At 48.8% G+C, this 41,483-nt stretch carries 40 protein-coding genes; 14 read left to right on the forward strand and 26 right to left on the reverse strand.

Annotated features, from left to right (window positions below; genetic code table 11):
* Window positions 1-4 precede the first annotated feature (4 nt).
* The 3 genes from K2G43_RS11685 to K2G43_RS11695 form a co-directional block, all read right to left on the reverse strand.
* The gene (locus K2G43_RS11685; protein ID WP_300155461.1) at window positions 5-379 is read right to left on the reverse strand and encodes a biopolymer transporter ExbD; all 375 of its coding nucleotides are present in this window, start codon (window positions 377-379) and stop codon (window positions 5-7) included.
* Window positions 380-449: 70 nt separating this feature from the next.
* Complete coding sequence (locus K2G43_RS11690; protein ID WP_297643070.1) at window positions 450-1,169, reverse strand: MotA/TolQ/ExbB proton channel family protein; 720 nt, start codon at window positions 1,167-1,169, stop codon at window positions 450-452.
* On the reverse strand, window positions 1,166-1,882 hold the full coding sequence (locus K2G43_RS11695; RefSeq protein WP_297643069.1) for a pyridoxine 5'-phosphate synthase: 717 nt from the start codon (window positions 1,880-1,882) through the stop codon (window positions 1,166-1,168). Before K2G43_RS11695 ends, K2G43_RS11690 begins: the two co-directional genes overlap by 4 nt.
* 247 nt (window positions 1,883-2,129) lie before the next feature.
* Between K2G43_RS11695 and K2G43_RS11700 the strand changes: the two genes are divergently transcribed.
* Window positions 2,130-2,999 (forward strand): NAD kinase, encoded by an 870-nt coding sequence (locus tag K2G43_RS11700; protein WP_300155401.1) that lies wholly within the window; start codon window positions 2,130-2,132, stop codon window positions 2,997-2,999.
* 65 nt (window positions 3,000-3,064) lie between these two features.
* Here K2G43_RS11700 and K2G43_RS11705 read toward each other — a convergent pair whose 3' ends face one another.
* Window positions 3,065-4,201 (reverse strand): Wzz/FepE/Etk N-terminal domain-containing protein, encoded by a 1,137-nt coding sequence (locus K2G43_RS11705; protein WP_300155403.1) that lies wholly within the window; start codon window positions 4,199-4,201, stop codon window positions 3,065-3,067.
* 770 nt (window positions 4,202-4,971) lie between these two features.
* On the opposite strand from K2G43_RS11705, the gene K2G43_RS11710 reads away from it, so the two are divergent.
* Window positions 4,972-5,334: a BlaI/MecI/CopY family transcriptional regulator gene (locus tag K2G43_RS11710; RefSeq protein ID WP_297643064.1), complete on the forward strand. Its 363-nt coding sequence runs from the start codon at window positions 4,972-4,974 to the stop codon at window positions 5,332-5,334.
* A 68-nt stretch (window positions 5,335-5,402) separates the two neighbouring features.
* On the forward strand, window positions 5,403-7,175 hold the full coding sequence (locus K2G43_RS11715) for a M56 family metallopeptidase (protein WP_300155464.1): 1,773 nt from the start codon (window positions 5,403-5,405) through the stop codon (window positions 7,173-7,175).
* A gap of 171 nt (window positions 7,176-7,346) precedes the next feature.
* On the opposite strand, the gene K2G43_RS11720 is transcribed toward K2G43_RS11715, so the two are convergent.
* The 7 genes from K2G43_RS11720 to mnmA all read right to left on the reverse strand — a co-directional run bounded on the left by K2G43_RS11720 (window position 7,347) and on the right by mnmA (window position 14,869).
* On the reverse strand, window positions 7,347-8,447 hold the full coding sequence (locus K2G43_RS11720) for an Mrp/NBP35 family ATP-binding protein (protein WP_297643084.1): 1,101 nt from the start codon (window positions 8,445-8,447) through the stop codon (window positions 7,347-7,349).
* Between the two features lie 67 nt (window positions 8,448-8,514).
* Window positions 8,515-9,273: a tRNA (guanosine(46)-N7)-methyltransferase TrmB gene (gene trmB, locus K2G43_RS11725; protein ID WP_300155408.1), complete on the reverse strand. Its 759-nt coding sequence runs from the start codon at window positions 9,271-9,273 to the stop codon at window positions 8,515-8,517.
* A 159-nt stretch (window positions 9,274-9,432) separates the two neighbouring features.
* Window positions 9,433-10,452, reverse strand: coding sequence for a branched-chain amino acid aminotransferase (locus K2G43_RS11730; RefSeq protein ID WP_300155410.1), 1,020 nt, complete (start codon window positions 10,450-10,452; stop codon window positions 9,433-9,435).
* Window positions 10,453-10,503: 51 nt separating this feature from the next.
* On the reverse strand, window positions 10,504-10,710 hold the full coding sequence (gene xseB / locus K2G43_RS11735; RefSeq protein ID WP_297645532.1) for an exodeoxyribonuclease VII small subunit: 207 nt from the start codon (window positions 10,708-10,710) through the stop codon (window positions 10,504-10,506).
* A gap of 132 nt (window positions 10,711-10,842) precedes the next feature.
* The gene (gene xseA / locus K2G43_RS11740) at window positions 10,843-12,084 is read right to left on the reverse strand and encodes an exodeoxyribonuclease VII large subunit (RefSeq protein WP_300155413.1); all 1,242 of its coding nucleotides are present in this window, start codon (window positions 12,082-12,084) and stop codon (window positions 10,843-10,845) included.
* Between the two features lie 314 nt (window positions 12,085-12,398).
* The gene (locus K2G43_RS11745; RefSeq protein WP_300155468.1) at window positions 12,399-13,775 is read right to left on the reverse strand and encodes a S8 family serine peptidase; all 1,377 of its coding nucleotides are present in this window, start codon (window positions 13,773-13,775) and stop codon (window positions 12,399-12,401) included.
* Between the two features lie 20 nt (window positions 13,776-13,795).
* Window positions 13,796-14,869: a tRNA 2-thiouridine(34) synthase MnmA gene (gene mnmA, locus K2G43_RS11750; protein ID WP_297643537.1), complete on the reverse strand. Its 1,074-nt coding sequence runs from the start codon at window positions 14,867-14,869 to the stop codon at window positions 13,796-13,798.
* Window positions 14,870-15,019: 150 nt separating this feature from the next.
* On the opposite strand from mnmA, the gene K2G43_RS11755 reads away from it, so the two are divergent.
* From K2G43_RS11755 to K2G43_RS11790, 8 genes are all read left to right on the forward strand, one after another.
* Window positions 15,020-15,898: a hypothetical protein gene (locus K2G43_RS11755; protein WP_300155415.1), complete on the forward strand. Its 879-nt coding sequence runs from the start codon at window positions 15,020-15,022 to the stop codon at window positions 15,896-15,898.
* 25 nt (window positions 15,899-15,923) lie between these two features.
* Entirely contained in the window at window positions 15,924-16,703 is a 780-nt protein-coding gene (locus K2G43_RS11760; RefSeq protein WP_297643541.1) for a TerB family tellurite resistance protein, read from the forward strand.
* Window positions 16,704-17,023: 320 nt separating this feature from the next.
* Window positions 17,024-20,278: a S41 family peptidase gene (locus K2G43_RS11765; RefSeq protein WP_300155418.1), complete on the forward strand. Its 3,255-nt coding sequence runs from the start codon at window positions 17,024-17,026 to the stop codon at window positions 20,276-20,278.
* A gap of 10 nt (window positions 20,279-20,288) precedes the next feature.
* A complete protein-coding gene (locus K2G43_RS11770; protein WP_300155471.1) occupies window positions 20,289-21,539 on the forward strand; it encodes a 3-phosphoshikimate 1-carboxyvinyltransferase in 1,251 nt (416 codons plus the stop codon).
* 55 nt (window positions 21,540-21,594) lie between these two features.
* Complete coding sequence (locus tag K2G43_RS11775; RefSeq protein ID WP_300155421.1) at window positions 21,595-22,020, forward strand: phospholipase; 426 nt, start codon at window positions 21,595-21,597, stop codon at window positions 22,018-22,020.
* Window positions 22,021-22,031: 11 nt separating this feature from the next.
* Window positions 22,032-22,856 (forward strand): metal ABC transporter permease, encoded by an 825-nt coding sequence (locus K2G43_RS11780; protein WP_297643549.1) that lies wholly within the window; start codon window positions 22,032-22,034, stop codon window positions 22,854-22,856.
* A 35-nt stretch (window positions 22,857-22,891) separates the two neighbouring features.
* Window positions 22,892-23,320: a tRNA (adenosine(37)-N6)-threonylcarbamoyltransferase complex ATPase subunit type 1 TsaE gene (tsaE, locus tag K2G43_RS11785; RefSeq protein WP_297643560.1), complete on the forward strand. Its 429-nt coding sequence runs from the start codon at window positions 22,892-22,894 to the stop codon at window positions 23,318-23,320.
* A 21-nt stretch (window positions 23,321-23,341) separates the two neighbouring features.
* Window positions 23,342-23,557 carry an immunity 17 family protein gene (locus tag K2G43_RS11790; RefSeq protein WP_300155425.1) on the forward strand — a complete coding sequence of 72 codons (216 nt, stop codon included), beginning with the start codon at window positions 23,342-23,344 and terminating at the stop codon, window positions 23,555-23,557.
* A 148-nt stretch (window positions 23,558-23,705) separates the two neighbouring features.
* On the opposite strand, the gene K2G43_RS11795 is transcribed toward K2G43_RS11790, so the two are convergent.
* The 3 genes from K2G43_RS11795 to dnaE form a co-directional block, all read right to left on the reverse strand.
* Window positions 23,706-24,038 carry a hypothetical protein gene (locus tag K2G43_RS11795; protein ID WP_297643552.1) on the reverse strand — a complete coding sequence of 111 codons (333 nt, stop codon included), beginning with the start codon at window positions 24,036-24,038 and terminating at the stop codon, window positions 23,706-23,708.
* Between the two features lie 100 nt (window positions 24,039-24,138).
* Window positions 24,139-24,453: a thioredoxin gene (gene trxA / locus K2G43_RS11800; protein ID WP_300155429.1), complete on the reverse strand. Its 315-nt coding sequence runs from the start codon at window positions 24,451-24,453 to the stop codon at window positions 24,139-24,141.
* Window positions 24,454-24,525: 72 nt separating this feature from the next.
* The gene (gene dnaE / locus K2G43_RS11805; protein ID WP_300155432.1) at window positions 24,526-28,323 is read right to left on the reverse strand and encodes a DNA polymerase III subunit alpha; all 3,798 of its coding nucleotides are present in this window, start codon (window positions 28,321-28,323) and stop codon (window positions 24,526-24,528) included.
* 171 nt (window positions 28,324-28,494) lie between these two features.
* On the opposite strand from dnaE, the gene K2G43_RS11810 reads away from it, so the two are divergent.
* The 3 genes from K2G43_RS11810 to K2G43_RS11820 all read left to right on the forward strand — a co-directional run bounded on the left by K2G43_RS11810 (window position 28,495) and on the right by K2G43_RS11820 (window position 30,257).
* A complete protein-coding gene (locus tag K2G43_RS11810; RefSeq protein WP_297644715.1) occupies window positions 28,495-29,181 on the forward strand; it encodes a phosphatidylserine decarboxylase family protein in 687 nt (228 codons plus the stop codon).
* A 9-nt stretch (window positions 29,182-29,190) separates the two neighbouring features.
* Window positions 29,191-29,892: a CDP-diacylglycerol--serine O-phosphatidyltransferase gene (gene pssA / locus K2G43_RS11815; protein ID WP_300155436.1), complete on the forward strand. Its 702-nt coding sequence runs from the start codon at window positions 29,191-29,193 to the stop codon at window positions 29,890-29,892.
* Window positions 29,893-29,963: 71 nt separating this feature from the next.
* Window positions 29,964-30,257 carry a DUF4834 family protein gene (locus tag K2G43_RS11820; RefSeq protein WP_297644711.1) on the forward strand — a complete coding sequence of 98 codons (294 nt, stop codon included), beginning with the start codon at window positions 29,964-29,966 and terminating at the stop codon, window positions 30,255-30,257.
* A gap of 304 nt (window positions 30,258-30,561) precedes the next feature.
* On the opposite strand, the gene K2G43_RS11825 is transcribed toward K2G43_RS11820, so the two are convergent.
* The 12 genes from K2G43_RS11825 to K2G43_RS11880 all read right to left on the reverse strand — a co-directional run bounded on the left by K2G43_RS11825 (window position 30,562) and on the right by K2G43_RS11880 (window position 40,974).
* Window positions 30,562-31,383: a hypothetical protein gene (locus K2G43_RS11825; RefSeq protein WP_300155440.1), complete on the reverse strand. Its 822-nt coding sequence runs from the start codon at window positions 31,381-31,383 to the stop codon at window positions 30,562-30,564.
* A gap of 125 nt (window positions 31,384-31,508) precedes the next feature.
* Entirely contained in the window at window positions 31,509-31,967 is a 459-nt protein-coding gene (locus K2G43_RS11830; RefSeq protein WP_300155443.1) for a hypothetical protein, read from the reverse strand.
* On the reverse strand, window positions 31,964-33,238 hold the full coding sequence (locus K2G43_RS11835) for a C10 family peptidase (protein ID WP_300155446.1): 1,275 nt from the start codon (window positions 33,236-33,238) through the stop codon (window positions 31,964-31,966). The genes K2G43_RS11830 and K2G43_RS11835 overlap by 4 nt, the downstream gene beginning before the upstream one ends.
* Before the next feature lie 43 nt (window positions 33,239-33,281).
* Complete coding sequence (locus K2G43_RS11840; RefSeq protein WP_300155449.1) at window positions 33,282-33,959, reverse strand: porin family protein; 678 nt, start codon at window positions 33,957-33,959, stop codon at window positions 33,282-33,284.
* A 95-nt stretch (window positions 33,960-34,054) separates the two neighbouring features.
* Window positions 34,055-34,654 (reverse strand): DUF4848 domain-containing protein, encoded by a 600-nt coding sequence (locus K2G43_RS11845; protein WP_300155452.1) that lies wholly within the window; start codon window positions 34,652-34,654, stop codon window positions 34,055-34,057.
* Window positions 34,629-35,030 carry a DUF4848 domain-containing protein gene (locus tag K2G43_RS11850; RefSeq protein WP_297641894.1) on the reverse strand — a complete coding sequence of 134 codons (402 nt, stop codon included), beginning with the start codon at window positions 35,028-35,030 and terminating at the stop codon, window positions 34,629-34,631. Before K2G43_RS11850 ends, K2G43_RS11845 begins: the two co-directional genes overlap by 26 nt.
* Window positions 35,031-35,068: 38 nt before the next feature.
* The gene (locus tag K2G43_RS11855) at window positions 35,069-36,037 is read right to left on the reverse strand and encodes a DUF4249 domain-containing protein (protein ID WP_297641896.1); all 969 of its coding nucleotides are present in this window, start codon (window positions 36,035-36,037) and stop codon (window positions 35,069-35,071) included.
* Window positions 36,038-36,043: 6 nt separating this feature from the next.
* Complete coding sequence (locus K2G43_RS11860) at window positions 36,044-38,593, reverse strand: TonB-dependent receptor (protein WP_300155475.1); 2,550 nt, start codon at window positions 38,591-38,593, stop codon at window positions 36,044-36,046.
* 55 nt (window positions 38,594-38,648) lie between these two features.
* Window positions 38,649-39,470, reverse strand: coding sequence for a FecR domain-containing protein (locus tag K2G43_RS11865; RefSeq protein WP_300155456.1), 822 nt, complete (start codon window positions 39,468-39,470; stop codon window positions 38,649-38,651).
* 109 nt (window positions 39,471-39,579) lie between these two features.
* Window positions 39,580-40,071, reverse strand: coding sequence for an RNA polymerase sigma-70 factor (locus tag K2G43_RS11870; protein ID WP_297641900.1), 492 nt, complete (start codon window positions 40,069-40,071; stop codon window positions 39,580-39,582).
* 96 nt (window positions 40,072-40,167) lie between these two features.
* Complete coding sequence (locus K2G43_RS11875) at window positions 40,168-40,602, reverse strand: nucleoside deaminase (protein ID WP_297641901.1); 435 nt, start codon at window positions 40,600-40,602, stop codon at window positions 40,168-40,170.
* A 138-nt stretch (window positions 40,603-40,740) separates the two neighbouring features.
* Window positions 40,741-40,974 carry a hypothetical protein gene (locus K2G43_RS11880; RefSeq protein ID WP_297641903.1) on the reverse strand — a complete coding sequence of 78 codons (234 nt, stop codon included), beginning with the start codon at window positions 40,972-40,974 and terminating at the stop codon, window positions 40,741-40,743.
* Between the last annotated feature and the right edge of the window lie 509 nt (window positions 40,975-41,483).

Here is a 41,483-nt window from a genome sequence, read left to right on the forward strand (position 1 = left end):
CCATTTATCTGTTTTCGGGTGGGCGTGTCGCCAACACCATCTTAAACTTATTCTCGTTGGCAATGTTCAGTACCTTCACGATTTCTCGATAAGGCACAGTCTCGTCGGCATACAAGGCTATGTACATCTCCGGCTCCTTGTCTGCACACGATTGCAGGAAAGGAGTCAACTCCTCCAGCGCCAACGGCCGTTCCTTGTCATTGCCGAAAGCGGCATAATAGTTCAGGTTCTTGTCGATAATAACCCTGGTCAGAGGCCTCGCCGAAGTTTGTTGCTTTCCTTGTGGCAACAACACCTTGATAGCATTGGGCGACACCATCGTAGAGGTTATCATAAAGAAAATCAGCAGCAGGAAAATCAAGTCCGTCATGGATGCCATGCTGAATGCGGGCGATATTTTGATTCTACGTTTTAGCACTTTTAAATGAAGAATTGAGATTGAAGAATTGTCAGATATTGGCAGGTTGATTCAGCAAATCCATGAAAGCCATGGTTTTTGCTTCCATCTTGTTGACCACGCCATCTATCAGTGTCACTAAGTAGTTATAGGCAAACATGGCTATGATACCCACAATCAGACCACCAACCGTAGTAATCATCGCCTCATAGATACCACCGGAAAGCAGTGTGATGTCAATATTGTTACCGGCATTCGCCATCTGCCAGAAGGCACGCACCATACCGGTCACCGTACCGAGGAAACCAATCATGGGCGCACCGCCGGATATGGTGGCCATAATGGTCATTCCCTTTTCCAATTTGGCGACTTCGATGTTACCCACATTCTCGATGGCAGCCTGCACATCGTTCACCGGACGTCCCAGGCGGCTGATGCCCTTTTCAATCATACGCGCCGACGGCGTATCCACGCTGCGGCAATAGGCAATAGCGGCTTTCAGTTCTCCTCCCAAGATATAATCCTTTATCTTGTCCATGAACTGAGGGTCTTCTTTCCCTGCCTTCCGGATAACATAGTTGCGCTCAAATAAAATATAGAAACAAACCACCGACAGCAGTCCCAGAACCACCATAATCCAACCACCCTTGACAGCGAGGCTCCACAGGTTCATTTCATCGGATGCGTTTACTTGCGTCAATACCGGATTGGCACCTGCCAAAGAATCGGCAAGTGCCGGAGCCACTTGGGCCAACAACAACATTACATTCATGAGCAAAGACAGTTTTTATATTCCCGGATGGTACGTTCCAACCCCATATAGAGTGCATCGCTAATCAGCGCATGACCGATGGAGACCTCGTCCAACCACGGGATGTTTTGATAAAAATAATTCAGGTTCACCAAGCTCAAATCGTGTCCGGCATTCAGCCCCAATCCCAGGCTACGGGCTGCCTTAGCGGCCTTGACAAAAGGCACCACTGCTGCTTCCCGCCCTTGCGGATAGGCTGTGGCGTATGGCTCTGTGTAGAGTTCCACCCGGTCTGCCCCTGCTTTAGCGGCATATTCTATCATCTCCACATCCGTAGAGACGAACACGGAAGTGCGGATGCCCACATTGTTGAATTCCTCCAGCACCTCACTCAAAAAGCCAAGATTGGCTTTGGTGTCCCATCCTGCATTCGAGGTCAGCTGTGTAGGGCTGTCGGGAACCAATGTCACTTGATGAGGCTTCACCTTCAAGACCAAATCTATAAATTCGGAAGAGGGGTAGCCTTCGATATTAAACTCCGTCCGCAGCAATGGACGCAAATCATACACATCCTTGCGACGAATATGCCGTTCGTCGGGACGGGGATGCACCGTAATGCCATCGGCGCCAAAACGCTCACAATCCAACGCCACCTGTACCACATTCGGGACATTCCCTCCCCGGGCATTTCGCAGCGTTGCCACTTTGTTTATGTTCACACTTAATTTAGTCATAATTCCAGTTTTATTTCTTTAAGAATTGCCAGGAACAGCCAAGAATACCCTCCCTACAAAAAGGCTGTCTGCCTTCAACTTCCAGCCCGGTTTCGGAGGACAAGCTCCTTCTGACTCCTTTTTAGCTCCTGAATGAAAAACACAAGGTGCTTCATTCTTTCGGGCAAAAATACAAATAATAGTGATACCTTGACTGCAATCTGAGAAAAAAATAGCATCTTTGCATCCCTATCCAAGAAAATTGATTATGAAATTCGCGATATTCGGAAATACCTATCAGGCCAAGAAATCCTCACATGCGGCAACTCTTTTCCGGTTGCTCGCACAGCACCATGCACAACTCTGCATCTGCCGGGAATTCCACAAGTTCCTGACCGCCGGCCTACACCTCAGCATCCCTGCCGCCGAGCTGCTGGATGGCGAAGATTTTGATGCGGATATGGTCATCAGCATCGGTGGTGACGGCACTTTTCTTCAAGCGGCAAGCCGCGTAGGGAAGAAAGACATCCCTATCCTCGGCATCAATACCGGCAGACTTGGCTTTCTGGCGGACATCTCACCGGAAGAAATGGAACAGACATTCGATGAAATCCACAACAACCATTATAAGGTGGAAGAACGCAGCGTGCTGCAATTGAAATGCGACGACGAACGCCTGATGAAATCGCCATACGCCCTTAACGAAATAGCCGTACTGAAGCGCGACAGCTCGTCCATGATCAGCATCCACGCTGCCATCAACGGCGCTCCGCTCACCACCTACCAGGCAGACGGGCTGATTGTCGCCACGCCCACCGGCTCCACCGGCTACTCGCTCAGTGTAGGCGGTCCGGTCATCGTGCCCCACAGCAAGACCATCGCCATCACGCCCGTGGCCCCGCACAGCCTCAACGTGCGCCCCATCGTCATCTGCGACGACTGGGAAGTCACGCTCGACGTAGAGAGCCGCAGCCACAATTTTCTGGTGGCAATCGACGGCCGAAGCGAATCGTGCAAAGAGACCACCCGCCTGCACATCTCCCGGGCAGACTACAGCATCAAGGTGGTGAAACGCCACAATCACATCTTCTTCGACACACTCCGTAATAAATTGATGTGGGGGGCAGACATCCGATAATTTGCTTTCCGCAAATTTCAGAACGCCTGCCCCCCAATTCAGTATTCAAAAGAAGCGCCGCAACCTTAGGCTTCCGCCTTCTGCTTGTTGCCTGCCAGCTGCTCCTTCATATTTTTCAGAAGATCGTCCACAAACAGAATCCAACCTACGCTTCCCACAGCGGCAAGGAATATAAAGCCCACAAGAACCATCATCTTATTCGGCTTCGAAGGGCGCAAGGGCACCGATGCCGGTTGAATGATGGTATATACAGGAGTAACCTCCTCCACATCCGCCTTGGCCGCTCTCAATTGCTGGCTCATCTGATTGTAAGCATTGTAAGCCAGGTTCATTTCATTCTGCAATTTTTCCAGTTCCGCACGCGAGCTTTGCATCGCCAGCCCCTGGTTGGTATCAGCAAAACGGGTATATTTCGCTTGCGCTTCATAGTATTCTTCCCGAGCCTCACGGGTCAGTTTTTCGGTAAATTCCAAAGTCGTGCGTGCCTTACTGGTCCGATAGTCCGTCACATATTCCTGCAACTTTGCGCGCACTGAATCAGCGACAACCGCCGCAATCAGCGGGTCTTGCATCGTGACGGCAAGTGTTATCACCATTGTTTTCTTATCTACCGTAATCATTATATTCGAACCGATGCCATCAACAATTTGTTTCTGTTCAGGTGTCAGACAGAACGGGTCTATTTTGTCCCCTTTCTCCTCTTCTTCATCCTTGAACAACGACATCGTCCAGCCTACCAGCTTAAAAGGCGCACCGATAACCGAACTCCACCACGGAGCTTTTTGATGATCCTTCATATAAGTGGCAAGAGTCATCGCAGTGCTATCCTTCTGCTCATGCACTTCCATATCAAAAAGGTCGATAAGAAAAGGCATAGAGCTCACAATATCAGGATACAAATCAGGATAGATGGCATCACTACCCGATGAGCTTCCGATATTCACGCCCGCCATCGCCGCCAATGCTCCCATACCGGATGACACGCTTTTCTTTCCGGAAGATTCCGGTGCAATCAAAATTTCCGCCGTATATTCCTTGGGAATGCTAAAAGCAACCACCAGGCCTATCACAGCTCCAATACCGCACACCTTTAAGACGAGCATCCGCGAATCCCACACTTTCTTTGCCAACTCCAGCAAATCAATCTCTTGTTCTTCAACAGATTGTTGTACATTTCCTCCGTTTACGACAGTATCATTCATCTTTCAAAAAAAAATTATCCATTAATAAGTCGCAAAGATAGACAATTTCTGCCGTACTTCACACAGACTGAAGGAAAAAACAGAAATAGTCCCCCTATTTATCAATTGTCTTTCATCTTTCAACCGCTTACGATATCCATCCTTATCCGAATCACAAGCAATAAAGGGAGTAATCCGCCGATAGAATCATTTATGTCTAATCGCCTACTAAAATGTAAAGTATTTTCCTGCACATATTTCGATGCAGACACATTCCGGCAAAAAAAACGCTTTTTCCCGTTTCTCCCCCGTTCTCCCTGCCTGCTCCCTGACCGACCCCTACCAGAACCTATTCGGCTTCGGACGTTCTTCGGACAAACTCCACTCCCTAGGACCGAAGAATGTCCGAAGAACGTCCGAAGAACGTCCGAAGAAACTATGGAGCAGAAAAGAGCCGGATAAGACGCGGAAAGAAAAAATTGGGAGAAAGATATTTTGGAGGAGTTAGATATACCGTGTAAACAATTCTGATTTTCAAACCACATAATCTGTCTGCCAAATGGAATGTCAGCAGCAATCCGAACAGCTTTCCTTGCGGCCTTGTAAACCTGTTTATTGAAAACATATCAAAGATATGCAAAACCGAAATCATAGTTGAGTATAACTTTTAGCTTGAAGCTATATAGACTTCCAAATAAAATCGTCCCATTTAGATTATTTAACCCGCAAGCGACCGATAAGTTACGAGAAAGACGTAGCTTTGTACTAAATTTATTTAAACATTTATACGCATGGAAAAGTTGACGAGACAAGAAGAAGAAGCAATGTTGTATATTTGGGAACTGGGCAGTTGTTTTGTGAAAGAGATTGTAGCCAAATATCCCAAACCGGCGCCACCTTATACTACCGTGGCCTCCATCGTGAAGAACTTGGAACGTAAACAATACGTCCGCCCCAAACGAATGGGAAACACCTACCAATACACCCCGCTTATCAGCGAAAGCGAATACAAGCGTACCTTCATGAGCGGATTTGTGCGCAACTACTTTGAAAACTCTTACAAAGAAATGGTCTCTTTCTTCGCCAAAGAGCAGAAAATTTCAGCCAACGAACTGAAAGACATCATAGATATGATAGAGAAAGGAAGTGAATAATTTCAGATTTATGATGGATGCCGTGTGGAATAAAACAATGGCATAGGTATCTAAATCTGAAATCTAAAATCAGAAAAATGTTAGCCTATTTTCTAAAAGCAAACGTCGCAATAGCGCTCTTCTATGCGTTCTATCGGCTCTTTTTCCACAAAGACACGTTCTTCAGTTGGCGCCGGACGGCACTGCTGTGCTTCTTTGCCATTTCTGCTGCCATCCCCTTGCTGAACATACAGACGTGGATAACGAAACAGGAACCGATGGTGGCAATGGCCGACCTCTATGCCACGGTCGTATTGCCGGAGTTTACGATGGAAATAGGAACAGGCTCCACCGGTTGGAAAAACCTCATCACGGAATATACAACCATCGCCTACTGGAGCGTGGTGTCACTCTTGCTCCTGCGCTTCGCCCTGCAACTGACAGGAATCATCCGGCTGGCCTGCCGATGCCGCCAAACACGGATAGCAGGCACCAACGTGCACCTGCTGCCACAGGCAGACGGGCCTTTCTCTTTCTTCCACTGGATTTTCATCCATCCCTCCTCGCACACCGAAGAGGAACTGAGCGAAATCATGACACATGAACTGACGCACGCCCGACAATGGCATTCTGTGGATGTCATCATCAGCGAACTGGGGTGCATCTTCTGCTGGTTCAACCCCTTTGCCTGGCTCACGAAACAGGAAATCCGCACCAACCTGGAATACATGGCCGATGCCCGCGTGCTGGAGCACGGCTATGACTCCAAAACCTACCAGTACCATCTGTTAGGATTGGCGCATCAAAAGGCTTCCGCAACCATCTATAACAGTTTCAATGTTTTACCTTTGAAAAAACGAATCAGGATGATGAACAAAAGGAGAACCAAAGAGATTGGAAGAACCAAGTATCTGATGTTCTTTCCGCTGGCAGCCTCGCTGATGATTGTCAGCAACATCGAAGCCGTGGCACGCACCACGAAGGAGATTGCTGCGGAAGTCATAGAGGCGGTGGATACCCGAATGGAACCAACGACGACAAAATCCTCTGCCCCTCAAGTCGCGCCTCAGCCGAAACCGGACATCCCATCAGTGACCTACAAAGGAAAAGCGGTGGGAAAAGACACTCTTGACACCCCAGCGTTTGAAGTCGTGGAAAACATGCCGGAGTTCCCCGATGGCGGCATGGCGGGACTGATGCAATATTTGACAGAAAACATCCGTTACCCGAAAAAGGCCCAACAAGAGGGTACGCAAGGACGGGTGACCGTACAGTTTATAGTAGAAAAGGACGGTAGCATCAGCCATACAAGCATCCTTCGCAGTGTACATCTGGAACTGGATGCGGAAGCCATGCGCGTCATCAACACCATGCCCAAATGGAAACCGGGCACACAAAGAGGAGAAGTGGTGAGGGTGAAATACACAATTCCCGTGATGTTCCGATTGCCAGAAGAAGACTCGACGGTTAATAAGCCTGTTGAAAAGATAGATGAAACGGCAGTAATAGGAAGGATCCCCGAAAAGGCCACCACTCCGAAAGCAAGAACCGTTTTTGAAGTTGTAGAGAAAATGCCGGAATATCCCGGCGGTATGTCTGCCATGATGGCATTTATCAACAAAAATATCAAATATCCGGCAGAGGCACAAAAGACCAAGGCTCAGGGAAGAGTTGTCATACAATTTATAGTGGATACGGAAGGGAACATCATCGAGCCAAAAGTAATCCAAAGCGTTGACCCGCTGCTGGATGCGGAAGCCATCCGTCTGACTGCCATTATGCCAAAATGGAAACCCGGCATGCAAAGAGGACAAGCTGTAAACGTAAAATACACGGTTCCCATCGTATTCCGCCTACAATAACAGGCGAAGCGTGCCGAGACTCCTGGCCTATATTGTTCAAGGAGTTATCGGGAGTTAGAAGGGAGTTATTCGGGAGTCAAAGGCCAATAGTTCAACCAACACAAAGCAATAGTATTGGCTTCTAACTCCCGAATAACTCCCTTTAACTCCCGATAACTCCCTAAATAAGCATTACTTATGCACCCCCACAATCTGTGTCGGCGCCATCTCCATGTTCCGGCGGTCCACCTGACGAACCACGGCAGCAGCCAGCTGCAGGAAGGCACGTCCGGTCACGGTGTTCTCGTCCAACGCTACCGGAGTACCATTGTCACCGCTCTCGCAGATGCTTTGCACGATGGGGATTTGTCCCAGCAAGGGTACATTCATCTCTTCCGCCAGCCGCTTGGCGCCCTCCTTGCCGAAGATGTAATATTTGTTCTCGGGCAGTTCGGCGGGCGTAAACCACGCCATGTTCTCCACCAAGCCGAGGATGGGCACGTTCACCTTGTCGTTGGTGAACATATTGATGCCTTTGCGTGCATCTGCCAAAGCCACCGCCTGCGGTGTGCTGACTACAACGGCCCCCGTCATGGCAAGCGTCTGCACCACCGTCAAGTGGATGTCGCTTGTGCCGGGAGGAAGGTCGATAAGGAAGTAGTCCAGTTCGCCCCAGTCTGCATCACCTATCAGTTGCTTCAAGGCGTTGCTCGCCATGCCGCCACGCCACAGGGTGGCCTGGTCGGGGTCCACAAAGAAACCGATGGAAAGCAACTTGATGCCATACTTCTCTATCGGGACAATCAGGTCGCGCCCTCCGATGTTCTCGGCATAAGGACGAGCATCTTCCACCTGAAACATCTTGGGCATGGAGGGACCGAAGATGTCGGCATCCAACAGCCCTACCTTGTGGCCCAGCTTTGCCAAAGAGACAGCAAGGTTTGCCGCCACGGTCGATTTGCCTACACCGCCCTTACCGGAAGACACACCGATGATGTTCTTCACCTGCGGCAACAGCTTACCCACTTCGGGACGTGCCGCCTGACGGCTTTCGGTAGCGATGCTTACTTCCACTTCGGGAGATACATACGTGTGTATCGCCGTTTCGGCCGCTTTCACCATCGACTTCATGAAGGGGTCTGTCGGCTTCTCGAAGGTCAGTGAGAAGCTGACCTTCATCCCGTCGATGCGCAAGTTGTCGGCCACCATCTCTGCCTCGACGAGGTTCTTCCCGTTGCCGGGATAACGCACGGTGGCCAGTGCGTCCAGAATCAATTTAGGATAAAGAGTCATATTTAGATTTATGATTTTATATTTATGATTTATATTTAGCAAATGATTGTCAATTGATAATTGTCAATCATTTGCTGGTCTGCAGACCGCTGCGCTTGCTGCGGTTGTAGCTGCGGTATTCGTCCAGTTCTATTTCCACTTCGGGTTCGTGCAGCTCGCCCGCTTGCGGCAGGTGGAACTTGACGTATTTGATATTCAGCCCCCGATCCAACCATTGCTGTTCGTAGTAGGTTTTGATGCTGAGTATGTCGTCCGCCATACCTGAGTGGTAAAGGTCTTCCGTCATCACCTCCACCGGCAGCGCGTTCTTCTCAATCATATAGCGGGTGTAAGTGAACATGAAGTTGCTGTCGGTCTTGAGGTGGACGATGCCGCCGTCCACCAGGAACTTGCGGTAACGCTCCATAAAGTAGGTGGACGTGAGCCGCTTGGTAGCTTTCTTCATCTGTGGGTCGGAGAAGGTGAGCCATATCTCGCTGACCTCGCCCGGCGCAAAGAAGCGGTCGATGATTTCGATGTTCGTACGCAGGAAGGCGACATTCGTCATGCCCGATTGCAACGACTCGGTGGCTCCCGACCACATACGGGCACCTTTGATATCCACCCCGATGAAATTCTTGTCGGGGAACATACGCCCCAGCCCCACCGTGTACTCTCCACGGCCGCAGCCCAGTTCCAGCACTATCGGATGGTCGTTCTTGAAAAAGCGTTCGTTCCACTCTCCTTTCATCTCGAACGGCACGTCGTCCACCACCGAATAGGGATATTCGAAAACGTGCGGATAACTCGCCATATCGGCAAATTTCTCTAATTTTCCTTTGCTCATGGTCTCTTTTCTTCTGTTTTGCGAAGGCAAAGGTACTGACTTTCGGTATTTAAGGCAAAGAAAAAGGTTAGTAATCTTCATTCCGCAAGATTACTAACCTTTCCACCGAATGATTATACACCTTCAGGCTTCATCATCCTTATCGTGCAAACGCACCCTTTACTCCACGATGGTCACCCAGCCGTGCGTATCGGGTTCGTCGCCATACTGGATGGCGCGCAGCTTGTTATACAGTTTCGTGCATACCGGTCCCGGCTTCCCGTCCTTGGAGATGACGTAGGATTTGCCGTTCTCCACATCATCGATGCGCTCGATGGGGCTGATGACGGCAGCCGTACCGCAGGCACCGGCCTCTTCGAAGGTCAGCAGCTCTTCTTCCGGTATCGGACGGCGTTCCACCTTCATGCCCAGGTCTTCGGCCAGCTGCATCAGGCTCTTGTTGGTGATAGAGGGCAGAATGGAAGTCGATTTCGGCGTAATGTAAGTGTTATCCTTGATGCCGAAGAAGTTGGCGGCACCACACTCGTCGATGTATTTCTTTTCCTTGGCATCCAGATAGAATTCGCAGGCATAGCCCAAGTCGTGCGCCTTCTTGTTGGCACGCAGGCTGGCCGCATAGTTACCGCCCACCTTGTAGATACCCGTTCCGAGCGGCGCGGCGCGGTCGAACTCGCGGATGATGACATACGGATTGGTAGAGAAACCGCCCTTGAAGTAAGGTCCTACCGGCGTAACAAACACCACAAACAGGTATTCATCGGCAGGATGTACGCCCACCTGTGCACCGGTACCCACCAGCAACGGACGGATGTAGAGCGAAGCGCCCGACTCGTAGGGCGGAATGAAACGCTCGTTCAGCTTCACCACCTTCAAGATGGCTTCCTTGAAACGCTCTGTCGGGAGTTCCGGCATCAGGATGCCGCGGCAGGTGGATTGCAGACGTGCCGCATTCTCTTCCAGGCGGAAGATGCGCACCTTGCCATCCTTGCCACGGAAAGCTTTCAGCCCTTCGAAGGCCTCCTGTCCGTAGTGCAGACAGGTGGCTGCTATATGCATCGGGATGGTTTCCTCGCTGCAAACCTCCAGTTCGCCCCACTGTTCGTTACGATAGTAAATTCTCACATTGTAATCTGTCTTCATATATCCGAACGGCAGATTAGCCCAATCCAGTTCTTTCATATTTCAACTATTTAGTTACTTCATTGCTACATTTTGCAACAAAAGTACGCTTTATTCCTCAGATTTCTGCTTCTCCGCCAGTAATTTTTCAATTTCCCGGTCGGCTTTGGTCAGTTTATCGCTGCAAAAGGCGATGATTTCGTTGGCTTCCTTTATCTTTTCGGCCAGCGCATCTATCTCCAGTTCGTTATTGTCTATTTGACGGACGATGCCCTCCAGACGCGCCATGGCTTCGGAGTAGGTCTGTTTTTTCTTCATAACACTTTACGATTTTCAGGCACGTATTACACGGATTTCACGGAAAGATTTTATGATTTCAGATGTATGGTTTATTACTGAACCTTGATGCCTACCGTGAAATCCGCGTAACCCGTGCCTATATAATTTAGCTTATTTGTTAACTATTGATTTTCGTTCTCCATTTATAAACCTCGTCGTTATCTCGTCTCCGGCATGCAACTCCTCCGCACGCTTCACCACCTTCCCCTCTTTCAGCGTGAGGCTGTAGCCGCGGGCAAGTTGTCTTTCCGGCGAGGCATCCGTGATGCGTTGCTGCAACAGCTCCAGACGGTGACGATGGTATGCCAAAGAGGAAGCGACAACTTGCGACAGATCTTTCCGAACGGTCAGCAGTGTCAGTTTGGCATCTGCCAGGCGGCGGTAGGCGGCAGCAGGAATCCGGTTCTTGCAGTCGGTCAGCCGGCGCTGTTCCTGTTGCAAGCGGTTCCGGACACCCTCTTGCAAACGGAAGAGCAGCGTCCGCAACTCATCTGCGGCCTCATCCATACAAGCTATCAGGAATTCGGCAGCGGCGGTAGGTGTTTTTACGCGGGTATGCGCCACGGAGTCCAGCACCGTATCGTCCCGTTCGTGGCCTATGCCCGTGATGATGGGCAGGGGAAACTGCGCACAGGCGGCAGCAAGCAGGTAGGTATCAAATCCGGACAGGTCGGACGTGGCACCCCCACCCCGGATAATGACCACGGCATCGAACTCCTCCAAACGGGCATTCACCCGGTCGAGCGCCGACAAGACAGACTCCTCCACCCGGTCGCCCTGCATCAAGGCGGGAAACAACTCCGTATAGAAAAAGAATCCCCCGGGATTGTTTTTCAGCTGATGACAAAAGTCGCCGTAGCCCGCTGCGGTGGACGAAGAGATGACAGCGATGCGCTGCGGCAGGCGAGGCATCTCCAGTTCCTTGTTTAAGGTCAGCACGCCTTCTTCTTCCAACTGGTTCAGGATTTCCCGGCGACGGCGTGCCAAATCGCCTAAGGTATAGGTGGGGTCGATATCCTGTATGATAAGACTATAGCCGTAGAGCTCGTGAAAACTGACCGTGACCTGCACCAGCACCTTAATGCCGGAGGTGAAAGCCTGTCCGGTGCTCTCTTCGAAATAGGGCTTCAGCAGGCGGAACACGTTTGCCCAGACGGTTCCCCGGGCTTTGGCTATCAGGTTGTTGCTGCGAGGGTCCTTCTGCACAAACTCCAGGTAACAATGTCCCGTGCTGTTGGTGCGCACATCGCTCAATTCCGCCTGTACCCAGAATTCTTCGGGCAGGCTTTGTTCGACGCTGCGGCGCACCAGCGCATTGAGTTCGTACAAGGAAAGAGAGGTCTTATATTCCATATCTGTTTTCTTACTATCGTTCCATTCAAAGACTTTATTCCCAATAAAATTTCACTTTAATGCCGATAAAGCGATACTTTAAAACGAGTAAAGGGAAAACAGCAAGGAAATACCTTCTGCAATTTCCCCTATATTCCCCGGTTTGACAGACACTTGCGTCTGTCGTCTCAAACACTTGTGTCTGTCGGCTTGAACACAAGTGTTTGTCACGTTGAACACAAGTGTCTGTCAGCCCAGTTTTCAATATCTGATAATCAGCGTATTAAGAAGTGCAAAGAAGCAGACCCGCGAATTAATTCCGCCAACGGGTTTACTTATTTCTTGTCGGAAGCCTGATATTCTTGATAAGCTTTCCAGATATCGGGCAGTCCATATCCGTAGATATTGTCCGGGAAAGCGGACCGGTCGGCAGAACGACGCACCAAATCCACCAACTCCTTTGCCGTCAGTTCCGGGCAAGCCTGCCACAGACACGTCACCATACCGCAGAGGATAGGAGTAGCGAAAGAGGTTCCGTTCGCTTGTCCCTGATTGCCGTCGGTCCCCATCACATCGGCGTTCAAGCCTACGGCTACCACATCGGGCTTTATCCGTCCGTCTGCCGTAGGACCGACGGAAGAGAAAGGCGCCAATTGTCCCTCTTTGTCCACGGCACCCACGGTGAGGATGTGTTCGGCATCCGCCGGCGGGGTAATCTTCTTCCAAGAGCCCGCACCCGAATTGCCGGCACTGCACACCAGCACCATCCCCTTGTCGGCAACGTGCGAGGCCTGCCGAGACATCAAGGCGGTGTGCCCGTCCAAATCACGGTAAGTATAGTTCTTCGACGGGTCGTCGAACGTATAGTAGCCCAAAGAGGTATTGATTACATCCACGCCCACGCTGTCGGCAAACTCCACGGCAGCCGCCCAGTAGTCCTGTTCCACCAAGTGTTCGGTGTATTCGTCTTCGCTGCGCAGCAACCAGAAGGAGGCTTCGGGAGCGGTACCGGTCATCACGTGGGAGCGGTTCATGCCGATGCAGGAAAGCACCATCATGCCATGGCTGTGCTCCGCAAAAAGGTCTGCTTGCGGGTTAACGAAATCCTTCGTTCCCAAGATACGGATGTTCTTCATCGCCTTTATCTTATCGACGTTGTGGAAGCCCGCATCAATCACCGCCACGGTCATGCCCTGCCCCCTGAACCCGGCTTCGTGCAGCTTGTCGCCATTGCAAAGCCGGATTTGGTCGAAGGCGGTTCCATATACATTACCCGGATATTTGGTTGGCTTATTTGCCAATTCGGCCCGCCAGGTGGAGATACTTGGCCGGTTCGCCCCGGGAGCGCTCCACACTTTCTCCGTGGCACGCACAAAAGGCAATGCCGCTATACGGTCTATCAGCGTGGAGTCGTTGCAGGATACGGTGACAAAGTTTTCCCACTTGCCGGTAACGACGATGCCTACCCCTTGCCGGCGAATCTCCTCCACATACCGGCTGCATACCGGCAAGTCCATGGAGTCTATCGGCAGCTGTTGTTTCATGCGGCGGGCAATCGCCTTTTCAGAAAGAAACGCCTCCGGCTGTTCCAGCGAATAGGTGGTGGCTGCCTTGTCCGTCAGGCTGATGCGATACTTCAAGGTGTCTTGTTGGGCCGATACTCCCGCCACAAGCAGGAGAAAGGCGGAAAGGAATGCAAATCTCTTCAACATCATAACTTATAAATCGTAAATCATAAATCCACAAACATCCCGATTCCTCTTTGCGAAGCGATGAACGAACCGCCCACCACCCGCCTGCCGATGTAGAACACGGCAGATTGTCCCGGAGCGATGGCAGAGGCCGGCGACCGGAAGTGCACCAACAGCCGTCCGTCCTCCAGACGCTTTGCGGTGCAAGGTATCGGTTTGCTGCGATAACGGATGCGGACGGTGAGTTCTTCACTGCCGAAAAACTCCTCTTCATCAATCAGGCACTCCTGTTCGGCAAGCATGTATTCCGTTTGCAGCTGTTCGGCATCGCCCAACATGACGGTATTCTTTTGCGGATTGATTTTCAGCACGTAGGCGGGCTTTCCCAACGCTATTTCCAGCCCTTTCCGCTGTCCGATGGTATAGTAAGGAAACCCTTTATGCTCGCCCAGCTTCACCCCTTCGGAGTTGACGAACCAACCCGGCCCTACTTCACGGTCTATCTCCGGAGAGTGTTCACGCAGAAAGTCGCGATAATCGCCCTTGATGAAACAGACTTCCATACTCTCGCCCTCTTCGGCCTTGAGTGTATATCCCTTATCGCGAAGATACGCGCGTACCTGCCCTTTGGTGAATGTGCCCAACGGGAAGATGCAACGTTTCAGAACCTCCTGCCCCAGTCGCCATAGGAAATAGGACTGGTCTTTCTTGTCATCCTCCCCGGCAACGATGTACCATTTTCCGGTTCGCTCTTCCAAACGGGTGTAGTGTCCGGTAGCGATATAGGCACACCCTAACCGGTCCGCCCATTCGCAGAGAATGCGGAACTTGAACAGCGGGTTGCACATCACACACGGATTGGGGGTACGCCCCTGACGGTATTCATCGATAAAGTTCTGTACAACGGTCTGTCGGAATGCCTCGCGTTCATCGGCAATGTAATGCTCTATACCCATGCTGTCAGCCAGTTGGCGTGCCTCCACCGGCTCATCGCCCCATACCCACATGGTAAGGCCGACTATCTCATAGCCCTGCTCTTTCAGCATCAGGCAAGTGGCGGTGCTGTCTATACCTCCGCTCATGCCCACCAATACTCGTTTTTCAGAATTGCTCATAGTTACTTTTCGTTATAACCGCAAAGTTACATGTTTCCGGACAGACAGCCCATTTTTTCGAGGGGCAGAAAGGTATTTTCAATCTTTTTATCGAAAATATCCGTATCTTTGTCCGGAAAATTGAGAAAAGGAACTCTAAAACATACCCTCATGGCAAATAAGAACAACAAACTTATCATTGTGGCAGGCAGCCTCCTTATACTATTATTAATAGGTGTCACCGTCCTGCTGATTTCCGAGAAAAGAACCAACTACGAATTGACACAAGAGTTTCAATTGGAGAAGGAAGACCTTGAAAACCAGTACACCGACTTTGCACAGCAGTATGACGAACTGAAACTGACGGTATCGAACGACTCACTCTCCGTGCTTCTGGAGCAAGAACAACTGAAAACACAACGCCTGCTGGAAGAGCTGCGTACCGTGAAAAGCAGCAACGCCACCGAAATACGCCGCCTGAAGAAAGAGCTGGCCTCCCTGCGCAAAGTAATGGTGGGCTACATCAACCAGATTGATTCGCTGAACCGCCTGACCGCCCACCAGAAAGAAGTGATAGAGGACGTCACCCGAAAATACAACGCCGCATCCCGACAAATCAGCAGCCTGGCGGAGGAAAAGAAGAACCTGACCAAAACAGTGACCCTCGCCGCACAACTGGATGCCACTAACATCTCCGTGCTGCCCACCAACAAACGCGGAAAGACCGCCAAGAAAGTGAAAGACATCGTGAAGTTCAAGATAAACTTCACCATCGTGAAGAACATCACCGCCGAAACCGGCGAACGCACCCTCTACGTCCGTATCACCAAGCCGGACAACGATGTGCTGACCAAGAACGCATCGGAAACATTCTCTTACGAAAACCGCAATCTGGCATACTCCATCAAGAAGTATATCGAATACACCGGAGAGGAGCAGACGGTCACCGTTTACTGGGATGTGGAAGAGTTTCTCTATGCCGGCGCCTACCGCGTGGACATCTTCTCCGGCGGCAGCCTTATCGGCTCACACTCATTCACATTAAACTGATTTATCATCCAAACCGAAGAGAGTTATGGGAGCAGCCAAATGGATAGGAGGCATCATCGGCTTCATGGCGGGAGGCCCGTTGGGAGCACTGGCAGGATTCGTGCTCGGTTCCTTGTTCGATACTGATTCCGCCCCTGCAGGCGGCTATTACGGCAACGAAGAGACAGACAACTCCGCGTACACGGGACAACGCAACAGCTTTCTGTTCTCCATGCTGGTAATGGCTTCCTACATCATCCGCGCGGACGGACGCATCATGCACAGCGAAATGGAGTTTGTACGCCGCTTCTTGCGGAGTACGTTCGGCGAATCCGCCATGAGAGAAGGAGAACAGATACTGCTCAGGCTCTTTGAGCAACAAAAGCAGATGGACAGACTGAACCCTTTCGCATTCAAAAATACCATCCGCGACTGCGGCAGGCAGATTGCCGCTAATCTGACTTACGAAGAGCGTCTGCAACTGCTTGACTTCCTGGTTGAGATAGCCAAAAGCGACGGACACGTCTGCAACCAAGAGATAGAAGCGCTGAAAGAGGTGGCCATCTACATGGGACTCTCCGCAAAAGAAGTGGAGTCCATGCTCAATCTGGGGGGCGACACCTTAGAGGAAGCCTATAAAGTGCTGGAAGTAGAGCCTACCGCCACCAACGACGAAGTGCGTGCCGCCTATCGCCGCCTCGCCCTGAAGCATCACCCCGACAAAGTGGCGACGCTTGGCGAAGACATCAGAAAGGCGGCGGAAGAGAAATTCCAACGCATCAATAGCGCCAAAGAACAAGTGTATAAAGCGAGAGGGATGAAATAGGAAGTCACAACAGCGCACCCAAAAGAGAAAGAGCGCTCAATTAAGATATCATGATTTTTCAAAACAAAGATATTCTTTTTCCTTAGCGAAAGAGGAAATCGCATACCCCCTCTACCCCCCTTCTGAGAGGGGGGATATTCAGTATGGTACCGAATGCCCTTCAGTACCGCACTGAAAAACAATGCCTCCAAAACCGTTCGGGACAAATGGTGCAGAGAGGTTCATTTCGTAACAACTTTTCTATCAGCACTTCCATATTTCACATTTTATTCCTATTTTTGTGAGGTAAAACAAAACCCTATAACATAACCGGTTTTATAATGAAAAAAATACTTGCAACCCTCACACTCGGCTTAACGGCCATTGCCGGATATGCCGACACTCCCCTTTGGATGCGCGACGTACGAATTTCACCCGATGGCACGGAAATCGTATTCTGCTATAAAGGAGACATCTATAAAGTAGCCGCCAAAGGCGGAACCGCCACGCAACTCACCACCCAAGAGACGTATGAATGTACCCCCGTATGGTCGCCCGACGGCAAGCAGATTGCCTTTGCCAGCGACCGTCACGGCAACTTCGACATTTTTGTGATGCCGGCAAACGGAGGAGCCGCCCGACGACTGACCACCCACTCTGCCGGTGAACTGCCCTCCGCCTTCACACCAGACGGCAAGTATATCCTGTTCTCCGCCGCCATCCAAGACCCGGCGAGCAGCGCCCTCTTCCCCACCTCTGCCATGACAGAGCTCTACCAGGTTCCGGCAACAGGCGGACGCACCGAACAAGTGTTGGGTACTCCGGCCGAAGCGGTCTGCTTCGACAAATCCGGAAAGCAGTTCCTCTATCAAGACCGGAAAGGATTTGAAGACGAATGGCGAAAACACCACACCTCCTCCATTACCCGTGACATCTGGATATACGATGCACAAACAAGAAAGCACACCAACCTGACCCAACACGCCGGCGAAGACCGCAACCCGGTACTGGCTCCCGACGGACAGACCGTTTACTTCCTGAGCGAACGCAACGGCGGCAGCTTCAACGTTTATTCGTTCCCGCTGTCCCAACCACAATCGGTGAAAGGAATCACGAACTTCCAGACACATCCCGTACGCTTCCTTTCCATGAGCGACAACGGTACGTTGTGCTATGGCTATGATGGCGAAATCTATACCCAATCAAACGGTGCCGCCCCCCAAAAAGTCAATATCAACATCATCCGCGATGACCAACCGCAACTCAGCAACTTGAGCTTTAGCAGTGGGGCCTCTTCCGCTACGGTCTCACCGGACGGAAAGCAAATCGCGTTTGCGGTACGCGGCGAGGTATTTGTAACCGCCACCGACTATGCCACCACCAAGCAAATCACGCATACCCCGGCACGTGAGACCGGACTCTCTTTTGCACCGGACAACCGCACGTTGGCCTACGCCAGCGAACGCGACGGCAACTGGCAACTCTATCTTGCCAAAATAGCCCGCAAGGAAGACCCCAACTTCCCGAATGCCACATTGGTGAAAGAAGAAGTGCTGCTGCCCTCATCTACCGTAGAACGCGCTTACCCACAATTCTCACCGGACGGCAAAGAACTTGCCTTCATCGAAGACCGCATCCGCCTGATGGTTGTCAATCTGGAGACCAAAGCCGTACGGCAAATCACAGACGGCTCTGCCTGGTATAGCACCGGAGGCGGTTTCGACTACGCATGGTCGCCGGACGGAAAATGGTTCACCCTGGAATTTATCGGCAACAGGCACGACCCGTATTCAGATATCGGCCTTGTCAGCGCACAAGGAGGCGGTGAAATCGTAAACCTGACTAACAGCGGCTATTCAAGTGGCTCTCCCCGCTTTGCGCTTGACGGAAATGCGATTCTCTTCACCACCGAACGCTACGGTATGCGCGCCCATGCTTCGTGGGGCTCGCAAAACGATGCCATGCTCGTATTCCTCAACCAGGACGCATACGACAAGTATTGCCTGAGCAAAGAGGACTACGAACTCCGCAAAGAACTGGAAAAAGAACAGAAAAAAGAAAAAGAGACCGACAAGGGAACAAACAAAGACAAAAAGAAAGAGACGAAAACAGACGATGATAAAGCGGGAAAGAAGAAAGACATCATCGTGGAACTGAAGGACATCGAAGACCGCATCGTACGCCTCACTCCCAACTCTTCGAACATGGGAGACGCCATCATCTCGCAAGACGGAGAAACGCTTTACTACTTAGCCGCTTTTGAAAAAGGATATGACCTTTGGAAGATGAACCTCCGCAAAAGGGAAACCAAGTTGCTTCACAAGATGGGTACCGGTTGGGCAAGCCTAGAAATGGACCGCGAAGGAAAGAGACTCTTCCTGCTGAGCGGCAGAAACATGCAGAAGATGGACCTCTCTTCGGATGCGCTGACATCCATCTCCTATCGTGCCAACGTGAAAATGGACCTAGCCGCCGAACGCGAATATATGTTCAACCATGTATATAAACAGCAGCAAAAGCGCTTCTACAACACCAACATGCACGGAGTAGATTGGGATGCCATGACCGCCGCTTACCGCAAGTTCCTGCCCCACATCAGCAACAACTACGACTTTGCCGAGCTGCTGAGTGAATGGCTGGGCGAACTGAATGTTTCGCATACCGGAGGACGATTCTCTCCGAACGGACAGAGCGAACCGACCGCCAGTTTAGGATTGCTCTTTGATTGGGAATATCAGGACAAAGGCATGCGCATTGCCGAAGTCATAGAGAAAGGACCGTTTGACAAAGCCCATACAAAAGTGAAGGCAGGTGTCGTCATCGAACAGATTGACGGCATGGAAATCGCTCCCGATGCCGATTACTATACACTGCTGAATGGCAAAGCCGGAAAGAAGACACTCGTTTCCCTGTACAACCCGCAAAACGGAGAACGATGGGAAGAAGTGGTGATTCCGGTCAGCAACGGCACTTTCAACAGCCTGCTCTACATGCGTTGGGTAAAACAACGTGCGGCAGATGTCAATAAGTGGTCCAACGGACGCTTGGGCTACGTACACATCCAATCGATGGGCGATGACAGCTTCCGTTCTGTCTATTCGGACATCTTGGGCAAATACAACAACCGCGAAGGCATCATCATTGACACCCGCTTCAACGGTGGCGGACGTCTGCACGAAGATGTGGAAGTGCTATTCAGCGGCAAGAAATACTTTACGCAAGTGGTGCGCGGCCGCGAAGCCTGCGACATGCCAAGCCGCCGTTGGAACAAGCCGTCCATCATGCTGACCTGTGAAGCCAACTACTCCAATGCACATGGAACACCCTGGGTTTACAGCCACCGGAAACTGGGCAAGTTGGTAGGTATGCCTGTTCCGGGAACCATGACCAGCGTCTCTTGGGAGACGTTGCAAGACCCGTCATTGGTCTTCGGCATCCCAGTCATCGGCTATCGTCTGCCGGACGGCAGCTATTTGGAGAACAGCCAGCTGGAACCGGACATCAAGGTCGCCAACTCCCCCGAGACCATAGTAAAAGGTGAAGATACTCAATTGAGAACAGCCGTAGAAGCGTTGCTGAAAGAACTTGGCAAATAAGAATACGACCATGCAATACAAAGTATCTGCCCCCGCCACACTGGATGCCGGCATACAACTGCCGGCATCCAAAAGCATCAGCAATCGGGCGCTTATCCTGCACTCGCTCGCCCATGGAAAGACGCTTCCTTGCAACCTGAGCGATTGTGACGACACCAAAGTCATGATACGTGCTCTGGACAGAAATCCCGAACACATCGATATCCTGGCTGCCGGAACAGCCATGCGCTTCCTCACCGCTTACCTCAGCGTGATACCGGGCTGCCGAATCATTACCGGTACACAGCGCATGCAGCAACGCCCCATCCGCATACTGGTGGATGCCCTGCGGGCACTGGGCGCACAAATCGAATATGCCGGCAATGAAGGCTTCCCGCCCCTACGCATCACAGGAACGGCATTGAAAGGCGAAGACATCTCCCTTGCCGGAAACGTCAGCTCCCAATACATATCCGCCCTGCTGATGATAGGTGCCGTCCTTCCCAACGGACTGCGCCTACACCTGACGGGTGACATCATCTCGCGCCCCTACATCAACCTTACACTGCAACTGATGCGCGACTTCGGCGCACAAGCCGACTGGAGTGCGACAGACAGCATCCTCGTCCGCCCCGGCGGCTATCGGGACACCGCTTTCACGGTGGAAAGCGACTGGAGCGCCGCCTCTTATTGGTATCAGATAATGGCACTGAAAGGAATGAAGAAGGGAAAGAGCGAGGACAATGTTGAACTATTGGGGCTTTTTCCGCACAGCTATCAGGGAGACAGCCGCGGAGCGGAGGTATTCGCACGTCTCGGGGTGCATACGGAATATACGAATCGGGGCGTCAGACTGACCCGGCACGGAACTCCAGTCACCCGACTGGATGAGGACATGGTGGACATCCCCGACTTGGCACAGACATTTGTTGTCACCTGCTGCCTGTTGGAAGTGCCTTTCCGCTTCACCGGCCTGCAAAGCCTAAAAATCAAGGAAACCGACCGCATCGCCGCACTTATCACAGAGCTACGCAAACTGGGATACGTGGTGCATTCGGAGCAGGACAGTATCTTGTGGTGGGACGGCGAACGCTGCCCGGCAGAAGAATCTCCCGTCATAGCCACCTATGAAGACCACCGCATGGCGATGGCATTTGCTCCTGCCTGCCTCGTTGTGCCGGAGATACGGATAAACGAACCGCAAGTGGTGTCGAAATCCTATCCAGGCTATTGGGAGGATTTGAAGAAAGCGGGGTTTAAAATCTGTCCGTTACAAAACTAATATGTATCTTTGTCCGTTCTATTAAAGAAACCCGCTTTTCAGAGAAAGGAAAACCATGTGGATATTGATTATTAGCCTGATTGCCCTCGCCTTTGTTGCCGCCATAGCCGGCATCCTGCGCAACAGAAAACTACAGAAACAGGTGGAACGTGGCGAATTGGATGCCCTACCCGAAGTGCAAGAAGTGGATGTGGAGTGCTGCGGACAACATGAAACCTGCGAGCGCGACAGCCTGCTGGCCGCCGTCAGCAAAGGAATAGAGTACTATGACGACGAAGACTTGGACAAATACATCGGCGTCAGCCCCGACTCATATCTTCCCGAAGAGGAGGACGAGTTCCGCGACGTATTCTACACCATGCAGGACACGGACGTAGCCGGATGGGTACGCAGCCTGCAACTGCGCGGCATCGCCCTGCCCGACAACATCAAGGATGAAGTGTTCCTCATCATCGGTGAACGACGCATCGCTACGCATTAAAGAAAGAAGTTATGGAACTGCTACAATACACCTTTTTCCAACACGCCATTGTCGGCAGCCTGCTGGCAAGTATTGTGTGCGGGCTGATAGGAACATACATCGTCACCCGAAGATTAGTGTTCATCAGCGGTGGGCTGACACACGCTTCTTTCGGCGGTATTGGCTTGGGGCTTTATACCGGCATCTCCCCTATTCTGTCGGCAGCCCTGTTTGCGGTAGTATCTGCTTTCGGAGTGGAGTGGCTCAGCAAGCGGAAGGATATGCGGGAAGATTCTGCCATTGCCATGTTCTGGACATTGGGAATGGCATTAGGCATCATATTCACCTTTCTGTCGCCGGGCTTTGCACCCGACTTGTCCGCCTACCTATTCGGCAACATCCTCACGATTACCTCCGGCGATATCGTCCTGTTGGGTGGACTTACCCTGCTGGTGACCTTGTTCTTCGCTCTGTTTCTGCACCCCATCATCTATGTGGCGTTCGACCGTGAGTTCGCCCGTTCGCAAGGCATCCCGGTGCAGCTGTTCGAATATACGCTGATGATGTTCATCGCCCTTACCATCGTAGCGTGCCTGCGCATGGTAGGCATCGTGCTGGTCATCTCCCTGCTCACCATTCCGCAAATGACAGCAAACCTGTTCACACACCGGTTTCACCGCATCATCTGGCTCTCCATCGGCATCGGTTACCTCAGTTGCTTGGGCGGACTGATGATTTCGTTCTATCTGAACGTCCCTTCCGGCGCTTCCATCATCTTCTTTTCCATTATTATCTATGTGGTTTGCAAAATAGGAAAGAGTTTTTGCCTATCTTTACAACGGAAATCATCACATTAAGAAAAACCATACAAATAAAAATCATAAAACGTATGCTGGAAATCAACATCCAATCATTAGAACAGATTCGCGAAGCTGCCCACCAATTCATCGAGGCCATGGGCGACAACACCGTCTTCGCTCTCTACGGAAAAATGGGAGCAGGTAAGACCACCTTTATCAAGGCCGTTTGCGAAGAGCTGGGCGTATCCGATGTCATCACCTCGCCCACGTTTGCCATTGTCAACGAATACCGCTCCGACACTGCCGGCGAACTGATTTATCACTTCGACTTCTACCGCATCAAAAAATTGGAAGAAGTGTACGACATGGGTTACGAAGATTACTTCTACAGCGGCGCCCTCTGCTTCATCGAGTGGCCGGAGCTGGTAGAAGAGCTGTTGCCGGGCAACACTGTGAAGGTGACTATCGAAGAGGTGGAGGATGGAGCGCGGAAAGTGACTTTAGAGGAGGACCAATTCTAATTCTTCCATCACCAACTCCTTATGAGCCACTATTTCATACAAGGCATTTTCGCCCTGACAGGCACCATGTCCCTGCTTGCCGCTCTGCTGGACTGGGAGTGGTTCTTCACTGCCCAGAACACCCAGTTTGTAGTTCGGAATGTCGGGCGGAAGCAGGCACGCTGGTTCTACGGCGTGCTGGGTGTCATACTTATCGCTACCGCCATTTTCTTTTTTGTCTCTACTTCACATTATTGAAGTGTTCCGCATGGCCAAATCGTTGCAAAGCAACTCCTAACCTCCTCCCGTTATTTATAACAGAAAACGCGAATGACGCGGATTCCTTATTAAAAAGCCATCCGCGCCATTCGCGTCTAAAAAATCAATAAAAGCCTCACGGAACGAATCAGTCCTCACCCAAGGACTCTGCGTAATCCATCTCAGCCTGCACGATGAAAAGGATTTCTTCCGGGGCGTAATCGCCCATCTCGTCCTTGTGAGCTTCCTTCATAATGTAGTCCACGATTTTTCCCAAATCAATGTCGATGTATCCTTCTGCATCGGGCTGCGCATCAAGGATGCCGCTCTCTGCGTAATACTCGTCAATCAAATCAAGGAAATAATAGAACTCATCGTCGGAGAATTTCTCCTTCAACTCTTGCGGCAAATAGTTCTTGATGTATTCGATGGTCTTTTCGTCATCAATATCATTCTGCAAAAAATCGTCTTCCATTCCCATATCTCTGTCATTTAAGTTCAGTAAACAAGGTTTCTGTTGACGAGTTGACGAGAAGATACTCGCATTCCTTGTAGCCTTGTCAACTCGTTCACTGAGCATCTTATAACAGTGCGTCAATCTTGGCTACGTAAGCCGGTTTCGGTGCAGAGCCTACCTGCTTGTCCACCAATTCCCCGTTCTTGAAGAAGAGAACCGTGGGAATGTTGCGTATGCCGTATTCGGCGGCTACATCGCCATTCTCGTCCACATCGCACTTACCGATGACTGCTTTGCCTTCATACTCAGTTGCCAATTCGTCGATGATGGGGCCCACCATTTTGCAAGGTCCGCACCACGGTGCCCAAAAGTCAATAACCGTCGGCTTTCCTTCTGCCACGATTTCCTTAAAATTGCTGTCTGTAATTTCTAAAGCCATTTCTTTTAATTTTAAATTTATATTTCAATTATCCATTTCCAACCTACTAACCTACTTTGGGAGCAAAGATAATTAATTAATCCGAAAATCCAGCTCAGGACGTTCTTTTAAATAAGAGATTAGACCGCGTCCCACCGAAAGTTTCACAGGACGGGAAATCAAATCGACCGTCATCTTGCTCTCTGAATCGCTCACCTTGAAATAAAGTTCCGTATTGCCCGGATGTTCTTTGGTCAGCTCCACCAATTCAGTAACCAACGCCCTGTTCAATACACTTAGCGGGATAAAGATGGTGATCTTCTCTATCAGTTTTTCTTTGACATCCGGCAATAGTTCCATGGAGGTTACCTTCAACTCCAGTTCGTCTTGCCGCCACTGTTTAGGCTGGCAGCGTGCTTTGATAAAAAGGAAGGTACGCTCTCCCAAATATCCCTGATAGGTCACCCAATCATTGCCGAAGAAAGGAAGTTCCGCCGAACCGGAGTAATCTTCAATCTTGGCAATGCCGTATGGATTTCCATTCTTGCTGATGCCGCGACGCACCGAAGTTACGATTCCCCCCATTGTTATCTCACGCCCCACAAGCGCCGTTTTGTCTTCCAGCTCCGCCATACGGGTATTGCAAACATGCTCCAACACCACCGAATACTCATCCAGCGGATGCGCGGAAAGATAGATACCTACCAAGTCGCGCTCTTTGTTCAGGCGGTCAAGGTCGCTCCAACGTTCTGCCACCGGTATTTCCGGTGTCGCGATTTCCACCACATTCTCACCACCGAAGAGAGAATTTACCGCTGCCGCCCGATCGGCCTGATACCGGTTGCCATAGCGCACCAATGTTTCAAGAAAGACCTCATTCTTGGAATTGACCGCAAAATATTGCTCACGCTTCAGTTCCGGGAAACTATCGAAGCCACCCGCCAAGGCCAGACATTCCAAGTTCTTCTTGTTGCAAGCATTCAGATTGACACGCTGCACAAAATCAAAGATGCCCTTATAAGGACCGTTCTTCTCGCGTTCTTCCATGATGCTTTGCACGGCAGCCTCGCCTACTCCCTTCACGGCACCCAGACCAAAACGGATGTTACCCACTTCGTTCACCGTAAACTTCAGATTACTCTCATTGACATCCGGTCCAAGCGTATTAATGCCCATCGCCTTGCACTCGTCCATCAGCTTGGTGATGTCGGTAATGTTCGACAAGCTTCGGCTCATCACCGCCGCCATATATTCAGCCGGATAATTGGCCTTCAAATAAGCTGTCTGATAGGCCACCCACGAATAACAAGTGGCATGCGATTTATTGAAAGCGTATGACGCGAACTTTTCCCAGTCCGCCCAAATCTTTTCAAGCACTTTCGCATCGTGCCCGTTCTTCTGTCCGCCTGCAATGAATTTAGGCTTCATGTGGTCCAGCTTGTCACGCAACTTCTTACCCATCGCCTTACGCAAAGCATCGGATTCCCCACGAGTGAAGTCCGCCAACAGACGAGAGAGAAGCATGACCTGCTCCTGATAAACCGTGATGCCGTATGTGTCCTTCAGATACTTCTCCATAATCGGGATATCGTATTCGATAGGCTTACGCCCCCACTTACGGTCGATAAAGTCGGGAATATAATCCATCGGTCCCGGACGATAGAGGGCGTTCATGGCAATCAGGTCTTCAAACGTACTGGGCTGCAACTCGCGCAGGTACTTCTGCATACCTGCCGATTCAAACTGGAACGTGCCGATGGTGCGACCATCGCAATAGAGTTTATAAGTGGCCGGGTCGGTAATCGAGATATTGTCGATATCAAGTTCCATGCCCCGATGCAGGCGTACATTCGCCACCGCTTCCTTTATAATAGACAATGTTTTCAGTCCCAGGAAGTCCATTTTAATCAATCCCGTATCTTCGATGACAGAACCTTCATATTGAGTAACGAGCATCTTTTCGCCCGTTTCCTTGTCATCTGCCGTACTGACAGGCACCCAATCCGTAATATCGTCACGGCAAATAATGGTTCCACAGGCATGCACACCCGTACCGCGGACATTACCCTCCAGCATTTTGGCATATTTCATCGTATCGCGCACCAATGGGTCGGGCGAAGCCTCCGCCGCCTGGAGTTCGGGCACATAAGCAATGGCATTGGGCAGGTTGAGCTTCTTATCGGGAATCTTGTCCGGCACCAGCTTGCACAATCGGTCCGATTCGCTTAAAGGCAGTTTTTGTACACGTGCCACATCCTTAATAGCCATCTTAGTAGCCATCGTACCATACGTAATGATGTGCGCCACTTTCTCCTGTCCATACTTTTCCGTCACCCAACGAAGCACTTCTCCACGTCCGTCATCATCGAAGTCCACATCGATATCGGGCAACGAAATACGGTCGGGATTCAAAAAACGCTCAAACAGCAGGTCATACTGAATCGGGTCTATCTTCGTGATGCCCAGGCAATAAGCCACCGCCGAACCGGCAGCCGAACCACGTCCCGGTCCTACCGATACACCCAACTGCGTACGTGCGGCGTTGATAAAATCCTGCACAATAAGGAAGTAACCAGGAAAACCCATGGTTTTCATGATATATAGTTCGAATACCAGACGCTCTTTCACCTCGTCCGACAACGGGTCGCCATACAACTTCTTGGCGCCGTCAAACGCCAATTTTGCCAAGTAATCGGCCTCCAGTTTGATACGATACAATTTCTCATATCCTCCCAGGCGTTTGATTTTGGCCTTGGCGGCCTCTTCATCCAGCACCACCTTGCCATTTTCATCTTGGGTGAACTCATCGAACAAGTCTTTTTCCGTATATTTCCGGCGATATTCCTCTTCCGTCCCGAACTCTTCAGGAATGGCGAAAGTAGGCATGATAGGCGGATGGTCGATGGAGTAGTACTCCACTTTATCCAGAACCTCCAACGTGTTGGAGAGCGCTTCGGGAACATCCTCAAACAGAGCGTTCATTTCTGCTTTCGTCTTCATCCACTCCTGCTTGGTATAAAGCATGCGGGTGGGATCGTCCAAATCCTTACCTGTACTCAGGCAGATCAGCCGGTCGTGCGCTTCGGCATTCTCCTCATCGACGAAATGCACATCGTTGGAACAGATTACTTTAATATCGTATTTCCGGGCAAGCTCCAGCAACTTGGCATTCGCTTTCTGTTGCAACGGATAGGCCTCATGATTGGCTCTCGGAACGGTTGCCTTATGGCGCTGAAGCTCCAAATAGTAGTCATCGCCAAACAGGTTCTTATACCAGCGTATGGCTTCTTCCGCCTCATCCAACCGGTCGTTGATTATCTTTTTGGGAACTTCACCACCGATACATGCCGAACATACAATCAACCCCTCGTGATACTTTTCCAGTTCGCTGCGGTCGGTACGCGGACGCATGTAGTAGCCTCTGGTCCAGGCGTGCGACACCAGCTTAATCAGGTTATGATAGCCCTTCTCATTCTTTGCCAGCACCACCAGGTGATAACCGCTCTGGTCTTGCTTTCCCTCTCTTTTGTCCATGGTACGGCGTGCCACATACATTTCGCAACCGATGATCGGCTTGAACAATTTGTTCTCCGCCGCCTCAATGCCGGCGCGGCAAGCGGCCAGTTCCGCTTCCTTATCCTCACAGACTATCTCTCCGCTCTCAATGCCGGCAATCCGCTTTTTCAGGTCTTTTATCTCCCCTTTCGGACCACTGTTCTTCTTGTTGACGTAGTTCGTGAACTCCTTTATACCGAACATGTTTCCATGGTCGGTCACGGCAATGCCTTTCATGCCATCCTTCATCGCCTTGTCAACCAATCTGCTGACACTTGCCTGACCGTCCAGAAGCGAGTATTGGGTATGAACATGTAAATGAACAAAATCTTGCATAACTATCCTTATCTATTGGGAGGCTAAAATTACAACCTCCGCAAAATCTGACAAAGATATTCCCCAAAAAGTTATCAACAACTGCATTTCTCCTACAAATATTTGTCAGATTTTCAAAATAAAACTATTTTTGCGGATAATTTATGTTTTAAAAAGCAAATTACAACACACATGCGCCGATTAAAAAGACTGAAAAAGATACGTATCCACCGTGAAGGCACACACACATTGGCCGGCAGTTTGTTATTGATGATTGTCATCAATGCCGCCCTCTATTTCGGATTGGAATGCAAAGTTCCGTTTTATGTAGTAGCAACCATCAGCCTCATCGTGTACGGGATATTGGTAAACTTCTTCCGTTGCCCCATCCGCTTGTTCGGACAAGATACGGAAAAAGTAGTGGTAGCTCCTGCCGATGGAAAGATTGTAGTGGTGGAAGAGGTGGAGGAAAACGAGTACTTCCACGATCGGCGCATCATGATATCTATCTTCATGAGTCTGGTCAATGTACATGCCAACTGGTATCCGGTAGAAGGTACCGTAAAGAAAGTATGGCATCAGAACGGCAAATTCATGAAAGCGTGGCTGCCCAAAGCCAGCACCGACAACGAACGTTCTACCGTAGTGATTGAAACCCCGGAAGGCACTGAAATCATGGCACGCCAGATAGCGGGAGCCATGGCACGCCGCATCGTGACTTACGCCGAAGCGGGCGAAGAGTGCTACATCGATGAGCACATGGGATTCATCAAATTCGGTTCGCGCGTGGATGTCTTCCTGCCATTGGGCACCGATATACTCGTCACACTGGGACAACTAACCACCGGCAACCAAACCGTGATAGCCAAACTTAAATAACAAATACGAATGGCAAACTGTATCACCCGCCATATTCCCAACACCCTGACTTGCCTGAACCTTTTCTCCGGGTGTATTTCTTGTATCATGGCATTTGAAGCCCGCTATGAGTGGGCACTTGCCTTTATCATCCTCGGTGCCGTTTTTGACTTCTTCGACGGCATGATGGCACGCGCACTGGACGCACACTCGCCGATTGGCAAAGATTTGGACTCTCTGGCCGACGATGTCAGCTTCGGGGTCGCCCCTTCGCTGATTGTGTTCTCTTTGTTCAAAGAGATGGACTACCCGGGTATCATGGCAAGCGCGGCGCCCTTTTTCCCTTATCTTGCCTTCCTGCTGTCCGTGTTCTCGGCATTGCGACTCGCCAAATTCAATAACGACACTCGGCAGACCACTTCCTTCGTAGGACTTCCCGTCCCGGCCAACGCCTTGTTTTGGGCCTCTTTGGTAGCGGGTTCTCACGACTTCCTGACAAGCGGCTTTCATCCCGTTTATCTGTTCGTGTTAGTCTGTCTGTTCTCCTGGTTGCTGGTGGCGGAGATTCCGATGTTCTCGCTGAAGTTCAAGAACCTGTCGTGGAAAGACAACAAAGTCTGTTTTATCTTTTTGCTTGTCTGCGTTCCGCTGCTGGTATTTCTGGGCATTTGCAGTTTCGCCGCCATCATCGTCTGGTACATACTACTTTCACTTGCCACAAAGAAAAAGTGACTAAACAAATCTTTGGCACAATTGTTGTATGATTGTTCGTGTCTAACGAACAAATAAAAAAGCATTAGCCTATGTTGCACTTTTTAGGATTCCTGTTTATCATTATCATAGCCGTCTTGCTCATTGGCCTCAGCATTATCGGCAGTGTCATCCAAAACATCTTCAAGTTAGGAAGACCACATACAAACTCCGGTACCCATCAATATACCGGAGGATATTCCTATAACAACCAACAACAATCCCGAACCTCCTCCCAAGAAGAGGAAATCACCAACCCGGAAGAGGGCGAAATCCGTCCCAAGCGTAAGAAGTTGTTCTCCAAAGACGAAGGGGAGTATGTGGACTTCGAGGAAATCAAGGAATAGAATTATCACCATCCAAGCGCAAATTCGCAGCTTACAGATTTTCAGCCCACATTTGAAATAAGAAGAAACTGAACATTTCAGGTACAAAGATTGTAATACTTCACTCTCTAACGATTGATTATTCAAAATCCTTCTTATGTTTTCAACCTATTTGATAGGTTGTTTAATAGTTACTGTCACTTGTTCCGTTTTATTGGATGGATTATAAAGCAGACTTCCGCATGAACTTATGCACATCATACATCCGCACAGCAGAATCCACACAGCAACAATCATTATCTTACTCTTTTTCTGTTTCATATTATCAATGATTAAAGAATAATCCTTTTAAAATTTGGTGGAATATTCCACCAAAATCTGCATTTATTTCGCTCCCGTTATGTTTATAAGACGGGCGTATTATCGGCACATTCCATTGTTGGTGAGAACAATTGCTACCATAGCTTCTCATGCCTACATCTATTGCCCATCGTTCTGCCAATCCCAAAGAGAGATAACCGCCATAATGATAGCCGTCCAGCTTCTTCATCGATTCTACTCTTGGAAAGTAGGTGCGGTAATATGTACCAAAAAGATGGAGCGATGCTTGGGAATGGATTTGATAGGAAACATCAGTGCCAATTCCAAAAGTGTTGCTACCCGAACGAGGAATACTCAGTTTGTGTGCATAGAGCCACAGCCCCAACTTCCATTTGTTGTTTGGAGCATATACCGTTTTAACTTCAGCATAGTTCGACACTCCGACTCCTACGAGGTTTTCCTGCCTGCCACGTCCCCAAATATCCATCTTGTCAAACCGATGAATAACTCCACCGACACTATATTCGCTTTTATGCAAAGGTGAACAATCTACAGGAAAGCTCAATGTGTAATCAGGACGAATGTCCAAAAGCATTTCGGGCATTTGGGGAATGGCATCAAAATGTGGAGACAGAAAAGGCTTCCCATATTCAGAAATCGACAGCTTGGCAGTGTCTATATCCAGTACAGTCAGTTTTATACAATCGAAAAAATGCGTAGAATTTTCTTGCCCGTACAACTGCGAGCAAAAGGACAACATCATCATGGTTACAAAAGCCACATTGTATGCCTTCTGATTGATGTTACAGATTTTCTGTTTCCACATAATGATACCATTAAACAGCATAAACTTTATATTCTTTTTTAGAACATACAAGCATAGGATGCCACGCACGTCCTGTTCTTACAGTCCACACCATTATTGTCAAATCAATACATCATTACCTTGATTTATTCCTTCTTTAACTGGACTAATAACACATTTGAGATTGTATATGCTACGCCAAACGTCAGTTCGTAGTTAATACTTTTATAGGTTTGGTTCTCAGAGAGGACCATGCGAGTTGTATGGGGAGATACCGATAAAATCTCTATTTTGCCCCATTCCTTTTCACAAATAGTATAGGGTAATTGCTGTTTCCTGTCGTCATCGGTAACTCTATAAAAATATTCGCCCACTTTGATTTCAGAAAGGAACCCGTTTTCTGCATTCCTACCCACAGCGGTGAAAGTTATTTCTCCTCCTGTATAGCCAGCCTCACCATAATAAGAAATTCCATTGGGAGGAGACAATGTTACACCTGTTGTCTTAAACTCTATGTTTTCAAATTTCTCATCTTCATTTCCGCAAGAGGTAAGACTCAAACAACAGATGACACTTATAATTTTCAATAATATGTAGTATCTCATTTTTTTACGATCGAATATTCAAGGTTATATTTATAGTTTGGAGTTTTACCTGATTGTTCGTCAGATGAATCATAGATTGGGGCACCTGCATTAGTATCAAAGGCTTTACTGATATAGTAGCCATTTTTATAGCCACCCCATCCCCAATTACAGTGGACGAAATTGTTAGATTTTCCATCTTTAGATGCAACAAGGACACCATCATAAACCCAAGCATGCCCTCCTTTCCATCCGACACGAATACCAAGTACCTTTTTCTTACCAGAATTACCGCGACCTAACACAGGATATCCAGATTTTATGGCAGATATAATGTTATTTTCATTATAGCCTTTTAAGGAGCTTGCATTTAATCCTCCCCATTTGTTGAACCACTCTACCGCTTTTGAAGTTTTTGCGCTTGTCTCGTTTGATTTTTTGTACTCTGCTCCTAAAGCAATGCCAAGATACCTTACCAAATGAGCCACTTCATTGGCTGATGTTGCACATGAAGAACTTGTAAGTACCCCATTGTTTTTGTCACAATCAAACATGATTTTATCCCAATGTAAATCAGACGAACCCATAGTCCCATTATAAGACCAGTTTACATGACCGATCGTTTTATAATGAGATAAAATTTGAGCAGTTGCAATAATAACACAACCGGCTGTACCATTGGGGCAATATTTCCCATAGACACCACTTTGAGTCCATTTCGTGTGTAATATTGGAGCATATTCAGAATTTATGGTATAGCCGTTAGTTTCGAGAGAACGTGTTTGAGACGGTTCCTTATAATTCTCAATGTCTTGAATTTCCATTTTGATAGCATAATCTAAAAACATAAGAAATCCCTCATCTTTATTCTCATTCAGACTATCAACAGAAAACGCACCTTCGTCAATGACCGCAAAAATCGGTGTAGTTCTTTTATCAGCCGCTACCAACGCAAACCCTTGATTGTCTGCGAAATTTATTACATACAACAACGTATCAATATCCACATCGTAGTTGTCAGACATATCAGATGCAGTGGCTCGTGTATGTATTCCATTTCGGATGGGATACACATCTGCAATTTGCATTTGTTCCACGCTCCTCGTTCTTGTATTTAAGAAGTTGAGCTGATTCATAAAATTGCTGAGTTCTATTTTGGCTTCTTCTGGTGAGATCTTAAAAGATGATTGCTGAGTTTGAATTGGGATAACAGCTTCCAACGATTCTAAATCATCGTTGCTGCATGAGACCATGCATACAATCAATGATATCAAAAATAAAAACTTTTTCATAAATGATAAATTTCAATTGTTTTACTATAAACTCGCTTTTTTTTCAGAACATATAGGCACATGATGCCGTAAATGTTCTACTCTTACAGTCCACGCTATTCTTATTGACGTTCTTCATGCCCCAGTCGTAACCAATGCCCAACTGTATGTGTCGCACAATCTCCACACCGGCACGGAAGCCCAATCCCCAGTCAAAGCGTTCCTGCATCTTATCACTGAAAACATTGTCTGCCCTTGTATAGGTCGTTGCCTTACCGTTATCAGGAGTGATAGTTTCCTTCGCCTTACCGAACAGTCCGATATTGAAATAAGGACCGGCATTGATAAACAGGCTGACATTTCGTCCTGCCGAAAACTTGTAACCGACATGAACGGGGATGCTCAGGTAATAAGGGGTACACTCCCAGTCGGAAGTATAACCGGAAGAAGGCGTGCCAGAAGTTGTTTTGGTAGAACTAGTAGGACCATCGTTGTAATAATAACCGGGAGTCTTCCAGCCGTGCGAGGAGAGCAGCAGGCCGAAGTCCACATACAGTCCCTTCGCTGCCTGCAGAAGCCCAAGTTCCCCTTTAAGTCCAACGTGAAAGCCGGACTGCGAATCGTAAGCACTCGGAAGACTGAGGTTATAACCTCCGGTCACTCCCACTTTGAAATCTTGTGCCATGCCTGCCATACTGAAGACAATGGCGAATAGCGATGTTACTAAAATCTTTTTATTCATAATGTGTATTGATTTTATCAGTTTTATAATAGCTCAAACAAGAATAATCATGGGATACAGCACCCTGAATACCCTTGTTTGAACTTTTTACGCATTTATATGACTTGTATATTATTAAAATCTTGCTTTCCTGTAGAATCTCCACATGAACTTTTAAAATTTCTCACATAGGCATTAAACACATTTCCAACAGTTTCAATACGTAAATTCAGAATAGAAACCTTGCAGCCATTAGGACAAATAACAACGTTCTTATGATGGAATTTGGAACTTTGCATTTCCAATTCAGCAGAATAACTCGCAGATACACTTTTTTTCCATAAGAACTGTTTTTTCTTTGTGACAAACTCAACAGCAAATGAATTGCCATTTACAATACGTCCAATTGTCATCGTACTTTTGTATTTCCCGTTTTTAATTGATAACGCCGCGTTTTTGAATCCTTTGAATCCGGGTTCTATTGGACCGGAAGCGACTGCCATTGTTGCAACTTCATCATCCACATTAAATGTCGGAGTATTGTTTTCAGGCATTTTAAGGGTATTGCCGATGACAACGTACCCTTTGATGTTGCCGACGAGTGACAAGTCATCATCGGTAAATGTAAGATACGGAGTTGCATCATAGGCGTCAATAGTATTGAAAGCGAAGATTTTATCATACTTTTCTTTATAAGTTGGAAATCTCGTTCTCAAATCGTGTGGAATCTTCAATTTCGAATATTTGCTCCAACTCTTCGTCTGCATGGTTCCAGATGGTATAAGCACCATCAAAACCGATTGTTTTGAAATAAGCATCACGCTCTTCCTTATCCATTTCATTAAGCTTAACAATGGTTTCATTATAGGTTTGTTCGTCTTTGAAATGAAGAACGGGCATATCACCAAATTCGTCGAAAGAGTTTCTCGTATTGGCCACCCAATCACTCATTCTTGACACTTCCAACGCAGGAATTACTTTCTCATTTACCGGGCTAAACTCTTCCTCGTTGCTGCATGAAAACAGACTTACAGACATACATAGGAACACTGCCATACCGGCTTTTTTCTGTAATAAACTTAAATCTTTCATTTGTCTCTTTTTTAAATTAATAAAATCAACTGTTGTTATCAATGTACATTTTCTAACCATTCTGTTTCTGTAACTTGGCAACCGCCCAATACGCCGATACCATTTTCGATGTTGGTATAGCTGCTCCGTATGGGTGCCAGACCTTTGTTTCCCAACTCGTTGTTTTTCACATCATTCAGAGACTTCAGATAGCTGTATAACTCTGATGACAATGTGTAGAGATATATCTTATAATATGTATGCTGACTGCTGTGCCTCCACTCATTCGCTTCATAATCGGCAAAATAGTAAGTGTTAAGCCGAAGTGTGTACTCCCTATTCAATACTTGCTCATTGCTCCATGTATATAGATACTGGTAGAAGTCGGTGGAAAAGTCAAATGCTGCGTCCAATCCTGTTTTGTGGTTCAGCAAGGGTTCATCATCCAATTCCATATCTAAAACGGAAATAGAAGTGGAATTATTCTCCTTGTTGCTCCAATCTTCATATACCTCTTTTTTCGTGATGCGAATCCCGTAATAACCCTCTTTCCCATCGTCTTGAAACGTGATGCGGAACTGGAGTTTATTGTCTATGTCCTGTTTGCGCACCATATCTATCTTCTTCAGCGGAAAACTTGCCGGGATGGTTGTCTCTGAATATACGGGCGGCAATCCGTCTGCTTCCGCACAGACACGGATGACATCGGTCTCGCTCCACCGTCCGACCACATAATAGCATCCGGCAGGCACCGACGGTTCATCCGTTTCTACGTAACGAACGGTCTGTTCCGTGCCATTGACGCTGAATGTGATGCGGGCATTGGCTATCTCTTTTTTCCCTTCTTTCTTCTGTCGGGCAACAGGCCGGCTACGGTACAGCTGTATCAGGGTGGTGTCGCTATCGGCCTCAGGCATACAATAGAGTACCAACTTCTCGGCGGCATCCATACCCTTCAGATCGAAATCGTAGCTGCACGAAGTCATGAGGGCAAGAAGCAATAGCAGTGGAATATAAGTTGTTTTCATATCTGTTCAAAATTTGAGTGTGTAACTGAATGAAGGCATGATGGGAAACACGCCCGTGGCTTTCCCACGAAAACTGCCATCCGGTCGCTGCACCACTTTCCCGTAGAGGGCATTCATGCGACAATAAGCATTGTAGATGCTCACGTTCCAGATGCGTTCATCCCCCCGTTTGGTTGTTTTGCGGAAGTTCGCGCCCACGTCCAGCCGATGATAGGCGGGCAATGACACATTGTTGGGTTGCTCGTAAACCCATTCCGCTTCTCCCTTGCTTCCTATTCCGGGCAAGATGGGTGCATCGACTATCTGTTGGGGCACGGTCATGCGATTTCCGCTGTGGTAGCACCACGAGGCGTATGTCTCTATCCGGGACGAGGCTTTGTAGCGCATCGCAAGGTTCAGCTTGTGCCGGTTGTCAAACTTGTCCGCATACCACCCCGCATGGAACTCGGGAAAGTTCCGTTTGCTCCACGACAAGGTATAAGCGGCGTTGGCAGAAATGCGACTGCCGCTATAGGAGGCTTCCATTTCCATTCCGTAAGATTTGCCTTTGCCAAACCTTATCAGCGACTCCCAACTATCGGCAGACGGGGTCAGCCGGTTTCCTCCGTCATACTCTATGGCATGGTGCATGGTCTTGTAAAACCCTTCCACGTTGAGCAGCACTCGAAACGGAAGCCGCATATATATGCCCGCCGCATATTGTTGCGAACGCATGGGGCGGATGTTCCGGGTAGATGGTACCCAATAGTCAGTCGGCAGGTTCAGATAGGTGTTGGAAAGCTGGTGCATGAACTGGCTCATCTCCGTATAGGACGCCTTCACCGTCAATCCGTCACTGAGCTGATAGCGCAAGGCCGCACGCGGTTCTACGGAATGGAAAACCTTGCCGGATATGCAGAACAGCGTATAATGCGCTCCTACGTTCATCTGTAGCCTATGAGTCAAGGCGATGTCATCTTCCGCATAAAGCGAAAGCTCATGTCCCCGATAGAAAGAGGAAGCCTGTCTGCTGATGGTATCCTGCTGCTGCTCGTCGCCACTATAATCATAGTTGGCCGTGCTTTGCGGACGGAAGAAGTGCAGCAGGTAGTTGGAACCTATGCGCAGATGATGGCGGGTGCCGGGACGATAGTCGAACTCCATGCGATAGCCCACATCGTCTATCGTGGAATGATTGCGGCGTTCCGTATGGGTGATACCGTTCAGCGTCCCCTCATCCATCACTTTCTCTTCCGTGAGATAGTCTGAATGAGAGATGTTCCGCGTATAGACTCCGGTAAGATTGGCAAAAAGTCTGGAGGAGAACCGGTATTTCCAATTCAGTGCCGCTGTCAGGTTTCCCCATTGCAGGTCAAACTTATCTGTATCGGTTTCTCTGTCTAATGGGTATAGTATGTTTTTTACTTTGAATACATCATTGCCGGAATAAAAACTTATATCAGATTGACTGCGGTCGGAAAAGCGATGCGTTATTTTAGCATTGATGTCATGGAAAGCATAGCGCACGTTTATCTTGTCATCCCTTTTCGACTGATTGCGTATGGCCAATGCCGGAACGGTAAAGAGGTCAAGCCACGTGCGACGCATGGCAATGTTGAACGAAGTATGGTCTTTCCTGATGGGTCCCTCAAACTGTATGCGCCCGTCCAGCAATCCAACAGTGACACTGCCATGATATTCACGCATGTTCCCCTCATTGGTACGTACATCCACGACGGACGACAGCCTGCCACCGTAACGTGCAGGAAATCCACTCTTGTAGAAATCAATGTTCTTCACAACATCTGTGTTGAAAGCAGAGAAGAGCCCGCCCAAGTGATTTACCTGATACAGCGGAGTACCGTCTAAGAGGAAAAGATTTTCATCATTACTCCCACCATGTACATAAAGACCTGAGATAAGTTCCGTGCCTGCCGCTACACCGGAAAGGTTTTGAAGCGTTTTTACTACATCGGGAGAACTGAACAAGGCAAACTCCGTCTGCAAGTCACGGCTTGTAAGCGATTTCTTTCCGGTCTGCGTGGTCAGATTGGGAGAATTGAGGTCGGCTGTCACCACCACTTCTTCCAACTGATAAGAATCATTCAAATAGATATTCATTGGCTTGTTTCCATTCAGCAACACCTCTTCCAACCGTTCCCCCATGCCTACACACGAGAAATGCACCCGATGACGGCCTTCCGGCAGTGTAAGACTGAAAAAGCCGTGTTCATTCGTCAGCGTTCCTACGCCTGAAGCAGCATCCCATACGGTCGCATTGATGATTGTTTCTCCATCCTTGTCATAAACATATCCGCTAAGGGTATATTTGGCTTTGCTCTTTTGCTTTGCGCGGGTCAGCAATACATACTTGCCTTTTATTTCCCATGCGACTTCCGTCCCATGAAACAATTCTTTCAGGCTTTGTTCCAGTGTCAGCCCGTGAAGAGGTTTGCCGGAATAGGGTATAGCCAGTTTCAGAGAGGCATCATATACAAACTTCACGGAATGCTCCTTTTTGATGATTTCCATCTGCTCTTTGATGGTGTGCTTTGTTTGCATTGAGACAGCAGACATCTGTTGTTGGCAGCAGATTGCCAACAAAATGAATATAAGAAATCTGATCATACGCTTATTCTTTTTCTATCTTAACTCCTAATGATTCTTCAAGCAAAGAGACAATCACATCCACTCCGTCATCTGTTTCAAACTCTGCGGAAAGTGTCTTGTCTGCATTTGTTGCGGTCAGTTTTACATGATAATAATCTGATAATTCTTCCAGCACATCGGGCAGAGGTGTTTCTTCATAAACGAATTTCCCGGCAGCCCATGCCGCTGGGTTAGGTGTCTGTGGCGCTACGATGTGGGGTTGACGCTCTCCACGTATTAAGCTGGCTTGCATGTTTTTTGTCAACACCACGCCGTCATTCTCTCCTTTGGCGGCAAACAATACTTTACCGGACGAGACATAAACCTCTGTTGCCGAATCGGAAAGCGTCTCGTCTATTTGGAAACTCGTACCAAGAACTTTCGCTACAGCATATTGTCCGGTCACGCTGAAAGGATGTGCAGCGTCACGATGTACGCGGAAATATGCCTTTCCGGTCATTACCACTTCCCGTTGTTCTTTTCTGAATACCTCGGGACGGTATTTGAGCGAGGAATGAGGTGACAAGGTTACGAAGGTGCTGTCCGGCAGCATATATTCCATAACATTGCCGGCAGCGGCAATACGCATCCACGCATCGTCTTCGCGCATGTTCCAATAAAGATATGTACCGATGCAAAGCAGCAGCGAGGCAGCCACTCCCGACCAATAATATCCGATATGCCGCTTTCGGGTATGGATATCATGCTTATTTTTCCATTCATGAAATGCTTTCCGGGTGTCAAACACTCCATGCTTATAGTTCTTCAGGACGAACCGGATGCTTTTTTCTTCTATTTCGCTCATATTTTCATTCGTTTTCTACTAAGACTGCATTTTATGCAAATCCTACTATTCCCCAATGAAAAAAAATGCCTCTTTTGTGATTTTTCTTTTCAGAGCGGACTTTTTATACTTATCCGAAAAAGAACATATAGATCTTTCGTCCTCCCTCTTTCAAAGCCTTCAACGCTTTGCTTATCTGATTCTTAACCGTATTGACAGAAACCCCTTGCCGCTTCGCTATCTCTTCATATTTCAATCCGTCCCGCTTACAAAGCAGAAGTGCTTCCCTGCAACGTTCAGGCAGCGAGTCAATGGCAGTCCACAGGCGTGCTTCTATCAATGAGCGTTCTTCGCATTCTTCATCTGAAATCTCGTCAGCCAGGTCCATAGGAGTGACATTTGAATCAATCGCACTATCTTTTTTTAGTTTGTCAATGCAACGGTTACGTGCCATGGAATAGAGATACGACTTCAAATCGGAGACTATACGACCTTTACTCATGCATTCCCACAACGCGGCAAAGCAATCTTGTACGGTGTCTTCCGCATCTTCCGGGTCATTCAGATAATGTAGCGCATAAAGGCACAAAGGACGATAATACCGACGAAATGCATCATCCATACTTTTGAGAGAAGAACTATGTAGCATTATATATCTATATAAACAACCATATCCCACTAAATTTCCATTGTACCTACAACAGAGAAGGAAGCAGAATCAGCGGCGTTTTGCCGCAAAAAACTCTTTCATCAACCCGGCGCATTCATCCGCAAGCACCCCTTTCACCACAACGGTTTTAGGATGCAACGCTTGCGGCGCATAGCGCTGATATCCCCGTTTCTCATCTTCGGCACCGAAGACCAGGCGTCCTGTCTGCGCCCAGGCAATGGCGCCGGCACACATCACGCAAGGCTCCACCGTCACATACAGCGTACATTCGTTCAGGTATTTGCCGCCAAGGGTGGAAGCGGCGGCCGTTATGGCTTGCATTTCGGCATGGGCGGTGACATCTGTCAGCGTCTCCGTCAGGTTATGGGCGCGGGCAATGATACGGTCTTTGCAGACCACCACCGCTCCCACGGGCACCTCCCCCCGTTCGCCCGCCTTTCGCGCCTCCAAAAGCGCCTGCTTCATATAATCAGTATCTGTCATTCGTTTAAAAAGTTATCGGAAGTTATTGAAAATCATAAGGATCCATCATTACGTTTCGCTCCGTCAGGAGTTAAAAGCCAATAGTCCACAACATATCGTTGCCTCTGTGTCTCTGCGCCTCTGTGTTTGGTTACATCATCATCTCCTCATATCATGTTCGCCAAACAGCGTCGGATAATCCTCTTCCATATTCTTATGGATAAACATGAGAATAGTCTCCCTCAACCAGCGCGATTTATTGGTTATCTTGTATTTGGCAAGATAACGGTCCACAATCCGCTGTTCATCCTCGCTCATCAGGCATACCATGCGCTGTTCGCGTTTCGGTTCTTCGGGTGTTGCTTTCGCACACGTTTTATCTCTCTTTCTCATATCTCCTGCAAAATTACTTTTACTTCTGTAAAAACAAAGCAAATGCGTGTCTTTTTCTTCCAAATGATGCGATTTTCACAGGAGATATGTTCTCCCCCCACCCAGGCTGTCCGAGAACTTCCGTTATGTTTTCTTTTGGGTACGGAATTACACGGATTTACACGGTTTTCTTCTTGATTAATCCGTGAATTCCGTGCCTAAAATCTATCATGATGTCGATTCCTTTTCGTTTTGACACACCTCCGAAATCACCCCGGTAAAACCGGAAAGCATTGAAGCTGCCAGACTGAAAACAGTGCGAAAGCGGCAATGAAACGGGCATCATACCTCATGGTGTAAAATAATTTTTCCACCTCCTTTTCACAACCGACATGTCACGCTGAAAAAACGTTCCTCCCCCTTCTTCCCCCTCCATTCCCTATCTGCTCCCTGACCGTATAAAAATCAGAAACTGCCGCCGCCGAGGCGAGGTTAGATATCGGGGGTGGCCGGAGAAATAAAAAAAAAAA

The organism is Bacteroides sp. (assembly GCF_029057325.1).
In the GTDB taxonomy this organism is placed as follows: domain Bacteria; phylum Bacteroidota; class Bacteroidia; order Bacteroidales; family Bacteroidaceae; genus Bacteroides.

Bases quoted from the DNA above. Each gene is read 5' to 3' on its own strand.
- trxA (WP_300155429.1), bottom strand. From the start codon at position 24,453: ATGGCTTTAGAAATTACAGACAGCAATTTTAAGGAAATCGTGGCAGAA.
- K2G43_RS11745 (WP_300155468.1), bottom strand. From the start codon at position 13,775: ATGTTGAAGAGATTTGCATTCCTTTCCGCCTTTCTCCTGCTTGTGGCG.
- K2G43_RS11705 (WP_300155403.1), bottom strand. From the start codon at position 4,201: ATGAATGATACTGTCGTAAACGGAGGAAATGTACAACAATCTGTTGAA.
- K2G43_RS11730 (WP_300155410.1), bottom strand. From the start codon at position 10,452: ATGAAAGAACTGGATTGGGCTAATCTGCCGTTCGGATATATGAAGACA.
- K2G43_RS11835 (WP_300155446.1), bottom strand. From the start codon at position 33,238: ATGAAAAAGTTTTTATTTTTGATATCATTGATTGTATGCATGGTCTCA.
- K2G43_RS11870 (WP_297641900.1), bottom strand. From the start codon at position 40,071: ATGGATGATGCATTTCGTCGGTATTATCGTCCTTTGTGCCTTTATGCG.
- K2G43_RS11865 (WP_300155456.1), bottom strand. From the start codon at position 39,470: ATGAGCGAAATAGAAGAAAAAAGCATCCGGTTCGTCCTGAAGAACTAT.
- K2G43_RS11765 (WP_300155418.1), top strand. From the start codon at position 17,024: ATGAAAAAAATACTTGCAACCCTCACACTCGGCTTAACGGCCATTGCC.
- K2G43_RS11860 (WP_300155475.1), bottom strand. From the start codon at position 38,593: ATGTCTGCTGTCTCAATGCAAACAAAGCACACCATCAAAGAGCAGATG.
- K2G43_RS11880 (WP_297641903.1), bottom strand. From the start codon at position 40,974: ATGAGAAAGAGAGATAAAACGTGTGCGAAAGCAACACCCGAAGAACCG.
- K2G43_RS11710 (WP_297643064.1), top strand. From the start codon at position 4,972: ATGGAAAAGTTGACGAGACAAGAAGAAGAAGCAATGTTGTATATTTGG.
- K2G43_RS11810 (WP_297644715.1), top strand. From the start codon at position 28,495: ATGCGCCGATTAAAAAGACTGAAAAAGATACGTATCCACCGTGAAGGC.
- K2G43_RS11755 (WP_300155415.1), top strand. From the start codon at position 15,020: ATGGCAAATAAGAACAACAAACTTATCATTGTGGCAGGCAGCCTCCTT.
- K2G43_RS11790 (WP_300155425.1), top strand. From the start codon at position 23,342: ATGAGCCACTATTTCATACAAGGCATTTTCGCCCTGACAGGCACCATG.
- K2G43_RS11775 (WP_300155421.1), top strand. From the start codon at position 21,595: ATGTGGATATTGATTATTAGCCTGATTGCCCTCGCCTTTGTTGCCGCC.
- xseA (WP_300155413.1), bottom strand. From the start codon at position 12,084: ATGGAATATAAGACCTCTCTTTCCTTGTACGAACTCAATGCGCTGGTG.
- K2G43_RS11855 (WP_297641896.1), bottom strand. From the start codon at position 36,037: ATGAAAACAACTTATATTCCACTGCTATTGCTTCTTGCCCTCATGACT.
- K2G43_RS11760 (WP_297643541.1), top strand. From the start codon at position 15,924: ATGGGAGCAGCCAAATGGATAGGAGGCATCATCGGCTTCATGGCGGGA.
- K2G43_RS11700 (WP_300155401.1), top strand. From the start codon at position 2,130: ATGAAATTCGCGATATTCGGAAATACCTATCAGGCCAAGAAATCCTCA.
- K2G43_RS11770 (WP_300155471.1), top strand. From the start codon at position 20,289: ATGCAATACAAAGTATCTGCCCCCGCCACACTGGATGCCGGCATACAA.
- K2G43_RS11875 (WP_297641901.1), bottom strand. From the start codon at position 40,602: ATGACAGATACTGATTATATGAAGCAGGCGCTTTTGGAGGCGCGAAAG.
- K2G43_RS11780 (WP_297643549.1), top strand. From the start codon at position 22,032: ATGGAACTGCTACAATACACCTTTTTCCAACACGCCATTGTCGGCAGC.
- K2G43_RS11695 (WP_297643069.1), bottom strand. From the start codon at position 1,882: ATGACTAAATTAAGTGTGAACATAAACAAAGTGGCAACGCTGCGAAAT.
- K2G43_RS11820 (WP_297644711.1), top strand. From the start codon at position 29,964: ATGTTGCACTTTTTAGGATTCCTGTTTATCATTATCATAGCCGTCTTG.
- K2G43_RS11830 (WP_300155443.1), bottom strand. From the start codon at position 31,967: ATGAGATACTACATATTATTGAAAATTATAAGTGTCATCTGTTGTTTG.
- K2G43_RS11825 (WP_300155440.1), bottom strand. From the start codon at position 31,383: ATGTGGAAACAGAAAATCTGTAACATCAATCAGAAGGCATACAATGTG.
- K2G43_RS11850 (WP_297641894.1), bottom strand. From the start codon at position 35,030: ATGAAAGATTTAAGTTTATTACAGAAAAAAGCCGGTATGGCAGTGTTC.
- trmB (WP_300155408.1), bottom strand. From the start codon at position 9,273: ATGAGCAAAGGAAAATTAGAGAAATTTGCCGATATGGCGAGTTATCCG.
- mnmA (WP_297643537.1), bottom strand. From the start codon at position 14,869: ATGAGCAATTCTGAAAAACGAGTATTGGTGGGCATGAGCGGAGGTATA.
- xseB (WP_297645532.1), bottom strand. From the start codon at position 10,710: ATGAAGAAAAAACAGACCTACTCCGAAGCCATGGCGCGTCTGGAGGGC.
- K2G43_RS11720 (WP_297643084.1), bottom strand. From the start codon at position 8,447: ATGACTCTTTATCCTAAATTGATTCTGGACGCACTGGCCACCGTGCGT.
- pssA (WP_300155436.1), top strand. From the start codon at position 29,191: ATGGCAAACTGTATCACCCGCCATATTCCCAACACCCTGACTTGCCTG.
- K2G43_RS11840 (WP_300155449.1), bottom strand. From the start codon at position 33,959: ATGAATAAAAAGATTTTAGTAACATCGCTATTCGCCATTGTCTTCAGT.
- K2G43_RS11795 (WP_297643552.1), bottom strand. From the start codon at position 24,038: ATGGGAATGGAAGACGATTTTTTGCAGAATGATATTGATGACGAAAAG.
- K2G43_RS11690 (WP_297643070.1), bottom strand. From the start codon at position 1,169: ATGAATGTAATGTTGTTGTTGGCCCAAGTGGCTCCGGCACTTGCCGAT.
- dnaE (WP_300155432.1), bottom strand. From the start codon at position 28,323: ATGCAAGATTTTGTTCATTTACATGTTCATACCCAATACTCGCTTCTG.
- K2G43_RS11685 (WP_300155461.1), bottom strand. From the start codon at position 379: ATGGCATCCATGACGGACTTGATTTTCCTGCTGCTGATTTTCTTTATG.